Source organism: Zavarzinella sp. (genome assembly GCA_041399155.1).
Taxonomy (GTDB): Bacteria; Planctomycetota; Planctomycetia; order Gemmatales; family Gemmataceae; genus JAWKTI01.
This window is the reverse complement of the sequence record JAWKTI010000001.1, coordinates 692,058-749,728: the sequence shown is the minus strand read 5'-3', so window position 1 is coordinate 749,728 and position 57,671 is coordinate 692,058. Positions and strand designations below refer to the sequence as shown.

The window sequence follows — 57,671 nt, the reverse complement described above, 5'->3', positions numbered from 1 at the left end:
CTTCGATTACGCAGCCCAAGTCGACTGGGAAACATTTCATTTACGGCGGGCTGCCAGCGAAGGGGTAATTTTATTCTGGCTGGCTCGCGAAGCGGAAAGCATTCCTGGGCGGGCATACGCACAGACCTCGAGATTCGAGTTGGCAGAGTGGAAGGTTCGCCATGAACGGGATGGAGTGCAGTTGGCTGTCGGCATCGAAGATGGGTTCAGTGGAGCAAAATATATCCGCCATCGCTTCCGTCAGGACTGCCCACTGGTGCCTCTGGTAACCAGCCTTGCTGCTGTATGCAACGCAGCCGCCACTCTTGTTGGGCAAACGCACACAGCCCCGGGAACTTCTCCAGTAGAGGAGTAACTTTCCTTCTCAATAAAATTTCATTGAGTTTTCTGAAGCAGTTTGTTGTTGGCTCTAACATCTAACAATGGTGCTGCCTTGAGGCTCTACTTTTAAGTGGTTTGACCGCAAAGCCGCGAAGGATTACTGTAAACCGTCATTCCAGCGAAGGCGGGAATCCAGTTTTGCCCATGTAGTGTATCGTTCTGTATCGCACTCTGTTTTTTTCTTGCACCCCTTAGAACTACTGAGTAAACTACAACTAGTGTGGACCTTCCTCATGCTGTATTTTCAAAATAGGACTGTACAAGAACTGTTGGGACATGCCGATGTGACGACCACCATGATTTACACGCATGTCCTAAACAAAGGGGGGAGAGGCGTCAAAAGCCCCTTAGATGAATAACTTTCGGCGCAATGTCCATTAGTGTGTTATCTCGCGCTGATTTGAAACAATGGTTTGAACGTAAATTCATACCATGTAAGTAGTTAGATGGTACGGTACCATCTTTATTTTTAAAAGTGTTATTTTGCGCAAGCGCAATCTAATTACAAGTTAGCCCGCCAACGCCGATGTACGACACATTGATCATGCTTAAGCCAAGTGCGAGTTTCTCCGTCGACGAGATGCTCGAGGTAGTCCAGGGCGTGGCGGCCACCGGCGACGGTTCGGTCGAACGCATCGGTTCAACCATTCGGCTCGTGACTTCTGCCGGGCACATTGAAATCGTGCCGAATAGTTCTGGCTACGTCATTGAGGAGAGCAATGAGATCGCTGAGCGATTTGATATACCATGCCATGGCTGTGCCACCCGATACGAGATGTCCGGCGAAGACGCAGACATGGAACTGTTCAATGACTACCTCATCATCAACGAACGCCTGCAAGAGCTAGGCAGGTTCGTCATCTTCGATTCGCAGGAATGCAAGCTCATGTTCGAGGACGGGGCGGGCTAACCACCGGCTGCAGTTGACCGGCTGCGCCCGCGATATGATGTTGTTGTCGGTTTGGAGCCTGCTCCCCGCGGGCGGCTGGCAACTGAGCCTTTTACGTTAGGCGGACCAGCGAGTTTTCAATGTCAAATCCGCAGAATGCATCAAGCAACGTCGAGGTCAGGCTTCAGGAGCTGTCCACGGCGCTGGTTGAAGAACTCATTTCGCTGACTCCTCCGTCGATGTCAGTCATCGTGTTCGAAATCGTCTCCACCGAGGACGTTGGCGCGGACATTGGGTTACTGGAAAACCATCCTGATGTTGTCCATGTCGCCCTCAGTGACGTAGTTTACAGCGTTGGATCACGATACATTCCGTACGTCAAGCAATACGTGCCTGGTTGGCATCGCACATTGTTCACCATCCGCAAAAACGGGGATCAGTGGGAAGTCGCGGTAGATTTTCAGCGTGCGTAGTGCCGCCTAACCACCGGCTGCAGTTGACCGGCTGCGCCCGCGATATGATATGGTTGTCGGTTTGGAGCCTGCTCTCCGCGGGCAGCCGGCAACTGAGCTTTTTACGTTCGGCGGCTTGGTCGAGGACTGATGCAGTTTGAACGGTTCGTGATTCCTGGCGCGTATCCTGATGCCGGGCTCTATTTCGCCTACATGGCGGAGGTCAAGCGGCATTGGCGATCCGTTGGCTGGGAGGAAGTGCCGAAAGCAGACGAGGACGCAATCAAGGCGGCATGGATCGCGAATCTCGAGCCGACCGGGGATCTCGTCATCCCCGAACCATCTCGAACGTGGCGCGGAGAACGGTTGGCTCGTCACCGCCAAGAGCCTGAGATGGAAAGTGAGTTCACGCTCGCATTGCTGAAAGCGTTTCGTCAATGCACGAGGCCTGGTGAACGCCTTTGGGCGATTGACTGGCAACACGCTTGGTATTACTTTGACCCGCACGCTGGCATCACGACGGCAACTCGCGACGAGTGGGCAATGCCCATTCTTCCGGATGGCGACTCGTATAATTACGTGGCCCCTGATTTCCGATTCGGCGTCCAAATGGGCTGGTCGGCGACTGGTCCAGTTACGATTTTCGGGGAGGACCTGATCGCTGCGTTCGATTCCAATCCACCGGAGTGTTTCCTGTGGGTGTGCGGCTCCGGATATTTGAGGCGCCGGCGAACAAGCGGATGAAGCTGACCGGGGCCGCCATCCTGGTTTCGCCCGGCAAGACAGTTTTGCAGGCGGCCCAGGCAGGTGAAGGGTGTCGTTCGGCCATCGGAGGCGAGCGGGTGGGGATCGCCACGCGGATGACCGAGGTACTGTTCCTCCACCTCGAACGGCTCCGCGGACTGGTCGGGCAGCCAGTCGAGTCGGCCCGGGTGGTCTGGTACGATCCGTGGGACAGCCTCCACGCGGCCTCCCCGGTCGTCCTGACCACCGGCGGCCGCAACCTGGAGTTGTGGTCGATCTACGTCGCCGAGTTCGGGTTCACCTGGGGCGAGATCGACTTCGCCCGACCGCCGTTCAACTGGATCGGCAAGCCCGACCCGGAGTCGCGTTGGGTCGAGGCACCGCAGACGGCGTTGCGGCGGGCGTGCGGGGCGGTCATTCGGTCCGTCCGGCTGATCCCGGCCGATGACCTGTGCGCCGGGCTGGAGTTAGGGTTCGGCGGATGGGCGCTGACCCTGCTCACGGAGCTGGACGACCTCATCGTCACCGACGAGCCGGAGTGGGTCGAGGTGTGAGCCGCAGAGGTCGAACCAGGCGCGCAGCAGACGGTGGGGCACGATAGGTTTCTGGAAGTTCATAGCTCACCGGTGCCCAGCCGCTGCTGAGCTTGGTCGTTAATCCGGCCTGCAGTCTGCTTAACAGGTCCGCGATTGAGCGTGTACTAAAAGTGACGGCCGCAAGCGGCCTAACCAGCGATTGGAGCAGGAATCGCTTCGTATTCACTCCGCGACTCTGTTCAATCGCGGACACGTTCAGCCAATAGAGGGCGAGTCGGATGTTCGGCTGGTTCCGCAAAACGAAACGCACAGCGCTGCCGGTGCTCGCCGCCGAGTCGGAGACCGTTCACCAGCATCCGAGGCGGTGCGCGCTGAACGCGCCCGGCTCATTTTACACACTCGGCAAGTGCTTGGCGTGCGAGGCTCCAGAGGCCGAAGCCCCGGACCTGCTCGCCCCGCTCACCGGGGACAACTACACCACCTACTTCGTCCGTCAGCCGGAGACTCCGGAGGAGGTCGAGCGGGCGTGCAGCGCGATCGAGGTCTGCTGCGTCATGGATCTTCGGTACGGGGGCACCGACCGAGACATCATCGAGCGCCTGGGCAACGACCCGGTGGCGTGCGACTACGTTGTTCAGGACGGGCAGCTCGTTCTCAGCGACAAGGCAAGGGCCTAATCCGGGGCTTCACCGGGCCCGGCCAGGTGGTTTGTTTCTGGGAGTTCGATCGCACCTGAGGCCGCTGGGCATGTGAGCGGCATTAGAGCAGGTACCAGCATCTCGTGGTGCTTGATGTCGTTGAAAACCCACCCTTCGCCAGAAAACAGCAAATCCCTACAATGTCTACTAAATCAGTAAACATTAATTGATTGTGAGAATCTGCTGGTGATCAAGGTAGCACAGCGTACGCTGGTTTGTATTCCCCCCACGCCACTGGTGGGGATTGTTTTGCCCCCAGACGACTTTCCCGTGTGGTGCAAATTAGAATTTCTTAATACAAGTGGGTCCACCAAGGACCGGATTGCACGTTTCATCCTGGGGAAAGCGTATCGCAAAGGGATTTTACGCACCGATTCGGTGGTTGTGGAAGCCAGCAGTGGCTCCACCAGCATTGCGATGGCGATGGCCTGTGCCCAATTGGGGCTGCGCTTTCTGGCGGTGATGCCGGAAGGGGTCAGCAATGAGAGAGTTCTCATCATTCGTGCCTACGGTGGGCAGGTGCAGTTCACTTCGAAGCAAGGCGGTGTGGCAGAATCGATCCGCACTGCAGAGCAGTTAGCGGCAGAACATGGGTATTTTCTCCCACGGCAATTTTCGAACAGCGACAACGCCGATGCCCACCGAGTTGGGACGGCACGCGAGATTCTGGAACAGATCCCAGGTGGGGAAGTTGGCATTGTGGCCAGTGGTGTGGGAACTGGTGGCACGCTGGTAGGTTTGTACGAGGGTTTTGCCGAAAATGGCTGCAGTTGCGTGCCTGTCTGTGCCAGACCGGTGAATATGGTGCATTCGATGGAAGTGGAATGCTGCAGTTTCAGCAGTCGGATACCCGGTGTGGTGGACAGCATGTCGACGATTTTCTGCCCCACGCGGCTGCCCGGATTACGCACGCTGGAAATTGACGATGAAGTGGCCATCTGCACCACGCGGGAACTCATTCGACGTGGCTTTCCCGTGGGGCCTTCATCCGGCCTGAACTTTGAGGCAGCCCGCCGGGCCAAACGGGAATTAGGCGATTCTGTCGGCCCTGTCGTAACTGTGTTTCCCGACCGAATGGAACGCTACTTTACCACGGAACTGTTCACACCTTTTCAAACCTGATCTGAAATCATTTCAGGTTCAGGTGGGAATCTCAATTGTCTGCAGAATTTCTTTAATTGCGGTACTGGCCAGGTCGCCCGTGCCACTGAGGGCGATCGATTTTGCCACAATCCGGTGAGCAAGACAGGGCACCGCCAGGTTTTTCACATCGTCGGGCACCAGATAATCCCGCCCATCGTACAGGGCGGCTGCCTGTGCCGCACGGTAAAGGCCCAAGGCTGCCCGCGTGCTGGCACCCAGCACAATATCGTTCCGTTTACGGGTGGCTTCCACAATATCCAGAATGTAATCGGCAATGGCATCGCTTACCTGCACGGTGCGGACCAGTTCCTGCAGGCTGGCAACCGCACTGGAAGAGAGCACTGCCGGTAATTTATCGACCGGTTCACCCATGCGGTGCTGAATCAGCAGATCGCGTTCGGCCTGCCGATCAGGATAACCCAATTCGGTACGAATCAGAAACCGGTCCAGTTGGCTTTCCGGAAGTGGGTAGGTCCCTTCAAATTCATAAGGGTTCTGGGTGGCAATCACGAAAAAGGGTGGCTGAAGGGTCCGCGTCAACCCATCCACAGTAATTTGCCGCTCTGCCATCGCTTCCAGCAATGCCGATTGTGTACGTGGGGTGGCACGATTGACTTCATCCGCAAGCACCACCTGAGAGAAGAGGGGGCCGGGCATAAACCGGAACTCACCCGCCTTCTGATCGAGCACGTTGGTGCCCAGCAGGTCAGCGGGCAGCAGGTCTGGCGTGAACTGCACACGGTGGAAGCTAGCATCGATGCTTTTTGCAAATGCTTTGGCAAGCAGGGTTTTGCCCACGCCGGGAACATCTTCCAGAAGAATATGGCCATCAGCCAGCAGTGCAATCACACCCAGCCGCACGACTTCGATTTTGCCGAGTACCACTGAAGTGATGTTGGTAACTAATTGCTGGAGCTGTGTTTTGGCTTCAGAGGCTGTGGTCATAATGAACCCTGGTGACTAATGACAATCGTATTCTATTCCCGCCTGGGCAAGACAGTCGATTTTATTTTGGTGAAGTTTGCAGAAACGACCGTGAGGACTTGATTGTGCAATGTGGCACCTGCTTCCAGCTGGTGTGTGAATTCTGCGGCAGGATGCCGCAGCCACTTGATTGCGAAGTTTGGTTAAAAGAAATTCATGAGATTGTTCTAATTCAAAGCGGTGCGGAATTGTTCGAACAAATAGCTGCTATCGTGGGGGCCGGCGGATGCTTCTGGATGGTATTGCACACTGAATAATGGTAGAGTGCGGTGGCGAATCCCCTCGACGGTGTGATCATTCAGACTGACGTGCGTGCATTCCAGATCGGCGGGCAGGCTGTTCAAATCGACTGCAAAACCATGATTCTGCGTGGTGATCTCCACTTTGCCCGTAATTTTGTTCTGTACCGGGTGGTTTGCCCCACGGTGGCCAAACTTCAACTTGTAGGTTTTTGCCCCAAGTGCCAGTGCCAGCAACTGATGCCCCAGGCAGATGCCAAAGATCGGCTTTTTGTCGAGCAGTTTGCGAATGGTATCGATGGCATACCCTACCGCGGCTGGGTCGCCAGGACCATTCGAGAGAAAAATCCCATCGGGCTGATATTCCAATACTTGTTCGGGCGTCGAAGTGCCCGGCAGCACAGTGACTCGACAGCCAGACTGGGTCAGGCACCTTGGGATGTTCCATTTCATGCCGTAGTCCAGTGCAACCACGTGGCGTGTGATGGGCTGTTCTGCCAGCATCGTGGTCGCCAGAGGTGCCAGCCCACCCTGATTCCAGGCGTAGGCTGCAGTGGGGGAAACTTCCTTCACCAGATCGCACCCGGCCATACTGCCCAGTTGGCGGGCCTTGTTGACCAGAGAAATCGGATCGAGATCGGTGGTGGAAAGCACACCCATCAGGGCACCTGTTTCGCGGATTCGCCGCACCAGGGAACGAGTATCGATGCCGGCAATTGCAATGATGCGGTGTTTTTTCAGGTAATCGCCCAGCGAGATTTCCGAACGGAAGTTACTGGGGGTCTGGATTTCTTCCCGCACGATAAACCCAGAAACCTGCGGGTAGCTCGATTCGTTATCTTCGGCGGTAATGCCATAACTACCGATCAGTGGGTAGGTCATGGTGACAATCTGACCCTTATACGAGGGATCGGTCAGCACCTCCTGATAACCAGTGAGGCTGGTGTTGAAAACAACTTCACCAGTAGTTTCGCCTTCGGCCCCAAATGAAATCCCGCGGTAGAGGGTGCCATCTTCTAACGCCAACAAGGCCGGAGTGTGCATGGAGGTGTACTTTTGGTGGTTCCAGGGTGCAAAAAGTCAAACAATTTCATCTATTTTTCTACAAACTTCCCACGGTGGTACAAGGAAAGTTCCCTGGAAATTTACTGACATGCAAGTATTTTACATGTGATATGATGATGCAAAAGCAATTTCCGTCCCACTTTGATGAGTAAGCTCTCATCTATTGGCACCCCACCACGTAGGGACCAGAATCGCTAGTAGATCAACGCCGAGCAGTGATTGGTACCCACACTTGCTGAGTATTTGAAAGCCGCTGAAGACTACAGGAAACTTTCACAGGCAATTGAACCGCATCAGCGCAGTGTGCCATTAATAGCAAAACCAATCAACGTCACCATGGTCGTAAACATCGTATACATTGCCAGATATGCCAGTGCAAGCAAGACAGCCTTACTGAAACGAAGTGGCTGCCCATTTTTGTCCACAAAGACATGCGAAAATACCAAGGAATGCACCAGAACAGAGCCTATTGTGTAATAGATCAGATAGATCGGCGAAAAGTAAAATCCCAGTCGTTGGGTAATTGTTGCGGACCGATCTGCTTCGCGCTCCAATTTCAGGATATAAACAATGAAGATTAATATCGTGAAATGAAACATTGTCGTAATAAAATTACACATCAGCGTTGCATGAAACGCTTTGCTATATCCAAACTTGGCCACACGCACCCATGATCCGGCGAATATGAGCCAGACAGCACTCAATAAGCTTCCAATTACAATGCTGAAAATTGCAAGCGAAAAAGCGATCAGCAAAAATAATGGAAATGAATCATCAATTTTTTCGTAGATTTCAGGCATCGACGTTCCTTGTGTGGGTAACAGAAACCAAAAGACATATTATCCACGGAATTGATCCCGGTGCAAGTGCATTTCAATGAAACAGCCAGAACCAGAAACAGCCATCCCACTACATATCGTTTGCTGCTTCCTGCCACTACGCATGGCAAGCAACTGATAGTGGATTTTCATTCAATGCCCAACGAGAAAGATTCGCCAATGGCGCAAAGCCGAATTGCTATGGTCTGCCCTTCAATTTTCGCCACGCAAACCGCAGACAGACAACCACTGCGGGCAATGCCGACAGGAAAGCGAGGATCTGCCAGCCTACAACAGGAACCGTTTTCAGTTCGCACACGGCATAACGAGTAGTGAGCAGTGTCGTGTTTTCAAGCAACGGAATCTGTGCCTCATTCACCGTAATGGTGACAAATTGGTGACTGGTCTTATTCAGCCGACATAGCCAATACCCACGGCTGTCAGGAGGATCCTTTGCAATACTTGCGAAATCAAATTTCCAATCGAGATCGGCTTCCTGCACCGTAATGGAACCGTCAATCCTGTTGAGATCAGCATTGCTGAGATCAGTTTTCAGGTAATAGTCCACCCCGTGGTGGTGCAAGCTGCTTGGGATGACTTCCAACTGTGTGGTACCAGGAATACCCAAATCAACTGCCACTTCGCCGGGTATTGCGTTCATTACCGTAAATAATTCAGCCCGAGCAACACGATAACGCAGATAACTGTAAATCGAAACGAGCAGCAGGCCAACGATAATGAATTGCTTCAGAACAGATGTCAGAATTTGGATTTTCATCGTGATTATCGTTCGGGCTCTGCGATACGGCACCTGATTGCACGATAGCAGTTTTTCGTTGCGTTTTCTACTGGCACCCGTTAGTTTGCTTTTACGAGAAGCCGTGCCGAATTCGAATGACGCAATTTTGGGTTGTCTTTCCGGAGAGTCAAATTCATGAACAGATCAGCAATCGCAATCTTTCTTTCCCTGGGGGCGGTCGGAACTTTTGCCCAGGAACCGCCGAAAGAACTGCTGCCGTACTATCAGCCACCAGCGGAATATGTGGGCAAATTGGGTAATTATCGCTCCCCACTGTTGTTTGATGATGGCCGAAAAGTGCAGACTGCCGCCCAGTGGCAGCAGAGACGTGGAGAGATTCTGAAATACTGGCACCAGCAAATGGGTGCCTGGCCTGCACCACTCACCAGGCCCACCATGGAAGTGTTGTCTACAGAAAAACAGGATGGAATTACCTGGCAGAAGATCCGGCTGCAAACAGCCCCAGAACGTCTGGTGGATGATGCCTGGCTGCTGACACCACCTGGAAAGGGGCCTTTTCCAGCAGTCGTGGTGGTGTTCTACGAAGCGAACACTGCCGTGGGGCGTGGCAAAAGTGAGTTCCGCGATTATGCTATCCAGTTGGCCAAGCGGGGTTTTGTTGCGTTATCTCTGGGCGGCGATCCGAACACGTATTATCCCACGAAAGAAACATGCACGATCCAGCCGCTCTCATTTCACGCTTATGAGGCATCGAACTGCCGCCGGTTTCTGGCCAACCTGCCCCACGTGGATGCCAAACGGATTGGTGTGGTGGGGCACTCCTACGGTGGGAAGTGGGCGATGTTTGCTGCGTGTCTGGATGAAGAGTTTGCCTGCGGAGCCTGGTCCGACCCAGGGATTGTGTTTGATGAATCCCGCTCCAACGTGAATTACTGGGAGCCATGGTATCTCGGATTTGACAGGAAACTGCCGATGCAACGAAGTCGCGGCATCCCAAATGAGAAAAATCTCAGAACTGGTCCCTATCGCACGATGATGGAGCAGAAACGGGATCTCCATGAACTGCACGCACTGATGGCCCCACGTCCCATGTTTGTTTCTGGTGGTGCGGAAGATCCGCCGGCACGCTGGGAGGCACTGAACCACACCGTACAGGTGAATGAGTTGCTGGGTGCAAAATACCGCGTGGCGATGACCAACCGCAAACTGCACAGCCCAGATGCGGAAGCAAACCGCCTGCTGTATGCCTTTTTTGAACACACTTTGGGCAACAAGGATAAGTCAGAATAAGTAAACTAAAGGAAATGCTTAAGTAGTAAAAAGATGATCATGTTTGAAGACAATCAGAATTTGTTCATCCGTTATTCGAAAATACGCCATCGAGACATAGGCCAGTAGATCACTTTGACAACACCTTCGATATTTCCCTTCGGAATTGGCCCCATGAAACGAGAATCAAAAGAATGTTCTTGCAGGTCGCCAATCACAAAATATTCGTCGTTAGCCAGCCTTAATGGCGACTCGACTGAACCGTACTGATCCGGAATGAAATTGATTTTAGAAATTTCTGCAGGTGGCTGGGCTTTGATTCCATTAATCCAGATCTCACCTTCTTTGATGATGATTTCTTCTCCAGGTAAGCCAACTAATCGATGGACAGAATTTGTCGGTTGATTAGTAAGAGTCTTGTACAGCACAATATCCCAACGCTTTGGTGTCTGGATTTTATTCACAATAATTCGGTCTGGTTGCTGAAGAACAGGAATGAGATCACCAATTTCGTCTGTTTTGTTGCAGGTGAGGCAAATACCAAATCGACGATATGCATCAAGCCGCTCGAATTCGGGATGGAAACCTGCGATTGCCTGTTGCCCACAAGAAGGACATTTTCCAATCTGGTGTGTGCCACGCAGTACAGGCGACATCGACTGATTCGCGACAACAAATGCTTCTAACAGAAATGGGTTCAAGACAAAGAAAATCAGCACCACCTTCGCAACAGCGGGTATCAAAGTAACAAGCCAACTGCAGATTGCACGTTTGTATGTGGTACGAAAAAAGATCGCAATGGTGCTGAAGGTAACAAACATGACCAGAGCAAATTCAAATAACAGCGCGAGCAACGGTGGGGGATCCACAATCTCTGTTGTCAGCCAGGAATATCCAAGATGAATTGCTAAAGAAAAAACAACGATCATGAATGTGGTTACCAATGCTCGCAAAAATCCTATCTTTGGGATTTTCGCCCAGTTGGCGCCGATGCGAAGAAAAACGGCATCGAGTATAATGCTTAGAACAAAAATTGTCAGGACGATAAACATAGTGTACATGAATTGAACCTTTCACCTATGGAGTTCACCAAATTACAGTTGAAGTGGTTTGCAGTTAAATATCCAGTTCTCTCCCTTTGCCTGCGGTGCGGGCTTTTTCGTAGACCAGGATGCCCACGGCAATATCTTCCAGGCCGATGCCCAATGATTTGAACAGAGTGATTTCGTCGGTGCGTTCCCGATCGGGGATGTGATCATCGACCAGGCGGCCCAGTTCGGGCATGTCGTACCACTGAATAATGCCGGCATTAACAGCGGGGATCAGGTCGCCTGCTTCCATCATCGCCTGATCTCGACTGTCCACAACTACTTTGCTGCATCGTTTGATTACTTCAAGATCAATTTCGGTTTTGAATTTCATGTTGGAACCAGCAATGTTCAGGTGCTGGCCGGGCTGCAGCCATTCCCCCAGCATCACCGGTTTGACTGAACTGGTGATGGTGCAGACCACATCGGCCTGTTTGACTGCCTGTTCCGGTTGGTCGACCGCAATGACGGGAAATCCACATTCCGCTGTCATGGTGGTGGCAAATTGCTGCCGATTTTCCACCGTGGGGCTGTAAACGAACGCTTGTTCAATCGGGCGAACTGCCGCCACTGCCAGCAATTGAGTGCGTGCCTGTTTTCCACTGCCAAGGATCCCCACCGTGCGTGCGTCCGGCCGGGCCAAGTACCGGGTTGCCACGCCACTGGCGGCACCGGTGCGGATTCGGCCCAACTGATCTGCCTGAATAATAGCCAGCATGTCGCCGGTTTTGCCATCGTACAATGTTACATGAAAGCGAGCCTGCTTTTTGGTGGTGGTATACGCCTTGTAACCAATCACTTTTAATGTTTTGGCGGCTGCAGGCAGCACGTGCAGCATGGTGTGGTCGGTTTGGCAGCGCATCCGTGGCACATTACTGGCCTCTTCCAACGCCCACTTGCGGAATACAGTTTCCACTGCATCCACCGCTTCCGGCATGGTCAGCAGTTCGGCAACTTCGGCTTCATTAATATGTAACACAGGCATGTTCGCCTCCTACAACGTGCAATGGGATCGAACGGTGGTATGATTCTGTTGCGAGAAACTTTAGTCGATTATAGCAGTTAGAATGACAAGTATGATTGTGTCGGAAGCGGTTAGGGCCGGAATTCTTTCCCCAGACGGCAAAAATCAGCCCATTGCCGATAGGGCACCAGCACTTCCTGCGTTTCGCAGTGGCGCACTTTCCCCAGCGCCGGGTATTCGATTCCTTTATAGTGGCGGCACCTTCCAGGTGGGGTGGTTATATTCGGGTACTCATTTGATTTTCATTTTTGCATCGGGTGCCAGATTGCTAAAATAGCACCTGAAGCACATTTTGCAGGAGGGCACCATGGCAAGGCAATTACTGGTACTGGGATGGCTGGGCATGTGCCTGACACTGGCACACGGTGCGGAAGCACCGGGCCTGAAACTGGTGAATAACCAGTTGGTGTTGCCGAATTGCAAGACCGCACCGGACAAAGTGTGCGTCATCAGTGGGACAGATGAGGAAATTGCTGCCCGTCCCGCACTGGCTGGCACGTGGGTTGCCAAAGGGAACGATCTTTGGTTTCAGCCCAAATATCCATTGGTGGCAGGGGTCAGCTATCGCGTTTTCATGTCAGACAAGAAAATAATTGATGTCACAGTGCCAAAACTGGTTCAGGAAGCACCACAATTAGTGGGGGTTTACCCCAGTGGGGATCGTTTGCCAGAAAATTTGCTGCGAATCTACCTTCGGTTCTCCCAGCCGATGGCACGTGGGGGTGTTTATCAGCATTTCTCATTAATTCGGGAAGATGGCACGGAAGTCGACCAGCCTTTCCTGCAACTTGATGAAGAATTGTGGAATGAAGATCAGACTCGCCTGACCTTGTTGATCGATCCAGGTCGCATCAAACAGGGTGTCAAGCCACGTGAGGATCAGGGGCCTGCACTGTCGCAAGGGAAAAAGTTCACGCTGAAAATCCGCAAAGCGATCACCAACGCGAACGGCAAACCACTGCAGGAAGACTTTGTGAAGAAATTTTCAGTCGTGGAGCCGTTTGAATTCAGTCCCGACCCCACCCAATGGAAAATTGTTGAACCCACCGCAGCCAATAGTGCTGTGGGGCTGGTTTTTGAACGCACGATGGATTACGCACTGCTGCAGCGGAAAATCGAAGTGCTGGACGATCAGGGGAAAGCGATTGTGGGGAAAATCAGCTTATCGAAGAATGAAACTGTTTGGAATTTCACCCCCACCGGTGGTTGGGAAGCTGGCAAAACGTACCAGGTACGGGTGGACCGCACCCTGGAGGATGTGTGCGGCAACACCATCAACAAGCCATTTGAAGTGGATGCCATCAAACCAGATCCCAAGCTGGTAAAACCCGATTATTCTGAGTTTTTCTTCACAATTTCAGCAAAATAAAAATGAATATTCACTCATAAAGCCTTCTGGACGTTACAAGTTGAACAGAATTTGCGGACTTTTCCGTATCGATGGTAATGCGCGCTTGCAAATGAAGATCAAAACGAATATAAATTGCTTTTTGGCAGCAAAATTGCTTCCAACGAGTTTCACGGTGAGGCAGGGCGGTCTCTCCATATCTCTACCGCACCGGTTCTCGTCGATTACATTAGAAACGAGCACACTCAACCAGGAGTGGCGATGCCGACCTTGAAAATCCGGCGGATCGATACCAACAGTAGCCAGTATAAGAAGCAGGTTGAAGCGATCAAGAACCCGTTTGCCAATATTGCTCACGTGGTCGCGCCCAACAGCAAAAAATTATCACAAAGCCTTTTTGGGGAAGCACTTACGCCTGCCCAGACAGTCGAACAGATCTGCAAACAGGTTCAGGAAAAAGGACTATCCGCCCTGCTGAAGTTCACTGAAGCGTATGATAAAGTAAAACTTACTGCCAAGAATATACGTGTAACGCCGGAAGAGATGGCCGACGCCTATAGCAAGGCCGATCCCGCCTTTCTGGATACGGTCCGTCGCATCCGCAACAATGTCATGCAGTTTCAGTTGGGATTGCTCAACGAAGATGCCCTGCTTCCCGTTTCCGAACATTACGAGCTGCAGGTGCGGCACCGTGCCCTGAAACGAGTTGGTGTGTGCATACCTGGTGGTGCGGCTGCGTATCCTTCCTCATTAATAATGACTGTTTGCCCCGCACAGGCTGCGGAAGTACAGGATATTGTGGTAGTAATGCCACCTACCGCATACGGTGCGGAAAACGTTGATATGCTGGCAGTCTGCCACCTCCTGGGGGTAAAAGAAGTCTACCGCGTCGGTGGGGCACAGGCCGTTGCCGCACTGGCGTATGGTGTCGAAGGGATCCCACCAGTCGATATGATTGTTGGCCCAGGCAACATGTATGTGATGCTGGCCAAAAAATACGTGTTTGGTCAGGTAGCAATCGACTGCCTGGCTGGCCCCAGTGAAGTAGTGATTATTGCGGACGAATCTGCACAGCCAAACTTTGTGGCAGCGGATATGATTGCTCAGGCAGAGCACGCACCGGGCGTGTCCGTGCTGGTGACCTGGCACGACAATCTGGTAAACGAAGTCGAGCGGGCGTTAACGAAACAGTTGGCCCACCTGGAACGGGAAGATGAAGCTCGCACCAGCCTGCAGAATTATGGTGCGATGATCACCGTGAAAGACAAGGATGAAGCGGTCGCCATTGTGAACATGCTGGCACCCGAACACATTCATGTGCAAACCCGTGACCCAGAATCGTTTGCGGACGAGATAGATAACGCAGGCGCTATCTATCTGGGCACGTTTTCGCCCGTCGCAATGGGGGATTACGCAGCAGGACCATCCCACGTGCTGCCCACGGGTGCCACGGCACGTTTTGCCAGCGGTTTGAGTGTCAACGATTTCCGCCGCCGCACCAGCATCATCAGTTTTACCCGCACCGGCTTGAAGCAAATGGCACCAGACGTGGTAATGCTGGCAGAAAAAGAAGGCTTAACAGGCCACGCGAACAGCGTATCGATCCGGATCACCGACAAGCCACTCGAATTGCGACCCAGCAAGAAAGCTGCCGCCGCCGCCGCGAAAGCAAAGGCTGCCAAGTAGTTTTCTTCGATGCACTGAACCTGTCGACGACGTGTTATCTCTGTTAGGGAAAATACCCAATGTATTCGCAGAGATGGCACTCGAAACTACACAAATTGACTATCGACCTTCCTGGTCTCTGTTGACAGGCACTTTGATTGTGTCTGTCATTCCAACAATCGCTTTGTTGCATCCCCAGGAATCCCTGCTGCAAACCTTTCCAAATCAGTCACTAAAACTATTTTTCACCATTCTTGCAGGAATTGGCTGGATCATTTTTCTACTGCTCAGCTATCTGAAACTCTTTCGAAGACAACAGATAACAATTGACAATAACGAAATAACCATTCCAGTTTCTATATGGTCAGACACAATGAAGACGCTGACTTATGACCATATATCCTCGTTTGATATTAGAAATATTTGGGGAACTTGGGCATTGATTATGGATTATGCAGGCAAACAATATATTATCTGGTACTTTATGTTGCCATCGGAAACTGCTTTTCAAACAATTCTTACAGCAATTGAATCCAAACGACACCATACGACAGATATGACAGATAACGGCCCGATTCAGCAAATGAGAGAAAAATTCAGGCATTCTTTGGTGGGATCATGGACTGCTGCAGTGGGATCATTTAATCTTGCGATGGATGAACATTGGGAAATTCGTCCCGATGGTACTGGCACAATATTGAGCACTGGCTCGTTCTATTATCCAAAAGAAAAAAAGTTCTTTATCTGGAAACAGACTGAGCCAATGGTGTTTGCACTCAAAGTGACTGGATTTATGGGGTGTGTGGATTCAGACGATGATGATGAAGAAATCGATGATGTATTCGATCCGGAAGCAGAAGAATGGTACGAAATCGTTTATGATTTTATCCCTGTATCAACAGATTTCTGTACAATCGTTGGATTAATTGATAAGAATCGGTCCACGAGTGATCATGAACGATTTTATGAGCTATTTCCCTTATCGGCTTGTGGTGTTTATCTTTAAATCGATGTACTGAAGGTATTCTGTTATGAAAAATCACTCTGCCATTTGTGAGCCGTAGTTGTTTGCACTTTGTCTTCCTCGTCAGCAACTCGTGCCACTGCCCTTGGCAGAACAAGCCGGAAGCGTCAGCGATGGAAAAATTGCTGTGTTATCCGAGGCATGTATCATTTTAAGCGCCGTTGCGCCAAGGAATTACTTATTCAAGCTTGACCGCAAAGTCGCAAAGACGCGAAGGCATGGCCGACCGTCATTCCACGCTGTTTCACGGTGATGTTGCGGAGGTAGTCCCACGGACTGATGGGCTGTTAGACCTGATCTTCAGCGACACGTAACACGATGCAGAAATTGTGCAGCGGGATATTCAACTGGCCTTACCCCGATTGGCACCCGGTGGTTTCCTGGCCTTCCACGATTATCCCGATCCGAGGCACCCTGCGGTGCGGCAAGTGGTCGATGCCCACGTTAGCAAACTGGGCTGACACCGCCACGCTCAGGCAGGCTACCTGGGCGTTTTTCAACTCAAGTAAGTTGCCATAGCCATCGCCTACCAAGCATGGAATTATTTCCATGCTATATTAATATATCTACTACCCGTTCAATTTCGGCAATTTTTTTCTTGCTGGGACGAGTTCTTAGAAAAGATTGCTTCTGTAAGTGATTATTCAGCACTAAGTTGCGTCAAAAGTAACTTTTTTGTAAATTTTTTCAAAATTGTGATCACCCATCTTGATGTAAGGTGATCTGATAGTGTACAAATTGGGTAAAGCACGCATTTCAGACGAACTGTTCCGTACTTTGCTACATTGTGTCTTTGCGGTGAAAAGTGAAAAAACTTGCTCAGGTAGACAATCGTTGCAATGCTTCGCGAGCGGGGGTAAAGCCGGGTTGTTCCGCCAGAGCACGCGAGCCTCTGCCACTAGCCCCAACTCCAACAGCACAGTCGCCAGATTGTGCTTCCCTTTGTACCCACGTAATCCACTATCTACACTAGCGAAGTGCGGTGCATCATCGCTGGCCAACAAGCGACTGAAAGCAACTTTGCTAAGCGATTTTCATATTAAATTTTTAAGCCTTTTTAACCAAATTGATCAATTTGGTATTTAACTTACTCCGTGTGCGAGTAAATTCATTTTCGCTTAAAATAATAATGTTCAAAAGTAAATCCAGTTTTAAGAGAGCACATGGGCCTGATAACTGAATTGCTTGAACGAATATATAGCAGTTGAAGTTGATGCAAATTATTCTTTGGCAAATCTGCCATATTTAAATTTTTGCCACTATCAATTTGGACAAAATGCATTACATGAATATCGCTACGCGAGTCGCTAAAAGCCACAATTGACAAATCTGCATTAACAACATAGTTTCTAGTGGATAAGGAGTATTGTATATTTTGCAAATCCTTCGATAGGAAATCCCATTTGAATAGTTTCTTGTCATCAATTTCATAAGAGCAGATATATTTTGAATCCGAAGAAAAATGCAAATCAGTAAAATTTCCCTTTTTAGAAAATAATAGTTTTGATTTTGAATCGTAAATTGCTACTTCGGTATCTGATATAACTGCGAGATATCTTCCACACTCACTAAACTTAGCCTCATAGACATTTGTGGCAAGTGTAATCTTAGATAATACACTTTTTGTCTTGATGCTGTAAAGCAATACTACTTTACTTTCAGTACTACAAATCGCAAGCGTGCTTTTGTCTGGCGACAGGTCAAATGTGCTGCAATCAAGTTTTAGATTAATTTCTCCTACTAGCCGTTGATCACTTACGTTCCAAATTTCTATTGGGCTCTTTTCTCGATTCGTTAAGATTAACATTTCCTTGTCATCATTGTAAAATAACATTTTTTCAATCCAATAATCATTTGAAGATGACAACTGCGCCACTTTGCGAAAATCTGCAGTACTATACACGAAAACAGAACTAGACAATCCATTTGCAAAATCAAATGATTCGAAAGCGAATATCTTGCCATTGTTGGCGGACACAATTTTGCGGTCGTCCCCACTAAGTTTAGACGTAGCACATAGTGTCAATGCAAATAAGAACAACAAAAGATGTTTTGTGAGCATATTGTTATTTCTCTTTTTCAATAAAATAACTGTGAATTGAGACCCAAGTGACCCCTTCTATGTTGCCAGATAACCACAATGTCATCTGGAAGCAACGCTTCTACCTTGCCGCCACTAATAACTGTTTGTGGCAAAAATGATACTACTCTAAATATTGAATTGTTTTGAAAAATATTTCTAGCCACATTATTAGTATTCCTTAAATCAGATTCTCCACCAACGATTAGATAATTGGTCTTGGTAATTTTGCTTGGTCCTCCGATCCCAAGACTGTAGGAGTGACAGTAAAAAGTATATCTTTTGTTAAGTGGGTTTTGATTAGCAGTATTTTTTGCTAAATATATTATTACATTAACTGTTGTTTTAGACACTCTAATAGTATATGGAATCCCATTGACAGGAACACTTTTATCTGGTGTTATTTCTTTTGCTTTAGGAATAGGCTTGATTGAATCATTATCAAATAAGTTATTTCTTGAGTGTTTTCCGGTAAATCTAAGAACCTGTACATTCAATTTCTTTTGTTCTGCTTCCGTAATACCATCTCTATTATAAACTTTCAGCAATTCAGCATACGCATCAACTACTGGGATGAACGCTTCAAAATTATTCTTTGCAGAGGCACTAACACCTTTAAATTGTTTTTCGATAGAATCTAATCGTCCAGGTATTGGTATTGTGGGCAATTGCAGCCCACTCAAATCCTTCCCATTTAGCCCATTAATCCCCACGTACCTCAGCAAATTCGCATCACCCGCATCAAAGCCGATGGGGTCTTCGCCGATGAATTGTCCCAGGTCGAAGTTGTACGGGCGGTATTTGGTGAAGCCGAGGCCAGTAGCTGTATCGAAATACATGCCGGTAAAGCCGATATTCCCCAGTGCGGCACTGCCAGATTGGCTGACGATGTTGCCAAAGGCATCCCATTCCAGTTCCTTAACGATTGCTCCGGTATCATATAGTATTTCGGTGATGCTGCCGAGGCGGTCAGTCAGCAGCCATTCCAGATCGGTGCCATCACTGCGGGCCAGGCCGTCCAGATAGCGGGTGATAATTGCATTGCTGCCATCCAGATCGGCCCAATGTTGAAGCACCGAGTGGGTAATCCCTGGGGAAGTAGCAACAATTTCAAAGGCAAACCGCTCCGTGACCACTGAACCAGTATCAGTTTCCTGCTGAATCAGGTTGCCAAAGGCATCAATCGTGTAATCGACCCGTGTCAACAGCGTGCCGCCATCGGTGGCCCGTTCTTCGGCCCAGATCATCTGATTGCGGTGGCTAAAGCCATACGTCCAGGTCAGGCCGGTGCTGATGTTCTCCTTTTTGACAATCGAGCCTTCATCGTTGTAAGTGTAATCCCAAGTGCCATCGGTGCTGGTGCGGTTATTGCTACCCACCGCATACCCCGCCATCGTGCGGTTGCCGCTGGCATCGTAACTGTAACTGCTCAGGCCATCATCCACCACCTGCGAGGTGCGGTCGTAGTCGTAATTCTTCAAATAGGTGCCACGGCTTTCCGAAGTGATCCGATTCGCACCACCATAGGTGAATTCATAATCCACCAGTGTGGCCAGCGACCCGCTCTGGTGCTCGATCTGGTAGCTGGTGCGATGCGACATGTGGGCTCCGTGGCGAAAAATTGCCAACTACAGGATAACAGAGAAAGCGGGGGATTTCAATCCTCGTTGAATCTACTTCAAGTTTTCTGCTCTGGATTCCGCATTCGCGGGAATGACGTTTCAGGTGAGCTTCAGTGTAGTGTTAGCTAATTCAAGTTTTGTGCTCCTGGATTCCCGCTTTCGCGGGAATGACGCTTAGTTGTAGGTTATGGTCTTGCCAAACAGCCCGGCCTGAGTGCTCACCCGCCCCAGATCATCGTAGGTGAAGGTATAGGTACCCAAACTGTTGGAGGCGGCCTCCAGCATCCCATCATCATACTACAGATAATCGTGCTCCTCAAAGGTGCGACAGCTCCGGGTCGATTGGCTTGTGGACGACAGCCCCCACCACGCCAAAACAGCCACGAAGTTTGGCTTAACCGAACGGTATGTTGTGGTGCCCGCTTACGGCAACCCCGAGGATGTTGCCTATCCTTTGCTTTGGGTTCGGCTTGTGAAGGCAGCAGTTGCAAAAGTCACTGAGGCATATGATGCAGCTGACAGTGATGCATAATCCGTTTTGAACTTTATCGCCTCCCGCGGCTGAGTAGGACGAAAGGTTCATGTCACATAAGGACTTCTAAGCTGAATGGGAAATCTGCGTGATTAATCCACAAGGCAACATATTTACGGTTCCAGGTTTTCGTTGCGGCTCGGCAAAACAAAGTGATTTTTCCGTACTGTTGTGGGCGTTGAGCTCACCAGCTTCAGGCAGCGGTGGTGGGGGCAGTGGAACTGTTTTTATCTGCTTCGTGGGTGTATTTGCCCAGGTCACGCAGGTAGCGGTAGTGGGAACGGACACCATCCATAAACGTGGGGTGAACCATGTAGTTAATACCATGTTCTTCGCAGGTTTCACGCACCAGTTTCGAGAGTGCGGGGTAATGCACGTGGGAAATGTGCGGGAACAAATGGTGTTCAATCTGGAAGTTCAACCCACCGCAATACCAGGTGACAATCCGGCTGGTTTGTGCAAAATCGACCGTGGTTTGAATCTGATGGATCGACCAGGTCTGATCCATGCGGTTGGATTCTGTCTCTGGCAATGGAAAATCGGCTTCACCAACACAGTGGGCCAGTTGAAACACCACACTCATGATCATGCCCATCATGCCGACCACACCCACGTAGAACAGCAGCACCAGCCACCAAGAGTGGAAGAACATGGGCAGTGCCAGCAACAGGGTGAAGGAAACCGCTTTACCGGTATAGAAAATCACCATATCCCAGAACTTGGGCCGTGGGATTGGATGTTCACCGATTTTGCCGACTGCGATTTCTTTGAAATCGGCAAACAGGTGCCAGCGAATCCCCATCAGGCCATACAGCATCCACAGATAAACGTGCTGGAAACGATGGAACCAGCGGCGGGGCTGGTGGTAGCAGAATCGTGCCAGCGTGCCCACGTCAATGTCGGTATCGTGCTTGTCGATATTCACATAAGTGTGGTGCAGAATGGCATGTTTCGTGTGCCATAAATACGAACTGGCCCCCACCATATCTAATGTGGAAGCTGCCAGCCTGTTCATCCAGCGTTTGTTCGAAAACGCACTATGCCCACCATCGTGCTGGATACTGAAGCACACGGCTGTCATCGCCAGAGCCAGCGACAGAGCAAGTGGGATCGCCAGCCAGATCGACTGGCAGAAAAAGACCAGAGCAATATACGATGCCGCCCACCACAGCAGGATGGTGGCTGCTTTGGCATACATCGCCAGTGGCCCACGGCGGGATTTGCCGGTGCTGGCAAAATAAACGTCCGCCTTTTGCTTCAGTGCGGCGTAAAAGCCATCATCTTTGGGAAATTTTGGCAATTTCCGAGGTGATTGTGCTGCATGGCTGGCGATAGACTGGTTTGTTGATTCTTCTGTGGTATCCGTCACCACAGGTACGACCGACGGTACATCCAATGAAAGCATGGAACAAAAACATCCGTTCAAAAAAGTTAACACCACTATTGGTCAAATTGAAAGGAATCGCAACTCCAGAACTTCAATCGACCACCAACGGGGATTGTGTGCCACTACAATCAGACAGCGACTGGAATGTTTCTGGCTGAGTGTGCCACAAAAACATGCCGTTGCGGTGCTGACCTGGCAAACACCCCGGTGCCGGAAACTGCCAAAGACAGTTTCTGGCTATCCTCCAAAGAGCAACAGGTTAGTGTATCGAACTTCAAGCCTTAACATGTTATGACAAAAGTGTTTCCGTTCGACGTTCAACCCGAGGGCATGGTTAGAATACCACACAACGTGGGCGGGGGCAATTCTTTATTATGAAGTAGCGGTGAAAATTATCGCCCTGCCCACTCGAGGTTAATCTGGCACCTGAAAATGAAGAAGTTTTAATTTTGAGGTGAAAATCTTCACAATTTCGACATCTTTCTTAAAGAATTTCTGCTTTCCGAGGCACAGCACCTGCAGGCGGGGGAATAATTGGCGTTGCTGGATTGTTGACAGTACAGAAAGTGTTACTTCCGAAGCCTGAATCGACAGACTACGCACGCTCGGCAGTGCCGTGTGTGGCAAATCGGTGAAAAAATCGTCCGTCAGCTGATTCCCATCCAGATTCAGATGTTCCAGCAGGGCAAAATTGCCAGAACCAAATATTTCCAGCAAAACTTGCGTGCTGAGCTGATTGTAGGCTATCTCCAAAGCTCGCAGATCGGGAAGGTGCGATTCTTCTAACGATTGCACAACAATGCTTTTGTCATGAGGATGGATATCGTTCAATTCCAAAGATACCAGATTGTGCAACTGCGGGTGGCAGATTATTTGCCGTAAAGTGTTCGCACCCATGGGGTTATAGCCGATCCGTAGAGCCTTCAGTCTGGGTAATTCCTGGCGGTCCAGCCAGCTCATCACATGGACCCCAACCAGTCCATTATGACCCACATCCAGTGTTTCAACAAAAGCTGGCACCTGCAATTGGTCAAAATCCGCACCCCTGATCGAGCCAATCAGGCTGAGCGTGCGGCACGATTCTGGTAGGTTGGCAAGAAATTTGTTCAACTGCGTGATCGGCAATCGGAATGAATTCAGTTCCAGCGACCGGAGTTTTTTCAGCCCACCTTTGCTGGAAATGCTGCCAACGGTGGCATCAGTGTTCCGAAAATTGAAGTAATTTGTTGGATCCATTCTCATTCTTGGGCCACTGGAACCCACTATTCTGATAATATTGAGATTGTTTGATTCTTTGGCAAACTGCAACTTGACCCGTTGACCCTGGCAATGCACCGTGAGTCCGGTCAATTCTGATGGCAGTTCGGTAAAACAATGGGCCTTCTGACTCGGCACAATTTGCAGTTCGACGCCAGTACCTGGGTACCATTCCAGATCTTCTTCATATTCTTTTCGCCAGTTGCCATTGAGATGCTTGTAGTCCAGCCAGTCTGGCAAACCTCGCTGAAATCCCAGACGCTTCACGGGAACGAGAACATCTCCCAGAAATTCCTGCCGCACCGCAAGATCATCCACCGGTAAAGACCATTGTGGGTGAAGCACATACCGATCCGCATCCCACGTGGGGAGGTTGTGGTACTCAATCATCGTGCGGATGAACCTCGCCCGCGCTTCAAAGCCATTGTCTTCCAGCCAGTCGCTGTAGATCAGCCGGGCAGCATCATCATGCCGATTCGCTAAAATTGCTTTGAATAAGCCCTCACCCACATGGATCACGACTACTGCCTCGGTATTTGGTTGCGAATGATCAGCGGTTTTTAAACCATGATTACTGCTGATCTTTATGCAGGTAATAGTCATCATCCTGCACTTGCCGCTGAATGGCGGGGATCTCTGTGTAATCCACCTCCACACCCGGTTTCAGGCGGGGTAACAACTTCACCCAGCAACTGTTACTCCACTTCTGGATGCGACAGTGTTGCATTAAAATGTACGACAATTTCAAGCCTAAAAAAGCGTTTGTTTTTTCAGGTTCTTTCCTGTTGAAGTAACGCTTCAGCATGTAAAAGATCGCCAGGCTGAACAGAATCATTACCGACAACGTGATCATAAACAAGATTTCGCTTTCGTTATTGCTGCTGACCATGAAACCAAGCAGTACCAGACCCACTGGTCCCACGGTACTGGCAATGACCGCATTTTTCCGCCATTGGCTCAATTGTTCTCCCTTGTGGACACAATGTTCGCAGCACCAGACGCGGTAATGAATCGATGTTCTTTCTTCGGTATAAGGATCCGCGACACCATTGACCTGGAGATACATGATTGTTGCCCAATCATCGGGAATATTGCAGATCTGGCAGAATTTCACCTTGATACCTCGAAAAAGCCACGTTTCTGGAGATCACCTTAGGTTGTAGTATCCAAGTAGTAGTCATCGACATCATTATTTTTTGTGCAAGGCAAGCGAACAGACTCGATGACAGCCCCTGATTTCAGAAACGGTTTCAAGTGGACGTGACACCAATAATTCCACTGATGAATGTGACAGTGCAGTTTGAAAAAGGTCGATAACTTTAATCCCAGAAAGCCTACCGTTCTTTCTGGCTCCGACACGTTGCAATAAAAAATGAACCCAATGTTCGAGACAATGTATCCCAATAGTATGACAAAAAGAATTGGGATGATGAAGAGGAAAACATTATCTGCAATCAGAGAAAGTATCCCTCCGACCAGTATGACAAAGAGATTGATAAGAACACAGTAGATAATCGCCACAGATCTTGCTCGCCCCGCACGAATACCTTTGGTAATGCATTTCTGACAACACCAAAGTCGAAAGTTCATCCAGTCAACGCCTTCACGACCTGTTTCCACACCAACACCATTGACTCGCAAGTACATTTTCTCGAGTTTCTGATCATTCATTTGGCATATCTGGCAGTGATACAATGTGTATCCTCATCAATTGTCACAAGAATAATCTACCCTACTTCACTGATAACACTTTCTTGCCGTCGACCCATGTCTGGAGGCAGGTGGTGCGGTGGATGTCGGTAGCAGGACAGGTAAGAATATCCTGATTCAGTACTACAAAATCGGCTTTTTTACCCACTTCCAATGAACCGATCTGATTTTCCAGCCCCATAATGCGTGCGTTCTGAATGGTGTAGAACTGGATTGCCTGTTCCCGCGACAGGCTTTCTACCGGGTGCAGTGGGTCTTCCAGATATTTCCCTTTACGCGTGATTGCTGTTTGCATACCCAGAAAAGGGTTGTACGGGTTTACCGAAGTAAACGAACCCACCCGTTGCATGTGGTCGGAGCCACCACCCACAGTCACTCCGGCTTTCATCAGCGACTGAAGTGGCTGAAAATATCGCAAACGTTCACGACCGAACTGCTTCACCAGTGTGTGGGAATCCAGATACAGCCAGGCGGGCTGAATATCGACCACGACACCCAGTTCTTTGCACATCTGCACGGCTTCTTTACTCATGAAGTTACTGTGGGTCAGGCACGGCCGCGTTTTTGCAACTGGCAGCACCTTGTTCACCTTCTGATAGGTATCCAGCAGGGTGTGTACCGCACCGTCGCCCACGGAGTGTGCGGTAAATTGCAGACCCACCTTCACCGTGTGGTGCACAATCTGTTCCAGCCGATCGGGGGTAATAAACAGCAGCCCACGGTACTGTGGGTCGGTGATCGAATAGATTTTGCTGGTGCCCCATGGTTGCCGCATGTAGGCACTGCCAGTCAGCATACCACCATCCAGGAACATTTTGATGCCAATAATCTGTAATGTGGGGTCGGTTTTCCGCAACGGATGACTGGCGATGCGGTCGATACTCTTCTGAATATTCTCCATGGAACCGCTCGAACCAACGCCCATGGAAAGAGAAACGCGTGTATGTAATTGTTGATTTTTGTTGAGTTCAGACAGTAAATCTGCCACATCGGTGCTACAATTTCGATCAATAATGCCTGTTAAACCGACAGAATGATAATCTTGTAGCAATTCCAACAGGCGGGTGATTTTTTGTTCTTTGGACGCACTGCGGGAACTGGTTTTCACCTTCAAATACCTCGTGCAACTGCGAATAATCCCCGTCGGCTCTTGTGTCTTCGGGTCTTTCTCCACATAACCTGCACCACCATCGGTCACTTTGAAATCTTTATCGATCCCACTGAGCTTCAGTGCGAGCGAATTAACGGAAGCATCAGGACCAGTGGAAAATACCACGGGATGGTCTGGTGCGGCGCGGTCCAGTTCCTCTTTCGTGGGATAACGCTGTTCTTTTAACCGCGTGATAAACACCTGGCGAATCGAAATCCATTCCCCCTTCGGCACCACCTGCGTGCGTGCCTGCACATACTTCAGCAGATCGGCAATATCGTCCATCGGTGGGATGGGGTGGTCAAATTCGTGCATTGCCGCCCCATAAATGTGCACATGCGAATCAATCAGCCCAGGCAAAATGGTTCTGCCATCCATGTCGAGAATATCTGTTTCCGAAGCAGCCAGAGCCATGACTGTTTTTCGGGCACCAAGTGCAATAATTTTGTCATTGTGCAGTGCCATTGCCTCTACTATCTGGAATTTGGCATCAGCCGTAATAATTTTTGCGTTCAGAATAATACTGGTCGGTGCTGGCGCTGCCCACACGAACATGGGCGAATGTGCCATCGCGCACAGAAGAAGAACAAGACGCTGAATCATGAAAATCACCCGAAACCACCACTTGGGAGATCATTATCCCCCACCCACAGTAGGATTGCAAGCGGGAACATGGTATCTCAAAGTGACCGCCAGGAGTTAATAAAATTTAAACACTATTTGGTATAGTCTGGATGCGGTAGAAATTTATGGTAAATTGAGTTGCGGTAAGAATTTACCTGTTAGAAGAATGGTAAACGATGAACGAAGAAACGCTGTTTCATTTGCTGATCAATGCACCTGAACATGAACGGCAACAAATTCTGAATCGGGAATGTGCAGGTCAGACAGAACTTCGCCACAGAATGCTTGAATTGTTGGCAAATTGTCAGACATCTGATGGTGTCATCCATCAAATGTGCGAATTCTTCCAGGAAGGATTGGAATCAGGTATTATTCCGGATGTAGAAGAGCTCGTTGCCACAGCACAGGAAGAGATCAGAGCAGAATTGATCATGGAACTGATCAAACTCGAAGAACGCTACGCAGACACGGATGAACGAGGTAGAATTCGTACACGATATTGTGAACTGTTTCCGAAGTATCGAGAAATGATTCTCAATGACGATAAAAGTCCGCGCGCCTCACCGAGTATGCTGGAATCTACAGTTGACAGCAAGAACACAGTTGTAGATTCATCGGATAAGTACCCAGAGATTCCCAATTATGTGATACAGCACGAATTGGCCAAGGGTGGTATGGGTTGTGTTTATGCGGCATACGATAAAGTGTTTGAACGAGAAGTTGCGATAAAAACCCTGTTACCAAAAGCGAATCGAAATAGATTCATTGTTGAATCCCGTATTACAGGTATGTTAACCCATCCCTCGATCCCACCTGTACATGAATTAGGCACAACAGCAGAGGGAATGCCTTATCTGGTGATGAAACTAATTCGAGGAAAAACCCTTTCCGAGTTGCTGAAAGGTCGCAATTCATTAGAAGATGAATTTCCGAGATTTATGCAGATATTTGCACAGATAGTTCAAGCAGTCGCATTTGCACATTCTCAAGGTGTCATCCATCGTGATTTGAAACCATTAAACGTGATGGTGGGTCAATTCGGTGAAGTGCAGGTAATGGATTGGGGTCTGGCACGAAAGCTGTCGGATTCGGAGTCTGAAGGGCGTGAAAATAGAGTCAACAACGAAATTCAAGGATTGACGATTGCAGGAATGGTAATGGGAACACCAGGCTATCTATCTCCCTCTCAGGCACGCGGAGAAAAGGCAAATCCCAGTTTTGATGTGTTTGCCCTTGGAAGTATTCTGACTTCGATTCTTACCGGGAAGCCAGCAGTCACAGGAGAATCAGCTCGAGAGATAATACTGAAGACGGCTCGAAACGAACTTCAGGACGCAATGTTGCGATTGCAGTTCAGTACGGCTGATCAAGAATTAGTTAAGATCGCTAGAATGTGTTTGCTTACAGACTTGGCAGATAGCTTCCCAGACGCACAAGCGGTTTATACAGCAATTCAGGAATATCAGAACCGGTTAGAAAAAGAATTGAAGCTCGCTCAGGCAGAAAAAGCAGTTGCCTATACCAGGATCGCAGAAGCTCGCAAAAGGCAGAGATTAGTCAAATCTGCCATCACAGTGTTGGGAATTGTCATACTTACAGGTCTTTTCTTGTCAGTCAGATATGCATTTCAAGCTGCACAAGCAGAGAAAAAAGCGTATGCGCAGGAAAAAGTTGCAGCAGGGCGACTCAAGGATTTGCGCAACTCCTTTGATGCTCTGCAGGATACCCAGGAAATGCTTGATCGATTGCTTGCAGTCAGTCGAATGCAATTGGCAAATGCAATGTGGCGAACGAATGATCCCCCTTCTGGAATTGGAGCCATCCTGGATACGATTCCTAACCGTCTGAGAGGCTGGGAACACAGCATTTTGGCCCAGCAACTCCCAGGCGGCTACATGACATTGTCTGGACACGACAGGGATGTCATTGATCTGGCGATCAGTTCGGATGGCAAACACGTAGTATCTGCTGGAGTGGATCGTTCACTTCGTGTCTGGAATAGTGATACCGGAGAGTGTGTTCATGTAATATCTGGACTTGGCAGTGCCATTCAAACGGTAAACTTTCATCCTAAAGATAACATCATTATCTCGGGTTCAAATGATGGCACTCTTCGCATTTGGGATGTGATTTCTGGAAAGCAAACTCGAGTGATTCTTGCTCATGAAAGTCCAATTTTTTGCGTACGTTGGTTTCCCAGTGGTAGAGGCTTTGCAACTGCTTCGAATGATGGAATGATCCACCTGTATAATGACCAGGGAAAATTGCTTAAAAAAATACATGCGCATGCCAAAGGTGTTGAATCGATCGATTTTCACCCTGATGGTAATACGATGTATTCTATCGGCAAAGATGATCTGTTAAAAATTTGGAGTTTGAACGATTATTCTCATCGTGCAGTGTCTTTGCATGAAGGCACACAAGGCTACTTAGCGAGCGTTGGTGTCGGAAGCTCGGAAAACCACAAGTTTAGCCTGAATCATTGCACGGTCTGTAGTCCTGATGGATCGAGAATTGCTTCACGTGAAGTAGATAAAAATGTAATTATACGCGATGCTTCCAATGGCAAAATCTTGCTGATTCTGGACAATGAATCTGATGGAACCCCAAAAGATATTCAGTTCAGCCCGGATGGATTGTCAGTATCAGCAGCATTGAGCAACGGATCAATCCAGATCTGGAATGCAATCACCGGACAACAGCAAGGAATACTTCACAGCCGCCACAATCGTATCTATTCTCATCGTTATACTCCGGACGGCACACGAATTATCGCTGCAGCAACTAGTGGCAAACTAGTATTTTGGAATATCACCGTCAAGCATCAACAATCGATAGTTGCTAGTAAAATCAAGTCTAATGACCAAGTAATTTCATCACCAATGAGTGATCGATATATTGTAATAAATCACAATCAGAATATGATAATTCGATCCTTATCCGATCACCAGCAGATCGTAGATATTCCTATCAAGGACCGGTTATTATCACAAATCAGTTTCAGCCCTGCTGGAAAGTATGCTGTGGGATATTTTGCCAAGGATGATGATCAAAACGACAAAGTCGTTTCAATATGGAATACAAACAATGGCCAATTATTGAAGCCATTCTCTGATACCAACAACACAGGCAGAGCAATTGCCTTTGCTGGCAATGATAGATATCTAATCTGCTCGCATTCTGACAGGGAAATTGTAATTGTTGATATTGACAAAGAGCATTCCAAGCCACTTGTTGCTTTGGAGAGTCAGGCGCCAGGCAGAATCGTTGCTGTCGCAGAGCAGCCGCTTTGGCTGATTACCTATATGTATCCAAATCTCCGCATTTGGTCTATCCCTGACGGCAAGCTTTTAAACGAGATTGCTTTGGACAAATTTACAATGGCATTTGTTAGCAATGATGGCAAATCTCTTATCATCTCTCAGGCAAATGGCAAGCTGATCCTTTTTGATTTGGTTAAGAATCGTCGAATTAAGGAATTCAAAAAGTCGAGTCTCTTTATTTCGATTAACCCTGATACTAATATGTTTGCCATGCAGCAACTCAGCTCCTCACATATTAATCTGATTGATACTGCGACTGGAAATATTTTGCGAACAATTCAGCCGGCAATACCACAAGGAAAACATCTCTTATTCAGTCCCGATGGAACACGTTTATTTACCGCAGATTCTGAGGGTCGTATTTCTGTCTGGGATACTGAATTCGGAAACTTGTTAATGACCCTATCATGTGAACAGCGTATCAGAAACATTCATTATCACGCTACTCGTAATTCTTTGTTAGTCTATGTTCAGGATGGCACTTTGTATGAATTTGGTGCTATTCCACCGGACGCTGAAGTGGGGCCACCGGCCCCTCAGATGCTTCAGTTTCGAAAGAACATGGCCACAATTCCCAGAGCAAGCTGGCACTATCAACAGGGCATACTTGCAGAACGCCTGAATCATTGGTTTTCAGCCGAGTGGCACTGGGCAAAACTCTTACAAATTGAACCCGATAGTCAAACGGCTCGGAAAAAATTGCTCGAGGCAAAGTTGAAACGTTTTGGGCAACCTATTCTCCCAAGATGATTTACTTCGGTTTTACTTTCAGCTTTACTTCTTTGCCATCGCGTGTCACGGTAACATCGATTTCTTCATCAACCTTCTGATCGCCCATGACGGCCATGTAGTCGTTGATGTTGCGGATTCGTTTGCCGGTGATGTTCACGATGATGTCGCCTTTTTTCATGCCACCAGCTTCTGCTGCACCGCCGGGGATGATACCGCCGACAACCATCCCTTCAATGTCCGGCGTGCCATAGCTGGGCATCACACCCAGTTTGGGGCCACGTCGGCCGGCACTCATCGAACCGGTCATCCCGGCCACATACTCCGGTCGGGTGGGGGCTGCGGCAATTTCATCGCACAGGGTGCGGACAAGATCAATCACCCTGGTGATGCCCTTGAAGTTGATTGTTTCCGGTAAATCTTTCGGTGTGTGGTATTCCTGGTGCTCACCGGTGAAGAAGAAATAGACCGGAACTTTCGCAGTGTAAAACGATGTATGGTCGCTGGGCCCGGTGCCACTTTTATCTTTTACCAGGTGCAGGCCGGCTGCTTTGTTTTTTTCATCCAGAAGTGCTTCAAAGTTTTTCGCAGACCCCACCCCGCCGACACGCAGAGAGTCTTTCTTCGATTTTTCCTCCACCCGCAGTCGACCAATCATGTCCATGTTCAGCATCGCCACAGTATCTTTCAGTGGGAACAGAGGGTTCGATGCATAATGCAAACTGCCCAGCAGACCTGATTCTTCACCAGTGAAAGCAATGAAAACTAATCTGCGGCCTTCTCGGTCTTTCTGGCTGCCGTAGTATCGGGCAAGTGCCAGCAAACCAGTGGTGCCGGAAGCATTGTCATCCGCACCATAGTGAATATCGGTGCTTCCCGCAGCCAGCGATCCAGCTTCACCTCGTCCCAGGTGGTCGTAGTGGGCACCCAGCACGACGGTTTCGTTGGCCAGCGGCCCTTTTCCTTCAAGAACCGCAACCACATTTTTAACGGGCAGTTCCCGCACGCCAACGTTGGTGGTGATTTCCACTTTCACATCGGCCAGAGCCACACTGGCGGGCTTCAACTGGCTATCGATTTTTTCTTGCCAGTCGGCTAATGTTGTCTTGCTACTCTTCAACAATGTGTCAACAATTTCCCGTTTCCAGTGCACCACGGGCAATTTGCCGATTGCATTGCGGTCGCGGGCATAGCTGTATTCCATTAAGGTGTCTGATTTGCCTGCACGGTCGAGATCGTTGATAAAGATCACCCCTTTCGCACCCAGCTTTTCTGCAGTCTGGATTTTGGAAGAGAGCGAAGCCACTTCGTTCAGTTGATTTTCATCGAACAATGGGTGGGGCCGTTTGCGAAACTGCGGTGCCTGTCGCATCACCACAACAATCTTGCCTTTGACATCAATCCCGGCGTAATCATCGTACTTTTCTGTTTTAATGCCGTAACCAGCAAGAACCAGTTCACCGGAAATCTCACCGGCACCACTGAGGCCACTGACGGTGAAATCTTTCAGGTATGCGGGGGCAATTGCCCCACCTTTGGTGGTGATGGCAACCACCTGTTTGCCTTCTTTCAAATACGAATCTTTCACGCCGAACGGCTGAAAGTAAGTGCCATCCGGCACACCCGATTTCAGGCCGGCATCACGAAAGGACTGGGCGATATAGTTGGCTGCTTTGTTGATCCCTTCGGTTTTCAGCCCACGGCCTTCACATTCTTTGCTGGCCAGGAAATAGAGATCTTTCTGCAGCAGTTCAATTGGATAATCCGCTGCCCCCACCATCGGAGTGGTGAAAAGCAACGCACAAAGAGTGAAGAAGCTAGTATTCCATTTTTTCATCTATTCTTTCTCATTTATTCGCGGGCGACCAACAATACTGGAAGCCATTGGTGGAACATCAAAAGATTTTGCAGGCGGCATGGCTTGAAATCTATTGCGTGCCCACCCACTGACCGCAAAGATTATTGTAGGTGTGTGGGGCTAGTGAATGCCTGATCCTGCCTGAAAATCCCAAAATCGGCTGATTTTGGACGAACACTTCAACCAACCAACATAATACCCTACGGGAATGGGCCGCACAAGCCCACGAGGGGATCGCACCTTTGCGATAGCCGATTTTGTCGAACATTTGGGCCACTTGTCGTTGTTCAACCCATGCAGCCATTGTCCACGTTTACCAAGCATGGAATTATTTCCATGTTATATTAATATATCCACAACACTTCCAATTCTGGTAATTTTTTTCTCGCCAGGACGATATTTTTGAAATAATGGATGACATAAGTGCTTATTTGGCAATTATTTGCGTCAAAGAAAACATTTTTGTGAATTTTTACAAAATCGATATCACCCTTCTTCGATCAAGGTGATCTGATAGTGTACAAATCTGGGAGAGCGGGTTTCATTCTCTCCTCATAGCCGCCAGAGTAAGCAAGGGTTTGAGCATTGATACCCTTGCTTACGCTTCGGGCTATGAAGCAATTCGTAGACCGCCTTCGGTGTACTGCCACTGGTTATGGCAGGGGGCCAGAATGCGGACCACCTTTGACGGAGCAGGTGTTCACCGACAATGTGGCAACTGCCGTTTCTGCCCGCCATCCAATCCGGGGTTTAATTCTGCCAATTGCCAAAATGTGAAAATGTTCAATCTCAGTTATCAATATAGTGAAATAGTATCATTTGTCTCGGTTTCCGTTAGGAGAAAAACTTAAGTAAATTAACCCATACAACAGTGAACTAAGCGGCAACGTATAAAATATATAATCTGATAAATTCACAAGCTTTAACAAATATCCGACGGGATGAAGAATACAGAAAATAAATGTAACTATTTCATCCATTTTATCAAAGTTGAATCTAAAAATAAACCACAACATCAGCACCAGTACAAATGATATCACAAAAAAGCAAATACAGAATGTAGTATGCAGAATGCAAGTAATTTTTTACGTTGTGCAAACAAGTTGGATGTACCTTATTAAAGAGAAACTTGATGGCACATAAGTTCCTTTGCAATGCCCTGAGTATAATTCTGTAAAATATTTCATTGCTTTGCTGAAGCTACAATCTGGCAAGCAACCAGGATCGCATCGCTTTCTGAAAATCTGCAGCAAAAGTGGGTCAGTTCACCAGGAGTTTTTCCTGTTCTGCTCGTTTTTCCTGTTCCAGTTCTTCAATCAGTGGCCAGAGCTGGTCGACTTCTTCGTAGAACAGATTGCCGATCAGAACATCGGTAATCAACCCTTTCTTGTCCGGATTTTTGCGGACCAGTTTGCCAAAGTTCAGGCCATCGTAGAAGGCACACACCAGACGACGCATGCGCTCCATGGCTACTAGATAATCTTTTTCCCATGCTCGCAGGCGGGTCTCACTGGGATCATTTGCAGCCAGTGCGTCGCCAATGGCATCCGCAGCCAGCCCCCCAGAAGTCAGTGCCAGCAGCACCCCAGATGAGTAGAGTGGGTCTAAAAAGCCGAATGCATCACCCACAAGAACCCAGCCATCGCCAGCAACTTTGGTGGCTTTGTATGAATACTCTTTCTGGGCACGGAATTCATCGCACTGGGTGGCATTCGCCAGACGTGGTGCCAGACCGGGGCATCGCTCCACTTCTTCGAAGTAGATCGATTTCAGATCTTTGCTGGCACGGTTCTGGAACAAATATTGATAGTCTGCCACCACGCCAACGCTGATAATGTCATCGTGCATGGGGATGTACCAGAACCAGCCCTTCTTTTCTTTGGTCTGCAGCACGATGGTGGCGCCAGAATCTTTCCCTTCATCCCGATAAGCATTTTTCCAGTAGGTCCAGACGGCTGCTTTCCGTAATTCCGGGTCCCATTGACGCAAATTGAGGCGGTCGAGCAGAATCGAAGACTGGCCGCTGGCATCAACGACCACTTTTGCCCGCACTTCCTGCTCTTTACCGTCTGCATCCAACAGGCGGACACCCACGGCACGGTCGTTTTCAAAGATCACGTCCAGCACTCGCACCCCTTCGTGGGCATGCACACCATGTTCGCGGGCGTTTTCCAGCATCATCTGGTCGAATTCGCTGCGGCGAACCTGCCAGGTCTGGCTGCGTTCGTGGTTTTCGTGGTCGACAAAGTAGAACGGCTCACTTAGTTTTCCGTGCTGCGAAACAAACTGCACACTGTATTTCTTAACAAAATGACTGCTTTTCATTTTGTCGAGCATGTTCAGGCGTTTCAGCACATTGTACGTGTGGGGAATCAGCGACTCGCCAATATGAAACCGTGGGAACTTTTCACGCTCGAACAGTTCCACCTGATAACCTTTCTGTGCCAGCAGCGTCGCAGTGGTGGCTCCGGATGGCCCACCACCGATTACGGCAACATCAACTTCTTTTCGCATGGTTCCCGTCCTTATTTCCAATAACTGGTTTCATTTTCATGGGGGCCGCGGGCTTTTGCCAGCAACGCCACCAGGGTTTCAATTTCTTCCACCGTCATATGACCCAACTGCTGCTGGTGGCATGCCTGCAGTGGTGCGGCAATTTCTGCCACCAGATCCACCCCCAGTGGGGTAATTGTGACATGAATGGAACGACGATCAGCGTCCGAACGCACCCGTTCAATCAATCCTCGCTTCTGCAGACGATCCAGCATCCGCGTGATATCCGGAGACCGCGACACCAGTCGATTCATCAATGAAATTGTGGGCACAGATCGTGGGTGGGCCGCCATTAACAGTCGCAGCACGTTATATTGTTGGGCAGTTAACTCCCAGCGGGCGAAGAGTTCATCTTCCAGCACCCGCAAGCGGTCGTACGTTCGCCAGATTGACAGGTACAGTTCCTGTTCCGGCGAATCAAACCCGTGGGTGTTGGGCGGGGTCGATTGGATCGCGTTCAAGTCTTCCATCAAAGTATATTAATCGTCCAAACAATATTTGTCCAGACAATTGTCGTTCAAACAATTAAATCTTTAGTGGCGAAGATGTGATCACTTGCACACATTGTCTTCCTGATGCACAATAATCATGCATTAATGCACAAAAAATAGGCATCGCAAAGATGGCATCGAATTCCCATGTGCTGCAAAAATAAGCACCCCAGCGGGGCGATTTTGTCTTCATCTCAGTTTAACTTTCTTGTAAGTACTTACTATAAATAGACTTAGAAAAATTTACGCCCACTTCACACATTTGGCACAAGAGATGCTATTTATTTTCTCGTAGCTGGCGACAGAAGATTGCCAGTCCCACCGTGTGCTCGCTTTGTGTGCATTTGATGAAGCGAATCGCAGCGGCCAGTGTTTGAGTGCTATTGGATGGTCATGAATACTGGTTGGTTTTTGGACAGAGAGAATTGGATTTACTAATGAAACGTTCCACTGTAACGGGTGCGGTGCTATTACTAGCACCCCTGGGTGCTGCTTTGCTTGCCTCTGCTTTCGACTATCGTACCGATCAGGTATGGTCGGTCGATCGGGGTAATTCGTCGCACGTCCCGTTGAATGCCCCCAGCGAAATTGACAAAGAACTGCACCGTGTAGACAGAAGAATCATGGAGCGGAATGCCATCGTCCGCGATTACATAGACGGGCATGCCACCTTTAAGGAATCTGCCATCCGATTTCTTGAGTTAAATCAGTCTTCCGAACTGGTGATGCAGCAACTGGTCAAAGTTCACGCCGGCGAAAACGACTTACAGCGCTGTGGCAACCACTTTCTAACCTTCCTGAGCACCTTCCGCAAAGTGACTGAACAGGAAAAACAGGCTTTTCAGACCGAAATTGCCCAGTGGAAGTAATCAGTAACGCAATTGATGCCTGAACACATTCATTAAGTATCTGCGAAACCACCTCAGCGCCATTCTACATTAGAACTTCTCATCCTGCCGCCGTCTAAATCTTTATACTGGTAGAGGGATCTGTTTGGGGCGGAATACCCATGCAGGAGCCATCCCGGGTTATGATTTATTGATGGAGTATTTCTGGTGAATCCCAAAAACCTGATTACCAAACGAATAGTCGCGATCACGATTGTAGCAGGACTGTTTGGTGCATTGCTGATTGCTCAAGTCAGCAAACGCGATCCAGCAGCATCCAGCCTCACCTGGCAGTTCAGCAGTAAGCAATTGCGAGGCAAGGACTTACAACCGATTTCCGGCGGGCAGAATGCCCGCGTGCTGGGTGCCCCCACCTGGTCTGAAGATCTGCAGGCCGTCATCCTTGCTGGTGATGCTGATGGCTTTCTCGTAGAGGAAAAAGCCGCACCCGATTCTCCATTGTTGCCAAAGCAGGATTTTTCCGCTTCCGCGTGGGTACGCATCGACAAAGGCACACAATACGGTGGGATTGTGGGTGCCATGCAGGATAACGGCTCCTACGAACGCGGTTGGGCGCTGGGCTACAATGAGAAAAACTTCACATTCGGTGTCGTTGGCACTCCAGGTGAAGGTGCACCCAAGTTAACCACCATTGAAAGCACTACAATTTTTGAACCAGGCAAGTGGTATCATCTGTGTGGCACGTACGACGGCAAAACGATGCGGCTCTATGTGAATGGCAAAGAAGAAAAAACTTCCAGCGAACAGAAAGGGCCTGTTTCTTACGCACCGAGTGCTCCATTTGTGATCGGCCGCTATCGCGACGACAACGAAGATTTCCCACTGGTGGGGGCAATTCGTGAAGTGAGTGTCGATTTTCAGGCGATTTCACCTGCAACGATTGCTCAACGCTTAAAAAGCGAGCAGGCACTGCTCGAAAAGCAAGCAGCCAAGCCGATCGGTTTTGTAATCTATCCTTACTTGCAGCATCCCACAACGAACAGCGTGACCGTGATGTGGGAAACCGCAGCACCTGGAACATCGGTGGTGGAATATGGCATCACTCCCGCAGATACGAAAGAAGCTGTGGGTGAAAAAGATGTCACAATACATGAAGTAAAAGTCACTAACCTGGAAATTGAAACGGGTTACGTCTATCGAGTAAAAACAGAAACTGCCACAGGCGAAAAACTGACCAGTGACTGGTTTCAGATGAAAACTGCCGTGAAACCGGATTCTGCGTTTTCATTTGCCATTATTGGCGATACCCAGCGAAATCCCACGATCACGGCGAAAATTGCCCAAGTGATGTACGATCGCCGGCCCCACTTTGCAATGCACGTGGGCGATGTGGTGAACGATGGCCCCATCAAGGATCAGTGGGTGAATGATCTGTTCGGACCTGCGAAAATGCTCTTTTCCCGCGTAGCGGTCTTCCCCACCCTAGGCAACCACGAACGCAACCACGCCTGGTATTACCGCTACTTCAGCCTGCCAAATCCCGAGTATTACTACAGCTACAGTTATGGCAATGCAGAATTTTTTGTGGTGGATACCAATAAATCGGTGAAAGCAGGCACCGAACAGTTCCAGTGGCTGGATAAAGCACTTGGAAACTCGAAAGCAAAATGGAAGTTTGTGTATCACCACCACCCAGCCTGGAGTTCCGACAGCGACGATTACGGCAAAACTGCCCTTGGGGCGCGTGGGCAAGGCGACAAAAATGCCCGCTCGCTGGTGGAACTGTATGAGAAACACAACGTCGACATCGTTTTCAACGGCCACATCCATTTGTACGAACGCACCTGGCCATTACGGGGCAACAAGGTGGATCGAAGCAAAGGCGTCATTTACATCACTTCCGGTGGCGGTGGTGGCAGATTGGAAGATTTCGATCCGCTTCCCACCTGGTTCAAGGCTCAATTGCGGGTCGACTACCACGCCTGTTACGTGAACATCCATGGCAATCAACTGGAGTTCAAAGCCTTCGATCAGAATTCGAACCTGTTCGATTCATTTGATCTGAAGAAGGAATAACAGCAGTTTCGCCGAAGATTCGGTGTTACATTTCAAAACGCCATCCCAATGTGGCTCATTTCCGCCTGCCGAAAACGTCGACAACATCATAAAATACGCTTTTGAACCGCAGTGGGTGGATGGCGATGCTACATGCAATGATCATGGCAGGTGGTGGTGGGACGCGATTCTGGCCAAAAAGCCGTGTTGCGCTGCCCAAACAGTTTTTGTGCTTTCGCGGCGAACAATCGTTGCTACAGTCGACTGTCGAGCGAATTGAAGCAGCCATTGCACCAGAACATACCTGGGTAATCACCTCACAATTACATGCCGCACTGACCGCTCAACAGCTTCCGGCACTTCCCCCCACCAATATTGTGGGGGAACCGATGGGGCGAGACACCACGGCCTGTATTGGCCTGGGTGCGGCACTGATTCAACGCACCGATCCCGATGCCACCATCGTGGTGATGCCAGCCGACCACCAGATTGAACCAGTGCGAGAGTTTCAGCGGGCGGTTCAGGCGGCAGCCAATCTCGCCGATGAGCACCCACAGGCACTGTTTACTTTTGGTATTAAACCCAGTTTTCCTTCCACCGGCTATGGCTATATCCATCGTGGGGCCGCCATGCCTGCCAGTGGGGGCATTCCCGTATACCAGGTCCAGCGATTCCGCGAAAAACCGCCTCTGGAACAGGCCCAGCAGTATATCGCATCGGGCGAATTCTATTGGAACAGCGGCATTTTTATTTGGAAAGCAAATACCATTCTGGCACAATTGCAGGCCCGGAAGCCAGCGATCTATGATGCGGTGCAACGGATTGCAGACGCCTGGCACACCGACAGCATTGACGAGGTTTTTGCCCGCGAATACCTGAATTGTGAGAAAGTGAGTATCGATTTTTCGGTGATGGAACACGCACCCGAAGTGGTGGTGTTGGAAGCCCCCTATACTTGGGATGATGTGGGTAGCTGGCTGGCACTGGAACGCTGCAACCCACAGGACGCCAACGGCAATACGGTGCAGGCGAACCACCTGGGGATCAATACCCACAATTGTGTGGTGGTGGGAGATGCTGAAAACCTGATTGCCACTATCGGCATTCATGATTTATTAATTATTCAGTCGGGTAATGCCTTTCTGGTCGCCCACCGAAATGATGAAGGAAAAGTGAAAGAGGTTGTGGAAACGTTGAAGACCCGGCAAGACGGAACCACCTATTTATGACGACCAAGCTGCCCCGCGTGGGGCGTATCCTGGCAGTCGATTTCGGTACCGTCCGCGTGGGGCTGGCAGTTGCCGACTGGGATTACCCCATCGCCAGCCCACTGGCCACCTACACCCGCGTGCGGGATGACATCGACCGTGCTTATTTCATCAAAACAGTGGAACAGGAACGCATTACCGGCATTATTGTCGGGCTGCCCATCCATAACAGCGGGAAAGAAGGGGTGAAAGCCCGCGAATCCCGTGATTACGCAGATTGGCTGGCAAAAGTGACCAAGTTGCCCATCGAATTAGTAGATGAGCGATTTACAACCGTGTTTGCTGAAGAGATTCTGTGGGATGCCGGCTTTACACACAAGCAACGCAAAGCCCGCCGAGACGCACTCGCCGCCCAGATTCTGCTGAAATCGTACCTGGAATCTCTCCCACCTGCGGAGAAGAAATCAGAAGAAAGCCAGGATGAGGGATGATTAAACTGGAATCAGTTTGAAACTCGGTCGAACTTTGAACAGTTACCAAGCCTACCTTCATAGCCCGCAGCGTAAAAAAGGGTATTTCTCAATGAGATCTCACTGCCTTCATAGCCCGCAGCGTAAGCAAGGGTATTTCTGCTCAAACCCTTGCTTACGCTGCGGGCTATGAAGGCAAACTTAATGAATTCGAACGGAGTGTCAGGAAAGGCCGATCTTCCAGCCGAACGAAGTTTAGTTACTGCACTTTTTATTTCAAAAATCCCCCAATACTTGTCAACGTCTTCAAAATAAGCGATAAAGGCGGGAATCTATCTGCCTCGCGGCTGAATTGGGGAACCCTTAGTCAAGTTAGGAGTCTGAATGCTCGAAGGTCTTTGGCTAGTCCATCCCGAAGAAGCAATGTGCACTGCATTCAAAGAACGATTTGCAGATTTGCCGAACGTACGCATCGTCAAAGGACGGTTCGAGGATTTGGAACCGCACGACTGTTTCGTGACTGCAGGTAATGCATTCGGAATAATGACCGCAGGGATTGACGCTGCTGTCGTCTATCGTTTTGGTGAGTCTCTGATGCAGCGAGTTCAGCAACAGATCATGAACGATTACTTTGGCGAACAACTCGTCGGTACAGCATTCATCTTGCCCACGTATGATGCATCATTGCCGTTCTTGTGTCATGCTCCGACAATGCGAGTGCCTGGTAATATCGAAGGCACTGATAAGGTATATGCAGCAACATGGGCGGCATTACTCGCCGTTCAATCGCATAACCGCATTTCTGACAGGAGGATCGAAATAGTAGCGTTACCTGCGATGGGTACAGGTTTCGGAGGAGTTCCTTTCAGCGAGTCCGCAAGACAAATGGCTGCCGCATATCGACATTTGCTAGAACCTCCCCACCGTCTGGACTGGGATTTCGTCGTTGAGCGACACAAAGCGGTTAGTTATGATGGCACTCGCCAAGTGGTCCGGTAACAAACATTGATTCAGGGTGCTAATTTCATTGTTTGAAACCAACAACTGATATCCCTATCGCCACTTTTTGAGTTGCAACAACTTTTGCTTTATGGCCGGAAGGTCCCTACGATCGGTGTTCGAACACCTGGGCGGGTTTCACCCGTGGGGATTACCCACTGTTGATTCCAGAATGCTGTTGAGGTTGTCACTGTGGGCAGTTTTAGTTTCCCAATTTTCAGCCATTTGTCTTCAGCGGTGCTGTAACGGAGGATCGTTTTCTGAAAACCCTGGTGCTGGTTCGGCGGCACGGCAACCTGCGTGCCATCATCCCCGCCCAGCACGAAAAGGCTGTTTTCATGCACGGGTGCTGGTGATGGAGCGGCAACGGTGGGCCATGGCAAATCGGCGTGTCGCTTCCAGCCCTTTTCCATGTGGTAGGAATAAGCATCCTGCAGGTATTTCCGCTGGGGCTTCCCAGAGTTATCAACAATCAGGTCGACCCCACTGATCAGCCAGAATTGATCATTCAGGTTCGCTGCCACAGCCAGCATTCTTCCCCCACCTGGACATGGGGCGATTTCTTTCCATTCCGGATCGCGAGCTGTCAGGTGCATACAAAAAATGCGGTTCAACGTTTTATTGGACATGGGACTGGACAGGCCACCGGCAACAAACAAGTGATTACCAACCATCACACCACAGCAGTTGGCCATGGCAATGGGCAATTCGGGCAATTTCACGGTTTGCAGTTTCCCATCTTTCCAGTCCAGAAAAAATACGTCTTTATAGTGCTGAGTGGCGTCGCTCCCACCAATACAAATCAGCCGATCCGTAAACTGTACTGCCGCACCGTAACCCAGTGCGTGGGGCAACTTACCAGCAATCTGCCACTTTCCAGTCGGTTTTTCAAGCACATAAACCTGGTCGTACCAGACCTTGGTTCCACCTTCCCAGGGTTTTTTATCCGGAAAGTTTGCCCCACCTGCAACGAGTAATGCACCGTTACTGACACCTGCAAACGAGCCGGCAAAGCCTTCTTTATCTGGCAACGGTGGCAGTTCTGCCCCACATGTTTGAGCACGAAAACCATAGCAAACAATTACCAGCAAAGCAGTTACGGAGAATGTGAGAGAGTTTTTCATCTGGTTTACCACTTTGTGAACGAGTGTTGGCTGCACGATTGGTTTCAGTTCGGTATTTCTACAACATGGGAGTTCAACCGGCCCAGTGCGATATGACTCGCACAATATTCCAATATTTACCTGATCGTTATTTTGGCAAATTTTTCAGATTTTCGAAAAAAGAATTCCAAAAAATTTTCCCAAAATCTGTTTGCTTTTAAGTAAACACTCGTTTACTATATTGATATGTAAATATGTATTGTATCAAAAGTTGTTTTTGATGCCATCTGCGGAGTTTGTTTGATGAAAATACTGTTTTTACATGGTTGGCGAAGTGTCCCAGGTGGGGTGAAGCCGACCTTTCTGCAAAATCACCACCACGAGGTTTTGAATCCCGCCCTGCCAGACGACGACTTTTTCGCTGCGGTGCGAATTGCTCAGCAAGAGTACGACACCCACGCACCCGATGTCGTGGTGGGAAGTTCACGCGGGGGTGCGGTCGCCATGAATATCATCGCCCCAAACGCTCGATTGGTTCTTTTATGCCCGGCCTGGAAAAATTGGGGCTCGGTGAAGTCGGTGCCACCGGACACCATTATTCTGCACAGTCGTGCGGATGATGTGATTCCGTTTGCAGACAGCGAAGAACTGGCGTCGCGAAGTCAGGCCACGTTACTGGAAGTCGGGAACGATCATCGGCTCGCAGATCCAGAACCACTGCAGGCGATGTTGCAGGCATGCGAACGAACAGGGTAGTAAGTTGGCGATGGGAGTAGGGCGAAATCATACCCCATGATGTTACTTTTTCTGAATGCAGTACATGTGCGATTTGGTGCGAACATACAAACTATTATCCACTGCTGCGGGTGAGGCCATCACGCCGTCCGCCAGTTTGTTTTTGCCCAGTACTTCCAGCGATTCATCTGCCTTAAAGACGAATGACATGCCATCTTCGTCGAACACATAGATTTTGCCTTCAGAAAGAATTGGCGAGGCAACAAACTTGGAAGAACTGCCTTCCAGACGTGCGGTGTTCAGCACTTTGCCGGTTTTGGCTTCCATGCACGTGGCAATGCGGCCGCTGTTCACCATGAAGAGATAATCTCCCAGCGGTAACAGCGAGCTGCGGTTGGGAATGCCCTTGTTGCTCTTCCAGGCCACGTGGGATTTGGTCACATCGCCTGTGCCATCGGGTTTGACTGCAACCAGTTGATCCCCACCATCGGCACTGGTGGTATAAAGCAGGCCATGTTCGAAGATCGGCAAGCTGGCAGCATTCATCCCACCGTGTTTGACCTTCCAGACTTCTTTGCCAGTTTCCAGTTCGTACGCACAGGTGTAGGCAGCAGAAGGAGAAACAACCAGCTTTTTGCCAGCCACATCAATTACTTTCGGGGTGGAATAGGCTTTCTTGTAATCGCCATTTCCTTTCGGATCGTGGTAGGTGCGGTTCGCACGCCAGACATCCTTACCGGTGTTTTTGTCGAGCGCCATCACGTACTGGAAATCAAAGCCATCAAAGGTCAGAATGAGCAGATCACCTGCGATGACAGGAGACGATCCCGCACCACGGAAGTGGTCGCACTTCAAATCGGTGCGGGTCCAGATGGGCTTTCGGGTTTTGGTATCGAGGCAGATTGTTGCGGGGCTGCCCCAATGCAGGTAGATGCGGCCTTCTTCCATACATGGCGTGGGAGAGGCATAACTGTTGTAGGGGTGCGCATATTGTGGTTTCGCAACATCAACCAGTTTCTCTTCGAACAGCGTTTTGCCAGACTGCCGATCCAGGCAGATTGCCCACAGTTCTTTGCCATCGGGAGAAGCGGTCGTCAGCCAAAGTTCATTGCCCCAGATCACCGGGGAAGACCAGCCCCGCCCACGGATGGGCACTTTCCAGGCAATATTCTGTTGCTCGCTCCATTCATTGGGAAGATTTTTGGCAGTAGTGTGGCCATTTTCCTGTGGCCCACGGTAGGTGGTCCAGTTTTCAGCGAATGACAATACAGGCGAGAGGCACCAGCACGCCACAACAAGTGAAAGGGATAAACGCATTGGGAAGGTTCCTGTTCAACGACAAAACTAACTGGCAGGTCTGTGCTACATACTGTATCTGAAAAAGTTGAAAAATGAAACAACGTAATTGTCGCACGGTCAGAAAAGCAGGTGCATCAGCCCAATAAAATGAGGGTTCTCTCATTTATTCTGGCTGGACTTCTACAAAATTGATTTTTCGCCCACCAATGGTCAGATTGCCATCGTTTAATTCCAGCCGATCCAGTTGAAAGGTGGGGAAATTATTCTCTGATTGCAACCGCATCACCGCTACAGGGTGGTTTTTATCCCGATACCAGGTGATTTCGATATTGTTTTTCCGAACCGCTTCGCTGATGTAGTCCAGCACCATTGCAGGTGACAGTGGCACCGCACCGGCTTTCAGGCTGATCACTTCCATGCCAATGCGGTTAATTTCTGAAGGGATAATCCACAGTCGCAAATCCAGGCTTAAGATGGTGCTGAACACGCCTTTGCCGTAGCGAATCGCCAACCGCAGACGATTATTTTCCACGAAAATACGTGGATCGGTAAAACCATCGGGCAGTCGACTATCCCCACCCAGGTAGGTATCGAAATCATCGCCTTGTAGAAAGCTGTTCATTTGCTCGTTTGCAAAAGAAACATACCACCGTGGCTCATTCCGGATGTAATTGCCGGCATCGTTCATCAGTTGCATCATTTCGCGGGAACGGGTTTCCCGCAGAAAACCAGCAGGCATCACCGTATCTTTGTAGATCCGGGGTTCCTGTTTGAGCAACACCACCAGTGCGATGAGGGCAATTAGAAGAAAAGAGCACAATGTGAGGAGATTCAGCAGCCAGCGTCTTTTTCGAAACATCGTGTTTTCTCTCCCACCGTTCGTGGTGATGGTACTGGGGTATTCTAAGAAATGTGGCAATTTTGGCGTATCCGCCCGTTATGATCGAATTTTGACCCAACCCCCTTCCCTCGCAGGGAAGGGGGAGCACGACAAGGCTGAAGTTTTCGCGAGCCCCGAATCGTGGGCACTCTCCAATCGGAGGGTGATTAAGTAGAATGCAGATAGGCTTTTCCCAAGTACAGTGGGAGAGATGTCCACCAACTGCAAGGCAGCACCGATGATATTCCAGCGTTTTGTTCCAGTTTACCTGCTACTAGCGATTTCATTTCCCGGGCTGGCTCAGGAAAAGAAGCCCGATCCCAGCGATGCGTTTTTTAAGCATCCTGGCAGCAAAATGCCAATTGTGGAAATTACCACCACCAAAGAAGCAGAAGAAAGCCTGAAGCGGGAACCACGTAAAGATGTTGCGTGCGACATCAAAATCGGCGACATTCAACTGAAAAAGGTGGCTATTCACATCAAGGGTGCAGCCGGTTCTACCCGTGCCTGGACCGATCGGCCGGGCCTGACATTGAATACCGAAAAGCTGGGTGAAAAACAGGAGCTCCATGGTCTGGTGAAGTTCCATCTGAATAATGGAGTGCAGGATGGCAGTTACATGAACGAATTGATCGCCAATGATCTGGCACTGGCCATGGGCTTGCCGGCCTGTCGATGTACCCACGCTGCGGTGGTGCTGAACGGTCGCCACGTGGGGCCGTATGTTTTCAAAGAAGGGTTTAATAAAGACTGGTTGAAGCGAAATTTCAAAAATGCGAAAGGCAACCTCTATGATGGTGGCTTTCTGCAGGATATCGATGCTAACTTAAAGCTGGATACAGGCACCCCCAACGATCATGCCGATCTGAAAGCACTGGCAAACGCCTGCCGTGAACCGGATGCCAACAAACGCTACGCCAAAGTATCTGAACTGGTAAACGTGGATTTATTGTGCACGAACGCAGCACTGCAGATCATCACCGCCGACTGGGATGGCTATTTTCGAAATCGCAATAACTACCGAGTGTACTTTGAACCAAAAGGCAAAGCGGTGTTTATTCCCCACGGGATGGATCAGTTGTGGCGCAATCCTCACGAAGGTTGGCCAGGCTGGGGCAGCATGGTGGGGCGGGCAATTCTCGACCATCCCGAAGGGAAAAAGCTGACCATCGCCAAATTGAAGCTGGCAATGGAAAAACATTACAACGTGGCTGAAATGCACAAGAAAATCGACATGCTGGTGCCACGAATGAAAGAAACCCTGAACGCCACAAACAACGGCAACTGGGCAAAATCGGTAGAAAATGAAGCAAATAACTTCAAAAATCAATTGAAACAGCGGTACGACCATCTCAGCAAAGAAGTTCCCAAATTCCAATAATCCCCCTTGGTGGGCCATTGGAATTTCTCATCTTTTCTCATTTATGAAGGTGTTTTCATCCAAATGACCGTTTGGGAAGCAATTCTACTCGGTGTGGTGCAGGGATTAACCGAATTTCTGCCGATCAGCAGCACCGCCCACCTCGTTGTGGTGCGGAAATGGCTGGAACATCCCACGCCGAATGATGCATTTACCACCGCAATTCAGTTGGGCACCCTGATCGCAGTGGTGCTCTACTTCCGCAAGGATATCATTCGGTTGTTACAGGCATTTTTGCACGACCGCTTTGCTTTCGCACCAAACGCCAGCTCGGATAGTGTATTGTGCTGGAAAATCGTGGTGGGCACCATCCCAGCCGTGGTCGTGGGATTATTGGCAAAAGACTTCATCAAAGAGCGATTATATACACTCCAGGTAATGGGCCTCGCAGCCATTTTCTTTGCACTGCTGATGCTGGTGGCCGAATTGATTGCCTATCGACGGCAGCAACGCGGCACCTTGGGGCGAAATGAAGGGGATATTCGCTGGATGGATGCCCTGTTTATCGGCTGTTTTCAGGCTTTTGCCCTGATTCCAGGAGGGTCTCGTTCGGGCTGTACCATCACTGCTGCGTTGATTATTGGTTTAGCACGTCCCACTGCGGCACGGTTCAGTTTTCTCATTTCTTTGCCCACTATTCTGGGTGCAGGGCTCTACGAATCGTACAGCGAACGCCACGAACTGTTTGCCGCACAAAGCCAATTAACCAATCTGCTGATCGGAAGTCTGGTGGCTGCACTAGTGGGGTATCTTTCCATCGCCTGGCTGTTAAAGTTTCTTCGCACGCACAGTATGTCGGTTTTTGTGGGATACCGCATCGGTCTGGGTGCTCTTCTACTCTATCTCTCCTATCGCTATGCCATCTGACCGAAAAATGAGTAAAAATTCATTTATTTACTTTCTTCAGTTTACCTGAACATGCCATTGTTACGCACTACCTTGAAAAAACTGGGCTAGTATTTTTTTTCATTTTTGCCCATAGCACCCATGGGGAAATAAATGGCATTGAATTGTTGGGAAAACAACCAGTTTTCACCCACGGTGCAGTGCCAATGAAGTGTTGTTCGTGGGGGCAAATATGAAAAAGCTATCATTAATTGCAGTTAGCCTGGTCTGGCTAACCGGCAACAGTTTCGCACAGGTAAATACTGAATTCCGGCCAGCTTCGGCTCAGGTGCCGGAGCAACCCGCACCTGGAAACCCACCCGTGATGGGGATTTCGCAACCCCCACCATTATCCAGTTTGAACACACCAACACCAGAAATTCCACAAGGATTTGCCCCAGACGTTCCTTCGCTGGGCTATCAGGAAGCACGCATGTGGTTTACAGCAGATTACCTGCTCTGGTGGTATCGCCCACAAAATCCACCGACGCTGGCGGTGCGAGTTCCCGATGGTCTGGCAGGTGCTGCCGCACCCGCAACCACGATCCCGCTCTATCCCAACGATGGGGAAATTGATTATGGCATCGCCAGTGGCATTCGCTTGTCCGCAGGTGGCTATTTCACCGATATTTTTGGTGTGGATGCCAGTTATTTCCGTCTGGAACAAATGTCGGAATCCGGCAGTTTCTTTTCTGGTTCGACAGGCCTGCCCAGTATCGCCCGCCCGTATTTCCGAGCAGGTGCCCCCACCACCACGCCAATAGTTCTGTATTCGTCATTACCCGGTCCTGGTGGATACATTGGCGGCACGGCAATCGTTTCCGAAAGTGAACTTTTTGGTTACGATGCCAACTTGCTGGTGCGAGGGTTTGCGTTGGTTGCCGACCAGACCGATTACCAGATTGGTTACCGCTATTTCAGCCTGGAAGAATCGATTGTCATAGCCGATACCTCCATCTTTCCAGGTGGTGCCCGACTGGACGTTCGAGATTCGTACCGCGTCCGTAACCAGTTTTACGGTGGGCAGTTAGGTACACGAGCCCGCTTCTTCGGGAATTATGGCCTTGGCTTCGACGTGGGTGCAAAACTGGCTCTTGGTACTGTTGCCCAACGTGCAGAGCTGATTGGCTTCAACACAGTCACCACTCCCGCAGGTGCCGTATCTTCGCTGCCTGGTGGTCTGTATGTGCAGCCCACCAACGCCGGTACGCACGAACGGAACCAGTTTGCTGCCATGGGTGAATTGAATCTGAACCTCACCTACCAGCTCACGGAATATCTGGTGGTTTCAGCAGGCTACAGCCTGATTTATCTGACCAACGCTGCACGCCCGGGTCAATTGATTGATCCCACAATCAACGATGCTAACGTGCCGTACATTGCAGGTGCCCCAGCCAATACCACAAATGCCCCACTGTTCCGTTGGCAGGACCAGACCTTCTGGACTCAGGGCTTCAATGTCGGCTTCAGCATCTTCTATTGATCAGTTGAAGATTGATTGGGGCATACTTCAGTTCTTTCAAATAAATTGTTTTTCAAACTTGAGAAATTGAAAACCAGCTGATTTGTGACGGCCAGATCCTGAAAGAAACTGAAGCGTTAGTTGAGAGATTCTGATTCAACCATCTGCGAATGTGCCGCGTTTTTGCGTCGCTTATCTGAAAGCCAGGTCGAATCTTTTTCAGCCAGTCGCTGACATTCGATACAGAGTTCGCTGTAAGGGAGTGCGTTCAGTCGGGCGATCGGGATGTTTTTGGAACACCCTTCACAAATGCCAAACACCCCTTTACGAATCCTGATCAACGCACGGTCAATCTGGTTGAGTTCGCGGGCTTCGATTTCCGCCAGTTGAGAAGTCAGTTCTTCCCCACTTAATTCCAGGGCAAAGTCGGCAGCATCACCAGTAACGCTGGCGTGCCGATCGTGGCCCAGGCTTTCCAGATCTGATCGCAGTAAGCGGATCAGTTCTGTACGGCGATCGGTCAATACTCTATTGATCCTTTGTAATGCATCTCTACGTGCCATGATCCACCTCCAGAATGGAAACTTCATCATGTTAAAAACTTCAAACACTGGTAGCCAAAAACGGGCATTCCCTACAGCTACTCGTGTGGGGTAAACCATTTTACCCTGCGTGCCAAATTAGAGAGGGCGACTATCAAAACGGTTCACGGTGACTTTTCGTTTGTCACAACTATGTAACAGCATTCTTTTGTTAAAAATAACCGAAAAAAGTTGAAATGTGCGCAAATAAATGAGTGATTTCTCATTTATTTTCAGTAGCCACCTATTCTACCTGTCAGACGAACGTTAGCGTCTGCCATGGGTCTCAAAGACCTACTTGTTGCATTCACCCTACAGTGGGTTCCACCTTTTTCAACTCAAACATCAGTTCGTTCGCCCAGCGATGTAACTCTTTTTCCTGCCGGGCTTTACTTCTGCCGCATAGATTTCTTCCTGCTGCTTCGTGTAATCACCACCATACCGCATGAAATGGATTCCCGCCTTCGCGGGAATGACGGTTGGTGGTGGGCACAACCGTCTGAAGGCAACCGCGGCTAACACCGTCGGCTCACAATTCAGTTGTTCGGATTGCCAATTCGATTGTTTCGCTCTGGATTCCCGCCTTCGCGGGAATGACGGTTGTTTGTGGGTGTCAGTTTATTGGGTGCACTGCGAGTTATCTGCAATGGATTCCCGCCTTCGCGGGAATGACGGTTGGTGAAAAGTTCAGGAATTGATGGTACGACTTCGAGTTGATTGCCATAGATTCCCGCCTTCGCGGGAATGACGGTTGTTTGTGGGTGTCAGTTTATTGGGTGCACTGCGAGTTATCTGCAATGGATTCCCGCCTGCGCGGGAATGACGAATTGCAAGTGATCTTCACCCACTTTATGCAGCTGCGCGACGCGACAATCACCTGCCACAAAGATACAATTCCATTTGATCGATCCGTAGGAACATTTTCCCATCGTCCAGTACGAACAGATGGGTGGACCATTCCCACTGGCATCTTTTTTGTAACAAGTTGGTAACAAGCGGAAGGTTATGCAGAGTTGGTTGAAAGGATTGCCAGTGGTGGGGCGGAAGCCGATTCCACCCTACGTCTATCTGGTGGGTGCAGGGCCGGGTGACCCTGGGCTGTTGACCATGCGGGCAATTGAGTGCCTAAGTATCGCAGACACAGTAATTTACGATTATCTTGCTTCTTCCGAAATGCTGGCGTTTGCACCCCAGGCGAGGAAGATTGCCGTCAGCGATTTACCTGGGGAGCACCCGAATCGCTGGCCGCACATCCACGAGCGAATTGTGCAGGAAGCGCTGGCAGGCAACGTGGTGGTCCACCTGAAAGGGGGCGATCCATCGATTTTCGGTCGCTGTGCGGAAGAAGTGGCCGTTCTGCAGGCGGCAAACATCCCCTATGAGATCGTACCAGGTGTCACATCTGCTTCCGCAGCAAGTGCTTATGGCGAAATCCCCCTGACGCACCGTGCCCATGCCAGTGCGGTGGCTTTTATTACTGGTCACGAATACCCTGGCAAAGAAGATTCCCACCTGTCTTGGGAGGCGTTGGCCCAATTTCCGGGCACGCTGGTTGTCTACATGGGTGTCGCAAGGATCGCTTCGATTGCGGCAAGTTTGCAACAATTCGGCAAGTCACCCACCACGCCGGTGGCAGTGGTACAGCAGGCCAGCAGTGGAAGCCAGCGTCGCCTCTTAACCACCCTGCAGACAGTTGCAAATGAGATCCAGGAACAGCAATTCAAGGCCCCCGCAATCATCTTCATTGGCCCGGCAGTCGGTGCGGCAACGTCTCCTTCCTGGTTCGAACGTAAACCCTTAGCTGGTAAGAAGATACTGATTACCCGCCCCGCACATCAGGTGGGGGATTTGTTGCGGCAACTGGAGCTTGCCGGTGCCGCACCCAGCCATTTACCCGTGCTGGACATTGTTCCCACGAATCAGGCCGAAGTGGATCGAGAAATCAGGCACATTGCACGTGGACTTTACGACGGGCTGATCTTTACCAGCCGCAACACCGTGGATCTGTTTTTCGCCCGACTGCGGGCGTTGAAGTACGATGCTCGCACGTTGGCGAAGGTGCAGATTGCGAGCATCGGGCCTGCTACAACTGCTGCGTTGGCAGAACACAACATCTCAGCCGATATTACCACCCACGATGAATCGAACTCGGAAGCATTGCTGGAACTACTGCGGCCGATCTGGCAGGGAAAACGCATTCTGTTGCCCCAGGCGGCCGAAGCCCGCACGGTGCTGCACGATGGACTGAAGGCGTTTGCTGAACAGGTCCAACCAGTGGTGTGCTACCAACAGGAAGTGGTATTGAATCCCAAGTCACCGGTTTTCGCAGAACTGAGAAAAGGAGATTTTTCTCATATACACTTAATGAGCGGACGCACTGCAGAGGTGTTTTTGGCAGCGTGTGATGAAGAAATTCTCATTCATTTTCGTTCTGGCCGCACGGTTTTGGTGGCGAACAGTGCCCGTTTGTACCAATTGTTGACCGAAAAGGGATTTGTTTGCCTGAAAACTCCCCACCCACAGGCGGATGGGTTGCTGGAACTGCTGCTTGGGGAATAAATCTGGTTGTACGTTGCAAGAGTGCAGCATTTTCCCCCGGGTCCTGCTAACAGAATTCGACAAATTAGACCGATCGATCTAATTTTTCATTTCCGGCTGATTTTTTTCCCCAAATGCTTGTTCCTTTCGGATATAATACCGCGTAGATGGATCTCACCTGTAACTCGGGTTCCTGATTTAAACCTGGTTGTGTACACCTCAGTAGGATATTCATGGCGGGGCCCCCACCAACTCGGCATAGTTTGCTGCTACGACTCCGCAATCCCGCGGATAATCGTGCGTGGGATGAATTTGTCGAAATTTACTCCACCATCATCTACAGTTTTGCCAGAAAACGTGGGTTACAGGACGCCGATGCTGCGGATGTGATGCAGGAAGTAATGCGGTCTGTTGCACGCTCGGTGGGGCAGTTGAACTACGACCGCGAAAAAGGTACTTTTCGGGGCTGGCTGTACTCGATTACTCGGAACAAAGTGTACAATCATCTGGAATCGACCCGCCGAAAGGTGCGTGGTTCTGGCGATTCCGCTGTCCAGCAACGCCTCGAATCGATCCCCAACGAGGTGGATGATCACACAGATTGGGATCAGGAATATGAACAACGACTGTTCCACTGGGCTGCGGCACGGGTGAAACAGGAATTTCGCACCAATACGTGGGAAGCGTTCTGGCAAACTGCCGTGGAGGGAAAGGATTCCAGCGAAGTCGGACAGAAACTCGGATTGTCTCCTGGTGCGGTTTATGTTGCGAAAAGCAGAGTGCTTTCGCGTATCCGCCAGGAAATTCAGACATTAGAAGGTCAACCGTAACCAATAGGGCCAGTCGCACATGGAAAATACCATCACCAGCGAATGTCCCGATGTTGCAGTGCTTGCCGACCTGATTGCCGAAAAGCTGGATGAAACTGCCCAGGTAGAGATTATCTCCCACCTCGACCACTGCGGAAACTGCCAGACCAGTCTGCAGCAGTTAGCGGTGCTGGAAAGCAATTATTTAGCCAATCCGCCGAAAACCGCCCCACTTCAACAGCAGGAAGATATCTTTTTAACTGGTTTACGTCAGTTGAAAGTTGATTTGATGGCTGCCAATGATCGCACGCAACAGGTGGCAATCCAGCCAATCGATCAGCACTCTTTTCTTACTCACCAGCCAGCAGATAATGTTGCTGGCGATTATCTCGATCCCTGTGACGAGCAGCCCTACATCGGCAAACTGGATCGCTTTTATGTCGAAAGCATCATCGGTCAGGGTGGGATGGGGATTGTCTTTAAAGCATTTGACCGTGCATTACTTCGTCCGGTGGCTCTGAAGATGCTGGCGATCCACTTCAGTAAGAACGACCAGTTACTGCAACGGTTTTTGCGGGAAGCCCGTCTTGCAGCGGGGCTATACCATCCGAACGTAGTGACGATCCACCACGTGGACCAGAGCCCACGCACGGGGGTGCCGTTTATTGTCATGCAACTGGTGCGTGGGAATTCCCTGCAGGAACAGTTGGATGCCGGCAAACGGTTTACCGTGCGGGAAGTGATCCGTATTGGTGCGGCAGTGGCAGCCGGGCTGGCCGAAGCCCACCAGAACGGTCTGATTCACCGTGATGTCAAGCCGGGTAACATTTTAATTGAACAGGAAACCGAGCGGGTACTGCTGACCGATTTTGGACTGGCACGTGCGGTGGAAGATGTGCGGATCACCCAGACAGGATTTGTCGCTGGTACCCCCTTGTATATGTCGCCTGAGCAGGCCAGTGGTGCCCCACTGTCGCCCGCATCGGATCTGTTTGGCCTGGGCAGCGTGCTTTACGCACTGCTGACCGGGAAGCCACCTTTTGAAGGATCGTCTCCTTTCGTTGTTCTGCGGCAAGTGACCGAATCACAACATATTCCACTGAAAGAACGTTCGCCGGAAATCCCCGCCTGGCTATCCGATGTCATTGATCGATTGCTGGCGAAGAACCCGGACGACCGCCTGTCGGACTGTGGGAAGCTGGCACGGCTATTAGAGCAGGAACTCGCCAAACTGCCAGACAACTCCACACCGGTCTCTCTGCGGGAAATTACCAGAGATCGGCGTTCTCGTAAGAAAATACTGCTTCGAAGCCTTCAACTGGTGGCTGTGGCGGCAATTTTTACCACGCTGATCACGGAAATTACACAAAAAACGCAGTGGACCGTTCTCGGCCAGCGTGGGCAAAATCTGGTAGCTGTCCCACCTGCAGTGCGAAATGGCAAAGATTCCAGCCCCACACCGAAACTGATCGTCAAGCCCAGTGGTGGGGCTGTCTGGGCGGTGGCGTTTTCTCCCAAAGGCAATCTCTTCGCTACTGGCACCGAAGATGGCAAATTAAAGTTCTGGGACCCCACCACGGGCAATATTCAGGGCGAGCTGAAAAGTTACAATTCCCCCATCTGGGCCGTCGGTTTTGGCCCACTGGGAGAAAAGGTGGCGGCGGCGGCAGATGATGGCACTGTTCGCCTGTGGAATGTGAAAACTTCTGAAGAGGAACAAACTCTCCCCCATTCTTATCCGGTGCGGTCGATGGCATTTTCACCGTCCGGCTTCAAAGTGGCCACTGGCACCCGCAACGGGGCAGTCACCATCTGGGATGCCCGCTCGGGCATGACACAATTACGCACCATCGGCCACGAACAGGGGGTGGTATTGTGCATGGCCTTCAGCACCGATGATAAAATGGTGGCCAGTGCCTGCAGCGACAAAACAGTCAAAGTTTGGGATGCCGACAATGCCAAGCTGCTTTACACGCTGGCGGGCCACGATGGGCCGGTTGATTGTGTGGCGTTTGACCCCACCAACAAGTACATTGCCACCGGTGGCTGGGATAAAAAACTTCGCATCTGGAACCGTGCAAACGGGGAATTGTTATCCACCATTGATGTTCAATGCGATGAAATCTGGTCGATTGGCTATACCCCGGATGGGCATTACTTGTTTCTGGGTGGGCAGGATGGTTCGATTGTCTGCATCAATGCTAAAACAGAAGAAACGATTGGCAAATTCATTAATCCAGGTGGAGCGGCTCAGGTAGTCACAGTTTCTAAAGATGGAAAAACCCTGGCCGTCGGCAGTCGGGATGGCACCGTCCGTTTGTGGGAAATCTACACTGACCTGCCATTCATGACTGCTCTGGCGAAACTGATTCCCGCTCCCAAAGAATCTGGTAGCAATCCGGTGCCAATGCAATAAGCTCCCGGTGGTACTCGGGGTGATTATCCAGCCAGTCGAGCACTTCGCGGGCTTCATTCAGGTTCAAATTGTCCCATTGTCCGGAAATAATTTCCGTTTGTACGTGGGAATCATCTCTGCGAAACATCGTTCAACCAGGTGCATCATTTTCTGCTCAGTTGAAGTTTGCTCAAAAATTGACCCAATACATTACTCATCCTGCAGAAAAACAAAATAGACCACACCAAACGGGATCGCCTGTAGTGATTGTGCTGATATTGCAGACAGTGGGCGACACACACCGGATGCTCGTCGGCAGATTGTAAAAGAGAAATTACACGCACGAACTGAAGTGTGTGTTCGTTAACAACGATCAGTGAACGCACCAGCAAATGGATATAGAGGCGTTAGTCCACAAGCTCGATGTTGAAAGTCGAATCTTTTGATGTCACATCGTGAGATAAAGGTGTGGTACCGGGCTGGCTGTATTTTTCAGGTATTTTTGTCGCTGGTTCACCTGATTTTTTGGGAGTACGAGGAGATTCATTAGGATCTCTCGGTCCCACATTTTCCCCGACGACCATGACGGTAACCTTATTTTTTCCAGTGATCGCACCTTTAATAGTGTATTTACCGGCACCATCAGTCAGTGTTGACACTGGGTATCCACTGTCTGGTACAAAGTTTACCTGTACATTCGCAACTGGCTTGTCCTTATACATTACAGTGCCTGATACTGAACTAGTTGAGGCGCTATCGCAGCCTGCAAAAATAGCTGAAAACAGTAAGAAAGCAATCGAGCTTCGTTTAGCATTAAATATCATTATACTCTCTGGCATGGAAGATAAATTCATTGGCAGGAATACCTTTGGAAACGCAAATGAAACTACCCATGGATCCTAGAAACGATGAGCAATTGAGTTGCGAACCAAGGAATTTTTGACACGATTAATCAGCAATGATCAATTATCCGGACTGGCAATTTCCCCACCGCTAATGGTACCCATTGCGTCGAGAATACTTACCCCGGTTACCGAAGAGTTCGAAGTAGCAACCCGATAAGACATAAAGCGCACACCGCCATCACCCAGCAGGAAGTTTGCTCCACCGGTGTGGTTGCTCCATGGTGCATTAAATGAGCAGTTGTTCGTAACGTTACCAGGTCCAAAAAGTGCTGGATTAGGACACGCACTGTTGACCCCATTGATCACACCCGTGGTAAAAATGAATTGCGTAGTACGGGAACTGGAAACGTTGGTGTCGTACCAGTCGTACTGCCAGAAACCATAGGAAGTCCCTGCGGGTGGCCGTTCTGCAAGCATCACGGTATTGCTGGTTCCGTCAACAATTGTACCGATGTTTACCCTCCCATTGGTGGAACTGGGCCAATCGAGGATCATACCGGTGCTGGTAACAAATGCACTACCACCTGAACTGTTACGTCCATGCATTGCTGGGTACCAATGCAAGCCGGTATTCGTACCAGAACGTGGATCTGATGGACATGCCCCAATTCGCATAGTCCGGTTGGTGGGCATGTTGTCCTGTTCGATGAACGGACGCACTTCTGCTGGCCAGCCCCAAATTGGTCCGGTACCATAATTGCTCTTTGGCAAGTACTGATAGGTATCATTGTAAGCGTGGATTCCAATGCCCCATTGCTTCAGATTGTTGCTACATTTTGAACGGTTTGCAGCTTCACGTACTTTCTGCACGGCGGGCAGCAACAAGCCGATCAAAATCGCAATAATCGCGATAACAACCAGCAATTCAATCAATGTGAAGGCTTTCCGACGGGTGCCTGTCACACCAAACTGATCAAGCATAAACTCACTCCAAAAAAATTAGAATAATAATCGCAACGAAAAAATATTTCACGATTATGAAACCAGAGTTGTGGTGTGCTACCAAAAGAAGACAATAAATTAAAAATCTTCCCAATTCCCTTGCTGAAAATGAATGAAAGTGCATTCATCTTGTTCATCAGTGCTTGACTTTCGGGCAAATCACGCACTTTTGTAGCAAAGTTCTTCACACAAACCACTTCTAAAGTTAACAAGAGTTAATTCAGCAAATCTGATGCCAGAGAAATGTTCATTTATTAAAAACGTTGTGTTACAGCCTGCTGCCCCCAAGTGGGCCGCAGGAAAAAGCGAGCCGATTCTCATTAATATTTTCTCATGAGATTGGCTTGGCAGAAACAGCAATGCCCAAACGACATAAGGTTCCACTGCAAAGTTTCCTTCGCAGTAGAACCAGTGTCTTTATACATCAATAACCGAAGAGTGGGCTGGACTTCGGGCTGAAATCAGGGTAACAGTAATAATCGGGCGAGGTTGAACTTTTCATCGCTGCTTTGCAGAGATTAGCGGCAGCGATAGCCACCGCGTCCGTATCCACGGTTAAATCCGGGTTGATAGTGCCCACCACCATAGATGCTTGGATACACAGGTGCGTAAACTCGGGGTACCACATAGGCTGGTTGATAGAACCCACCGGTGCTGTAACCGAGCGACAGAAAACTGTTGCTCGACAGGCGTT

At 49.7% G+C, this 57,671-nt stretch carries 52 protein-coding genes and 1 pseudogene (2 of these 53 cut by a window edge); 28 read left to right on the top strand and 25 right to left on the bottom strand.

Going from position 1 to position 57,671, the window contains the following annotated elements; translation table 11 throughout:
• From R3B84_03165 to R3B84_03130, 8 genes and pseudogenes are all read left to right on the top strand, one after another.
• A protein-coding gene (locus tag R3B84_03165) for a nucleoside 2-deoxyribosyltransferase domain-containing protein (protein MEZ6139550.1) crosses the window boundary here: on the top strand, nt 1-355 show its 3' portion. 173 nt of this gene lie to the left of the window's left edge; only the last 355 of its 528 coding nucleotides appear in the window; the start codon falls outside the window, past its left edge; it ends in the stop codon at nt 353-355.
• 277 nt (nt 356-632) lie between these two features.
• Nucleotides 633-740 (top strand): annotated as a pseudogene (locus R3B84_03160) (tyrosine-type recombinase/integrase).
• Between the two features lie 167 nt (nt 741-907).
• Nucleotides 908-1,291 carry a hypothetical protein gene (locus tag R3B84_03155; GenBank protein ID MEZ6139549.1) on the top strand — a complete coding sequence of 128 codons (384 nt, stop codon included), beginning with the start codon at nt 908-910 and terminating at the stop codon, nt 1,289-1,291.
• A gap of 119 nt (nt 1,292-1,410) precedes the next feature.
• A complete protein-coding gene (locus tag R3B84_03150) occupies nt 1,411-1,743 on the top strand; it encodes a hypothetical protein (GenBank protein ID MEZ6139548.1) in 333 nt (110 codons plus the stop codon).
• A 129-nt stretch (nt 1,744-1,872) separates the two neighbouring features.
• Nucleotides 1,873-2,466 (top strand): DUF2716 domain-containing protein, encoded by a 594-nt coding sequence (locus R3B84_03145; GenBank protein ID MEZ6139547.1) that lies wholly within the window; start codon nt 1,873-1,875, stop codon nt 2,464-2,466.
• Nucleotides 2,463-3,020 (top strand): hypothetical protein, encoded by a 558-nt coding sequence (locus R3B84_03140; protein MEZ6139546.1) that lies wholly within the window; start codon nt 2,463-2,465, stop codon nt 3,018-3,020. Before R3B84_03145 ends, R3B84_03140 begins: the two co-directional genes overlap by 4 nt.
• A 260-nt stretch (nt 3,021-3,280) precedes the next feature.
• A complete protein-coding gene (locus tag R3B84_03135) occupies nt 3,281-3,679 on the top strand; it encodes a hypothetical protein (GenBank protein MEZ6139545.1) in 399 nt (132 codons plus the stop codon).
• Between the two features lie 207 nt (nt 3,680-3,886).
• Nucleotides 3,887-4,822, top strand: a complete 936-nt coding sequence (locus R3B84_03130; GenBank protein ID MEZ6139544.1) for a cysteine synthase family protein — start codon at nt 3,887-3,889, stop codon at nt 4,820-4,822.
• Nucleotides 4,823-4,840: 18 nt separating this feature from the next.
• Here the strand turns inward: R3B84_03130 and R3B84_03125 are convergent, their stop codons facing one another.
• The 4 genes from R3B84_03125 to R3B84_03110 form a co-directional block, all read right to left on the bottom strand.
• Complete coding sequence (locus tag R3B84_03125) at nt 4,841-5,788, bottom strand: MoxR family ATPase (GenBank protein MEZ6139543.1); 948 nt, start codon at nt 5,786-5,788, stop codon at nt 4,841-4,843.
• 206 nt (nt 5,789-5,994) lie between these two features.
• Nucleotides 5,995-7,110 (bottom strand): glutamine-hydrolyzing carbamoyl-phosphate synthase small subunit, encoded by a 1,116-nt coding sequence (carA, locus tag R3B84_03120; GenBank protein MEZ6139542.1) that lies wholly within the window; start codon nt 7,108-7,110, stop codon nt 5,995-5,997.
• 314 nt (nt 7,111-7,424) lie between these two features.
• Nucleotides 7,425-7,931 carry a hypothetical protein gene (locus R3B84_03115; protein MEZ6139541.1) on the bottom strand — a complete coding sequence of 169 codons (507 nt, stop codon included), beginning with the start codon at nt 7,929-7,931 and terminating at the stop codon, nt 7,425-7,427.
• A 217-nt stretch (nt 7,932-8,148) separates the two neighbouring features.
• The gene (locus R3B84_03110) at nt 8,149-8,727 is read right to left on the bottom strand and encodes a hypothetical protein (protein MEZ6139540.1); all 579 of its coding nucleotides are present in this window, start codon (nt 8,725-8,727) and stop codon (nt 8,149-8,151) included.
• Nucleotides 8,728-8,883: 156 nt separating this feature from the next.
• Between R3B84_03110 and R3B84_03105 the strand changes: the two genes are divergently transcribed.
• Nucleotides 8,884-9,999, top strand: coding sequence for a prolyl oligopeptidase family serine peptidase (locus R3B84_03105; GenBank protein ID MEZ6139539.1), 1,116 nt, complete (start codon nt 8,884-8,886; stop codon nt 9,997-9,999).
• Nucleotides 10,000-10,070: 71 nt separating this feature from the next.
• Here the strand turns inward: R3B84_03105 and lepB are convergent, their stop codons facing one another.
• The 3 genes from lepB to R3B84_03090 all read right to left on the bottom strand — a co-directional run bounded on the left by lepB (nt 10,071) and on the right by R3B84_03090 (nt 12,311).
• Entirely contained in the window at nt 10,071-10,907 is an 837-nt protein-coding gene (gene lepB / locus R3B84_03100) for a signal peptidase I (protein ID MEZ6139538.1), read from the bottom strand.
• A gap of 187 nt (nt 10,908-11,094) precedes the next feature.
• Complete coding sequence (locus R3B84_03095; protein MEZ6139537.1) at nt 11,095-12,051, bottom strand: ornithine cyclodeaminase family protein; 957 nt, start codon at nt 12,049-12,051, stop codon at nt 11,095-11,097.
• 110 nt (nt 12,052-12,161) lie between these two features.
• Entirely contained in the window at nt 12,162-12,311 is a 150-nt protein-coding gene (locus tag R3B84_03090) for a DUF1653 domain-containing protein (GenBank protein ID MEZ6139536.1), read from the bottom strand.
• Nucleotides 12,312-12,397: 86 nt separating this feature from the next.
• Here R3B84_03090 and R3B84_03085 point away from each other — a divergent pair, with 86 nt between their 5' ends.
• The 5 genes from R3B84_03085 to R3B84_03065 all read left to right on the top strand — a co-directional run bounded on the left by R3B84_03085 (nt 12,398) and on the right by R3B84_03065 (nt 16,588).
• A complete protein-coding gene (locus R3B84_03085; protein ID MEZ6139535.1) occupies nt 12,398-13,459 on the top strand; it encodes an Ig-like domain-containing protein in 1,062 nt (353 codons plus the stop codon).
• Nucleotides 13,460-13,699: 240 nt separating this feature from the next.
• Nucleotides 13,700-15,124: a histidinol dehydrogenase gene (hisD, locus tag R3B84_03080; GenBank protein ID MEZ6139534.1), complete on the top strand. Its 1,425-nt coding sequence runs from the start codon at nt 13,700-13,702 to the stop codon at nt 15,122-15,124.
• A gap of 73 nt (nt 15,125-15,197) precedes the next feature.
• Nucleotides 15,198-16,109, top strand: coding sequence for a hypothetical protein (locus tag R3B84_03075; GenBank protein MEZ6139533.1), 912 nt, complete (start codon nt 15,198-15,200; stop codon nt 16,107-16,109).
• 206 nt (nt 16,110-16,315) lie between these two features.
• A complete protein-coding gene (locus R3B84_03070) occupies nt 16,316-16,441 on the top strand; it encodes a hypothetical protein (GenBank protein ID MEZ6139532.1) in 126 nt (41 codons plus the stop codon).
• Between the two features lie 15 nt (nt 16,442-16,456).
• Nucleotides 16,457-16,588 (top strand): hypothetical protein, encoded by a 132-nt coding sequence (locus tag R3B84_03065; GenBank protein ID MEZ6139531.1) that lies wholly within the window; start codon nt 16,457-16,459, stop codon nt 16,586-16,588.
• A 647-nt stretch (nt 16,589-17,235) separates the two neighbouring features.
• Here R3B84_03065 and R3B84_03060 read toward each other — a convergent pair.
• Together R3B84_03060 and R3B84_03055 are read right to left on the bottom strand one after the other, a co-directional pair.
• Complete coding sequence (locus tag R3B84_03060; protein ID MEZ6139530.1) at nt 17,236-18,003, bottom strand: hypothetical protein; 768 nt, start codon at nt 18,001-18,003, stop codon at nt 17,236-17,238.
• Between the two features lie 203 nt (nt 18,004-18,206).
• The gene (locus R3B84_03055; protein ID MEZ6139529.1) at nt 18,207-19,808 is read right to left on the bottom strand and encodes an RHS repeat-associated core domain-containing protein; all 1,602 of its coding nucleotides are present in this window, start codon (nt 19,806-19,808) and stop codon (nt 18,207-18,209) included.
• A gap of 343 nt (nt 19,809-20,151) precedes the next feature.
• Here R3B84_03055 and R3B84_03050 point away from each other — a divergent pair, with 343 nt between their 5' ends.
• Nucleotides 20,152-20,361 carry a hypothetical protein gene (locus R3B84_03050; protein ID MEZ6139528.1) on the top strand — a complete coding sequence of 70 codons (210 nt, stop codon included), beginning with the start codon at nt 20,152-20,154 and terminating at the stop codon, nt 20,359-20,361.
• Nucleotides 20,362-20,554: 193 nt separating this feature from the next.
• Here the strand turns inward: R3B84_03050 and R3B84_03045 are convergent, their stop codons facing one another.
• The 4 genes from R3B84_03045 to R3B84_03030 form a co-directional block, all read right to left on the bottom strand.
• Entirely contained in the window at nt 20,555-21,766 is a 1,212-nt protein-coding gene (locus R3B84_03045) for an acyl-CoA desaturase (protein ID MEZ6139527.1), read from the bottom strand.
• A gap of 396 nt (nt 21,767-22,162) precedes the next feature.
• A complete protein-coding gene (locus tag R3B84_03040) occupies nt 22,163-23,611 on the bottom strand; it encodes a TIGR02996 domain-containing protein (protein MEZ6139526.1) in 1,449 nt (482 codons plus the stop codon).
• A complete protein-coding gene (locus R3B84_03035) occupies nt 23,577-24,119 on the bottom strand; it encodes a hypothetical protein (protein MEZ6139525.1) in 543 nt (180 codons plus the stop codon). The genes R3B84_03040 and R3B84_03035 overlap by 35 nt, the downstream gene beginning before the upstream one ends.
• Before the next feature lie 618 nt (nt 24,120-24,737).
• Complete coding sequence (locus R3B84_03030; GenBank protein ID MEZ6139524.1) at nt 24,738-26,468, bottom strand: amidohydrolase; 1,731 nt, start codon at nt 26,466-26,468, stop codon at nt 24,738-24,740.
• 197 nt (nt 26,469-26,665) lie between these two features.
• On the opposite strand from R3B84_03030, the gene R3B84_03025 reads away from it, so the two are divergent.
• The gene (locus R3B84_03025) at nt 26,666-30,562 is read left to right on the top strand and encodes a protein kinase (GenBank protein ID MEZ6139523.1); all 3,897 of its coding nucleotides are present in this window, start codon (nt 26,666-26,668) and stop codon (nt 30,560-30,562) included.
• Nucleotide 30,563: 1 nt separating this feature from the next.
• On the opposite strand, the gene R3B84_03020 is transcribed toward R3B84_03025, so the two are convergent.
• The 3 genes from R3B84_03020 to R3B84_03010 all read right to left on the bottom strand — a co-directional run bounded on the left by R3B84_03020 (nt 30,564) and on the right by R3B84_03010 (nt 35,413).
• Nucleotides 30,564-32,378, bottom strand: a complete 1,815-nt coding sequence (locus tag R3B84_03020) for a M28 family peptidase (protein MEZ6139522.1) — start codon at nt 32,376-32,378, stop codon at nt 30,564-30,566.
• A 1,281-nt stretch (nt 32,379-33,659) separates the two neighbouring features.
• Entirely contained in the window at nt 33,660-34,913 is a 1,254-nt protein-coding gene (locus R3B84_03015; GenBank protein ID MEZ6139521.1) for an NAD(P)/FAD-dependent oxidoreductase, read from the bottom strand.
• Between the two features lie 11 nt (nt 34,914-34,924).
• A complete protein-coding gene (locus R3B84_03010) occupies nt 34,925-35,413 on the bottom strand; it encodes a MarR family transcriptional regulator (protein ID MEZ6139520.1) in 489 nt (162 codons plus the stop codon).
• 467 nt (nt 35,414-35,880) lie between these two features.
• On the opposite strand from R3B84_03010, the gene R3B84_03005 reads away from it, so the two are divergent.
• The 5 genes from R3B84_03005 (at nt 35,881) to R3B84_02985 (ending at nt 41,023) form a co-directional block, all read left to right on the top strand.
• The gene (locus R3B84_03005) at nt 35,881-36,312 is read left to right on the top strand and encodes a hypothetical protein (GenBank protein MEZ6139519.1); all 432 of its coding nucleotides are present in this window, start codon (nt 35,881-35,883) and stop codon (nt 36,310-36,312) included.
• A gap of 186 nt (nt 36,313-36,498) precedes the next feature.
• The gene (locus R3B84_03000; GenBank protein MEZ6139518.1) at nt 36,499-38,367 is read left to right on the top strand and encodes a LamG-like jellyroll fold domain-containing protein; all 1,869 of its coding nucleotides are present in this window, start codon (nt 36,499-36,501) and stop codon (nt 38,365-38,367) included.
• A gap of 125 nt (nt 38,368-38,492) precedes the next feature.
• Nucleotides 38,493-39,575, top strand: coding sequence for a mannose-1-phosphate guanylyltransferase (locus R3B84_02995; protein ID MEZ6139517.1), 1,083 nt, complete (start codon nt 38,493-38,495; stop codon nt 39,573-39,575).
• Nucleotides 39,572-40,045 (top strand): Holliday junction resolvase RuvX, encoded by a 474-nt coding sequence (ruvX, locus tag R3B84_02990; protein ID MEZ6139516.1) that lies wholly within the window; start codon nt 39,572-39,574, stop codon nt 40,043-40,045. The genes R3B84_02995 and ruvX overlap by 4 nt, the downstream gene beginning before the upstream one ends.
• Nucleotides 40,046-40,408: 363 nt before the next feature.
• Entirely contained in the window at nt 40,409-41,023 is a 615-nt protein-coding gene (locus R3B84_02985) for a macro domain-containing protein (GenBank protein ID MEZ6139515.1), read from the top strand.
• Between the two features lie 89 nt (nt 41,024-41,112).
• On the opposite strand, the gene R3B84_02980 is transcribed toward R3B84_02985, so the two are convergent.
• A complete protein-coding gene (locus R3B84_02980) occupies nt 41,113-42,147 on the bottom strand; it encodes a hypothetical protein (GenBank protein MEZ6139514.1) in 1,035 nt (344 codons plus the stop codon).
• Between the two features lie 282 nt (nt 42,148-42,429).
• Here R3B84_02980 and R3B84_02975 point away from each other — a divergent pair, with 282 nt between their 5' ends.
• On the top strand, nt 42,430-42,882 hold the full coding sequence (locus tag R3B84_02975) for an alpha/beta hydrolase (protein ID MEZ6139513.1): 453 nt from the start codon (nt 42,430-42,432) through the stop codon (nt 42,880-42,882).
• Nucleotides 42,883-42,924: 42 nt separating this feature from the next.
• Here the strand turns inward: R3B84_02975 and R3B84_02970 are convergent, their stop codons facing one another.
• Together R3B84_02970 and R3B84_02965 are read right to left on the bottom strand one after the other, a co-directional pair.
• Nucleotides 42,925-44,178: a PQQ-binding-like beta-propeller repeat protein gene (locus R3B84_02970; protein MEZ6139512.1), complete on the bottom strand. Its 1,254-nt coding sequence runs from the start codon at nt 44,176-44,178 to the stop codon at nt 42,925-42,927.
• 145 nt (nt 44,179-44,323) lie between these two features.
• A complete protein-coding gene (locus tag R3B84_02965) occupies nt 44,324-45,019 on the bottom strand; it encodes a hypothetical protein (protein MEZ6139511.1) in 696 nt (231 codons plus the stop codon).
• 232 nt (nt 45,020-45,251) lie between these two features.
• On the opposite strand from R3B84_02965, the gene R3B84_02960 reads away from it, so the two are divergent.
• The 3 genes from R3B84_02960 to R3B84_02950 all read left to right on the top strand — a co-directional run bounded on the left by R3B84_02960 (nt 45,252) and on the right by R3B84_02950 (nt 48,828).
• Nucleotides 45,252-46,421 (top strand): CotH kinase family protein, encoded by a 1,170-nt coding sequence (locus tag R3B84_02960; protein ID MEZ6139510.1) that lies wholly within the window; start codon nt 45,252-45,254, stop codon nt 46,419-46,421.
• A 63-nt stretch (nt 46,422-46,484) separates the two neighbouring features.
• Nucleotides 46,485-47,327: an undecaprenyl-diphosphatase UppP gene (gene uppP, locus R3B84_02955; protein MEZ6139509.1), complete on the top strand. Its 843-nt coding sequence runs from the start codon at nt 46,485-46,487 to the stop codon at nt 47,325-47,327.
• Nucleotides 47,328-47,538: 211 nt separating this feature from the next.
• Entirely contained in the window at nt 47,539-48,828 is a 1,290-nt protein-coding gene (locus R3B84_02950; GenBank protein MEZ6139508.1) for a BBP7 family outer membrane beta-barrel protein, read from the top strand.
• A gap of 116 nt (nt 48,829-48,944) precedes the next feature.
• Here R3B84_02950 and R3B84_02945 read toward each other — a convergent pair whose 3' ends face one another.
• A complete protein-coding gene (locus R3B84_02945; GenBank protein ID MEZ6139507.1) occupies nt 48,945-49,370 on the bottom strand; it encodes a TraR/DksA family transcriptional regulator in 426 nt (141 codons plus the stop codon).
• A gap of 363 nt (nt 49,371-49,733) precedes the next feature.
• A complete protein-coding gene (locus R3B84_02940) occupies nt 49,734-49,910 on the bottom strand; it encodes a hypothetical protein (protein MEZ6139506.1) in 177 nt (58 codons plus the stop codon).
• A 483-nt stretch (nt 49,911-50,393) separates the two neighbouring features.
• On the opposite strand from R3B84_02940, the gene cobA reads away from it, so the two are divergent.
• The 3 genes from cobA to R3B84_02925 all read left to right on the top strand — a co-directional run bounded on the left by cobA (nt 50,394) and on the right by R3B84_02925 (nt 55,151).
• Complete coding sequence (cobA, locus tag R3B84_02935) at nt 50,394-51,947, top strand: uroporphyrinogen-III C-methyltransferase (GenBank protein MEZ6139505.1); 1,554 nt, start codon at nt 50,394-50,396, stop codon at nt 51,945-51,947.
• A gap of 212 nt (nt 51,948-52,159) precedes the next feature.
• Nucleotides 52,160-52,756 carry a sigma-70 family RNA polymerase sigma factor gene (locus R3B84_02930; GenBank protein ID MEZ6139504.1) on the top strand — a complete coding sequence of 199 codons (597 nt, stop codon included), beginning with the start codon at nt 52,160-52,162 and terminating at the stop codon, nt 52,754-52,756.
• 19 nt (nt 52,757-52,775) lie between these two features.
• Nucleotides 52,776-55,151, top strand: a complete 2,376-nt coding sequence (locus tag R3B84_02925) for a serine/threonine-protein kinase (GenBank protein MEZ6139503.1) — start codon at nt 52,776-52,778, stop codon at nt 55,149-55,151.
• Nucleotides 55,152-55,537: 386 nt separating this feature from the next.
• On the opposite strand, the gene R3B84_02920 is transcribed toward R3B84_02925, so the two are convergent.
• From R3B84_02920 to R3B84_02905, 4 genes are all read right to left on the bottom strand, one after another.
• Nucleotides 55,538-55,984, bottom strand: a complete 447-nt coding sequence (locus tag R3B84_02920) for a carboxypeptidase-like regulatory domain-containing protein (protein ID MEZ6139502.1) — start codon at nt 55,982-55,984, stop codon at nt 55,538-55,540.
• Nucleotides 55,985-56,092: 108 nt separating this feature from the next.
• A complete protein-coding gene (locus tag R3B84_02915; protein ID MEZ6139501.1) occupies nt 56,093-56,956 on the bottom strand; it encodes a DUF1559 domain-containing protein in 864 nt (287 codons plus the stop codon).
• Nucleotides 56,957-57,136: 180 nt separating this feature from the next.
• Nucleotides 57,137-57,361: a hypothetical protein gene (locus R3B84_02910; protein MEZ6139500.1), complete on the bottom strand. Its 225-nt coding sequence runs from the start codon at nt 57,359-57,361 to the stop codon at nt 57,137-57,139.
• A 134-nt stretch (nt 57,362-57,495) separates the two neighbouring features.
• A protein-coding gene (locus R3B84_02905) for a hypothetical protein (protein ID MEZ6139499.1) crosses the window boundary here: on the bottom strand, nt 57,496-57,671 show its 3' portion. It continues 145 nt past the right edge of the window; the window shows 176 of its 321 coding nt (coding positions 146-321); the start codon falls outside the window, past its right edge — the gene reads right to left on this strand; its stop codon occupies nt 57,496-57,498.

What these genes read in the sequence shown, in the direction of transcription:
- R3B84_02950 (MEZ6139508.1), top strand. Translation starts at nt 47,539, where the DNA reads ATGAAAAAGCTATCATTAATTGCAGTTAGCCTGGTCTGGCTAACCGGC.
- R3B84_03030 (MEZ6139524.1), bottom strand. Translation starts at nt 26,468, where the DNA reads ATGATTCAGCGTCTTGTTCTTCTTCTGTGCGCGATGGCACATTCGCCC.
- R3B84_03110 (MEZ6139540.1), bottom strand. Translation starts at nt 8,727, where the DNA reads ATGAAAATCCAAATTCTGACATCTGTTCTGAAGCAATTCATTATCGTT.
- carA (MEZ6139542.1), bottom strand. Translation starts at nt 7,110, where the DNA reads ATGCACACTCCGGCCTTGTTGGCGTTAGAAGATGGCACCCTCTACCGC.
- R3B84_02970 (MEZ6139512.1), bottom strand. Translation starts at nt 44,178, where the DNA reads ATGCGTTTATCCCTTTCACTTGTTGTGGCGTGCTGGTGCCTCTCGCCT.
- R3B84_03135 (MEZ6139545.1), top strand. Translation starts at nt 3,281, where the DNA reads ATGTTCGGCTGGTTCCGCAAAACGAAACGCACAGCGCTGCCGGTGCTC.
- R3B84_02960 (MEZ6139510.1), top strand. Translation starts at nt 45,252, where the DNA reads ATGTCCACCAACTGCAAGGCAGCACCGATGATATTCCAGCGTTTTGTT.
- lepB (MEZ6139538.1), bottom strand. Translation starts at nt 10,907, where the DNA reads ATGATCGTTGTTTTTTCTTTAGCAATTCATCTTGGATATTCCTGGCTG.
- R3B84_02945 (MEZ6139507.1), bottom strand. Translation starts at nt 49,370, where the DNA reads ATGGCACGTAGAGATGCATTACAAAGGATCAATAGAGTATTGACCGAT.
- cobA (MEZ6139505.1), top strand. Translation starts at nt 50,394, where the DNA reads ATGCAGAGTTGGTTGAAAGGATTGCCAGTGGTGGGGCGGAAGCCGATT.
- R3B84_03045 (MEZ6139527.1), bottom strand. Translation starts at nt 21,766, where the DNA reads ATGCTTTCATTGGATGTACCGTCGGTCGTACCTGTGGTGACGGATACC.
- R3B84_03075 (MEZ6139533.1), top strand. Translation starts at nt 15,198, where the DNA reads ATGGCACTCGAAACTACACAAATTGACTATCGACCTTCCTGGTCTCTG.
- R3B84_02965 (MEZ6139511.1), bottom strand. Translation starts at nt 45,019, where the DNA reads ATGTTTCGAAAAAGACGCTGGCTGCTGAATCTCCTCACATTGTGCTCT.
- R3B84_02925 (MEZ6139503.1), top strand. Translation starts at nt 52,776, where the DNA reads ATGGAAAATACCATCACCAGCGAATGTCCCGATGTTGCAGTGCTTGCC.
- R3B84_03115 (MEZ6139541.1), bottom strand. Translation starts at nt 7,931, where the DNA reads ATGCCTGAAATCTACGAAAAAATTGATGATTCATTTCCATTATTTTTG.
- R3B84_02915 (MEZ6139501.1), bottom strand. Translation starts at nt 56,956, where the DNA reads ATGCTTGATCAGTTTGGTGTGACAGGCACCCGTCGGAAAGCCTTCACA.
- R3B84_03085 (MEZ6139535.1), top strand. Translation starts at nt 12,398, where the DNA reads ATGGCAAGGCAATTACTGGTACTGGGATGGCTGGGCATGTGCCTGACA.
- R3B84_03095 (MEZ6139537.1), bottom strand. Translation starts at nt 12,051, where the DNA reads ATGCCTGTGTTACATATTAATGAAGCCGAAGTTGCCGAACTGCTGACC.
- ruvX (MEZ6139516.1), top strand. Translation starts at nt 39,572, where the DNA reads ATGACGACCAAGCTGCCCCGCGTGGGGCGTATCCTGGCAGTCGATTTC.
- R3B84_03005 (MEZ6139519.1), top strand. Translation starts at nt 35,881, where the DNA reads ATGAAACGTTCCACTGTAACGGGTGCGGTGCTATTACTAGCACCCCTG.
- R3B84_03140 (MEZ6139546.1), top strand. Translation starts at nt 2,463, where the DNA reads ATGAAGCTGACCGGGGCCGCCATCCTGGTTTCGCCCGGCAAGACAGTT.
- R3B84_02995 (MEZ6139517.1), top strand. Translation starts at nt 38,493, where the DNA reads ATGCTACATGCAATGATCATGGCAGGTGGTGGTGGGACGCGATTCTGG.
- R3B84_03015 (MEZ6139521.1), bottom strand. Translation starts at nt 34,913, where the DNA reads ATGCGAAAAGAAGTTGATGTTGCCGTAATCGGTGGTGGGCCATCCGGA.
- R3B84_03125 (MEZ6139543.1), bottom strand. Translation starts at nt 5,788, where the DNA reads ATGACCACAGCCTCTGAAGCCAAAACACAGCTCCAGCAATTAGTTACC.
- R3B84_02985 (MEZ6139515.1), top strand. Translation starts at nt 40,409, where the DNA reads ATGCTCGAAGGTCTTTGGCTAGTCCATCCCGAAGAAGCAATGTGCACT.
- uppP (MEZ6139509.1), top strand. Translation starts at nt 46,485, where the DNA reads ATGACCGTTTGGGAAGCAATTCTACTCGGTGTGGTGCAGGGATTAACC.
- R3B84_02975 (MEZ6139513.1), top strand. Translation starts at nt 42,430, where the DNA reads ATGAAAATACTGTTTTTACATGGTTGGCGAAGTGTCCCAGGTGGGGTG.
- R3B84_02920 (MEZ6139502.1), bottom strand. Translation starts at nt 55,984, where the DNA reads ATGAATTTATCTTCCATGCCAGAGAGTATAATGATATTTAATGCTAAA.
- R3B84_03145 (MEZ6139547.1), top strand. Translation starts at nt 1,873, where the DNA reads ATGCAGTTTGAACGGTTCGTGATTCCTGGCGCGTATCCTGATGCCGGG.
- R3B84_03025 (MEZ6139523.1), top strand. Translation starts at nt 26,666, where the DNA reads ATGAACGAAGAAACGCTGTTTCATTTGCTGATCAATGCACCTGAACAT.
- R3B84_03105 (MEZ6139539.1), top strand. Translation starts at nt 8,884, where the DNA reads ATGAACAGATCAGCAATCGCAATCTTTCTTTCCCTGGGGGCGGTCGGA.
- R3B84_03055 (MEZ6139529.1), bottom strand. Translation starts at nt 19,808, where the DNA reads ATGTCGCATCGCACCAGCTACCAGATCGAGCACCAGAGCGGGTCGCTG.
- R3B84_03150 (MEZ6139548.1), top strand. Translation starts at nt 1,411, where the DNA reads ATGTCAAATCCGCAGAATGCATCAAGCAACGTCGAGGTCAGGCTTCAG.
- R3B84_02980 (MEZ6139514.1), bottom strand. Translation starts at nt 42,147, where the DNA reads ATGAAAAACTCTCTCACATTCTCCGTAACTGCTTTGCTGGTAATTGTT.
- R3B84_03020 (MEZ6139522.1), bottom strand. Translation starts at nt 32,378, where the DNA reads ATGAAAAAATGGAATACTAGCTTCTTCACTCTTTGTGCGTTGCTTTTC.
- R3B84_03155 (MEZ6139549.1), top strand. Translation starts at nt 908, where the DNA reads ATGTACGACACATTGATCATGCTTAAGCCAAGTGCGAGTTTCTCCGTC.
- R3B84_03040 (MEZ6139526.1), bottom strand. Translation starts at nt 23,611, where the DNA reads ATGATGACTATTACCTGCATAAAGATCAGCAGTAATCATGGTTTAAAA.
- R3B84_02930 (MEZ6139504.1), top strand. Translation starts at nt 52,160, where the DNA reads ATGGCGGGGCCCCCACCAACTCGGCATAGTTTGCTGCTACGACTCCGC.
- hisD (MEZ6139534.1), top strand. Translation starts at nt 13,700, where the DNA reads ATGCCGACCTTGAAAATCCGGCGGATCGATACCAACAGTAGCCAGTAT.